The following is a 57,671-nucleotide window of genomic DNA, read 5'->3' on the forward strand; positions in this document are numbered from 1 at the left end:
AGAGTTTTTTATAAATAAAGGATTGAAAGTTAAAGAATTCCAGAGTGAAACCCAAAGAATAGTTTTTGCCGAAGGGAAATATTCGATTAAATGATCATATCGGTTGCGAGCGGTAAAGGTGGCACAGGGAAAACCACCATAGCAGTTAATCTGGCATTATCCTTGAACAATGTGCAATTACTCGACTGTGACGTTGAAGAGCCGAATGCCCATATTTTCCTTAAGCCGGAGATAAAAGAAAAGCTCTCCGCGTTTATTCCCATCCCGGAAATAGATGAGGTAAGATGCAATACATGCGGCAGATGCCGCGAGGTATGCGCGTATCATGCGATAGCTGTCATCCCTCCCGGTGATTCCGGTAAGGGGAGAGTCCTTGTTTTTCCGCACCTCTGTCATGGGTGCGGAGCCTGCAGCCTTTTATGCCCGCAAAAAGCCATTAAGGAAGTAGATAAAGAGATAGGTATAATAGAAATAGGACAAGCGCGCGGCGTGCAATTTATCCACGGCAAGCTTAATGTCGGCGAGATAATGTCTCCGCCTTTAATAAGGCAGGTTGAGGATCATATAGATCCCTCTAAAACCGTTATTATTGACGCGCCGCCGGGAACATCGTGTCCTGTGATAGCAGCGGTAAAAAAGAGCGATTACTGCATACTTGTAACCGAGCCCACTCCTTTTGGCCTCAACGACTTGGTACTGGCGGTCGAGGTACTGAGGAAAATGAAGATTCCTTTTGGCGTTGTCATTAACCGCTCTGATATAGGTGATGATAAAGTTGACAAATATTGTCAGGATAAAAATATACCTATACTACTTCGTATACCGTTTGATAGGGAGATCGCCCTTCTTTATTCCCGCGGCATCCCGCTGGTTCAGGAGAAAGCGGAATATAGAGAAAAATTTCAAAAAATGTTTGATGTGATAAAAGGAAATGCATGAAACAGATAGTTGTAATAAGCGGCAAAGGTGGTACGGGGAAGAGCGTTTTAACGGCCTCGTTTGCCGCACTTGCAAAAAATAAGGTGATAGTCGATTGCGACGTAGATGCGGCAGATTTGCATCTTTTGCTGCATCCGGTTGTAAAAGAGCGTTATGAGTTCAGAAGCGGGAAGACCGCAAGGCTTGATAAGAAAATATGCACCCAGTGCGGTAAGTGTGTTGCTCCGTGTAGATTTGATGCTATAAAAGACGACTTGACCATCGATCTAATTTCGTGCGAAGGCTGCGGGTTATGCAGCCTTGTATGTCCCGTTGGTGCTATAACTATGGAAGAGAACGTAGCCGGTGAGTGGTTTATATCGGATACAAAGTACGGCCCTTTTGTCCATGCGAAGTTAGGTATTGCCGAAGAAAACTCCGGGAAACTTGTCGCGAAAATACGGCAGATAGCCAAGGAGATTGCTGAAAAAGAAAGCTTAGATTACGTTATTATTGACGGCCCTCCCGGCATTGGCTGTCCTGTGATTGCTTCATTATCCGGCGTTGACTGCGCCCTGGTTGTGACCGAGCCTACACTTTCAGGTCTCCATGATGCGAAGAGAGTTATCGAGGTTGCGGAACACTTCAATGTGTCGGTTAAGCTGGTAGTTAATAAACATGATCTCAATAATGAGATGACTGATCATATAGAACAGTTTTGCATGGATAGAGGCATTGCTCTTATTGGTAAGATAGGTTTCGACAAGGCCATTGTGGAGTCGATGGTTGCGGGAAAAACGATCGTTGAACATTGCGGCGGCAGGATAAAAGAAGAGATTGTTAAGATTTGGGAAGAGCTGAAATGATTATAACTAAACAAAAAAGCATAGACGAGATATTGAAATACATTGAAAAAGATTCCACCGTTTTTTTGATCGGATGCGCTGTTTGCGCCACTACCTGTAAGACGGGCGGCGAGAATGAAATAAAAAGCCTGTCAAAAGCGCTTGAAGATAGCGGTAAAACCGTAGCCGGGTGGGATATTCTTAATCCGGCTTGCTATGTTTTTGAGTCAAAAAAGCTTCTTAGGCGCAAAGAGAAAGAGCTTACCGCTTCCCAATCGATCATAAGCCTTGCCTGCGGCGGCGGGACACAGGCCATGGCGGAGATTCTACAGAAGCCTGTTTATCCGGCCAATGATACGTTATTTCAAGGGGAGATTATCAGGCTTTCCCCAAAAGAGGATCGTTTTGAAAAAAAGTGTCTGATGTGTGGCGAATGTATAGTAGGTACGACCGGCGGTATCTGCCCGGTTACCAGATGTCCCAAAGGCCTGCGAAACGGCCCTTGCGGCGGGCAGAATAAAGGTAAATGCGAAATCGACCCTGACAGGGATTGTGTATGGGTCCTTATTTATAAAAGGCTTAAAGAATTGGGGCAGCTTGAAAATATGCGGTTGATGAGCGGGGCAAGGGATCATAGAAAAGCAATTGATTGGTTGCTGGTTAATAAACACTAGAGAAAGAAGATTTTAAAAAGCATGAAGGATATTCATATTGTTAGATATTTTTCATCATTGATTATCATATCGAATGGTAGAGTAATCAAAGTAACTAAGCCTACCATTTCGCATTGTCCACTTGCAGGTTTTCTTTATAAAGGGCTCAAAAGATCCGGCGATTTGCCGCTTCCACGGCTAAAAGATGAAATTAAAAAAGTCGTTGAAGGTAAAATAAAACAGTTTGGTTTTTGCACTAAAAACAGGATGGTATGGGAAGAAGAAAGCTCGATACCTTATGGGGCCTCAGAGATCATAGCCCACGGGTTAAAAAATAAATCAATCGATTGTACCGTGACAGTATGCGATGGTGTAGGGACGGTTATTACGAATATTCCTCAGATCGTGCAAGGCATAGGCGCGAGAATGCATACTGTGCTAAAGACATCTTTTATACCGGAAGTTGCCGTGAAATTGCGCCGGTATGGTTGCCATATATTAGAGGAAAGGGGTACGATAGACCAAAAGGCGGGAGTTGCAGCGGCGGTAGAAAAGGGTTTTAACAATATTGCCGTTACGGTATGCGCTTTTGGCGATGAGCGTCTTGAGTATATAAGGAGGATCGAAAAAGAGCGTAAGATATCGGTAACCATTCTTGTCATATGTACGTCAGGCATTAAAAAGGACCGCCTCGATGAAATAGAAAAATATGCCGATATAGCGTGGTCTTGTAATTCACCGGATGTAAAGAACCAATTAAACAAAAGGGCGATAAGGGCCTTGTCAAAAGTATCACCGGTATATATTTTAACCGAAAACGGCGCAAAGCTTGTTGCGGCGTATTCGCCGAATATATTCGGCGTAAGAAAAGAGATGGGAGAACCAGCATGCGGCTAAAAATTTTAGCAGAAGGTTCGACAAAATGGCAGCGTTTTGTAAAGCATTGGGGGTTGTCCATTCTTATAGATGACGACATCCTTTTCGACACATTCGGAAGACCCGATTACATTTTAAAGCAGCTAAAGCAATTCCATATAGATGTTGATAAGATAAGGCATATCGTAATTTCTCATGATGATTGGGATCACGTCGCAGGTTTATGGAAGATATTGGAACGCAATAACGACGTTACCGTATATGTATGTCCTCATTTTAAATCCGGGATCAAGGCAAAGATTAAGTGGTATGGCGCGCGTATCGCGGAAATAGACGGGGTATTTAATTTACGGGATAATATCTATTTGAGCGGCGAGCTTACGGGTAAACGGTGCGATTTCGATATTTCGGAGCAGTATCTGGCCGTAAAATCAGCCGAGGGAATTGTTGTTATTACGGGATGCGCCCATCCCGGCATAGTTGAGATTACACAGCACGCCAAATCCTCTTTTGATTCGAATATTCGATTTCTTATAGGAGGTTTTCATCTCAAAGACTATACGGCAGAAGGAGCTCATGATATAATCTTAAGATTAAAAGCGCTAGGGGTCGGCCAGGTCATTCCTTTTCATTGTACGGGCCGGATCGCGCAGAAGTTATTCGAAAAAGAGTTTAAACAGGATTGTATTATTCCGAGCGAAGGTCAAATTATAGAAATTTGAGAAAGGAGATAAAATAAGAAACTACTATGGAAAAGCTGATCAACGATTTTTTGGCACAGAAGAGTTTTGCTGTGGCGGGATCATTCCGGGACGAATCAAAATACGCCTACAAGATTTTAAAGATATTGAAAAATAAGGGATATGAGGTCTATCCTGTGCATCCCACCATGAAGGAAGTTGACGGACAGCCTTGTTATTCAAGCGTTAAAGATATTCCTTATGCTGTAGATGTCGTTAATTTAGTTACGCCACCTTCGGTGACTGAAATGATATTGGGAGAATGCAAACAGAGAGGTATAAAGAAGATATGGCTCCAGCCCGGGGCCGAGAGTGAAAATGCAATAAGGTTTTGTAAGGAAAACAACATGGATGTTGTATACCAGGTTTGTGTCATGATGGAAGCGAAGTAAAAACCGGAGGATGTGTAATGCCGAATAAGACAGATATATTAGTAGTGGGAGCAGGCCCCGCAGGAATAGTATGTGCCTTAACCGCTAAAAAATATTATCCCGATAAAAATGTCACGGTAATCAGAAATATCGCAAACGGTGTTATTCCCTGCGGCATTCCTTACATGTTCGCAAGTTTAAACAATCCCGATGACAATAAACTCGGAATGGCGTCTCTGGAAAATAACGGCATAAAGACGGTCGTTGATGAGGTGACCGGTATAAACAGAAAAGAGAAAAGGGTAGAAACGGCGGGCAAAACAGATTATGTGTATGAAAAATTGGTTCTGGCGACCGGTTCAATGCCCCTGATCCTGCCCATAAAAGGGATAGATAAAGATGGAGTTTATCCGATCAATAAAGAGATGGCATATTTAAAAGATGTGATAAAAAAGATAAAGAACTGTAAGCACGTTCTTGTTATAGGAGGCGGGTTTATAGGTGTTGAATTTGCCGATGAGCTTTCTAAATTAAAGGGGCTTGCCGTTACATTAGTAGAGGTGCTTCCGCATTTAATGGCCAATTCGTTCGATCCGGAATTTTCGAAGATGGCTGAGAAGCGTTTACTGGAAAAAGGAATAAATGTTTTAACCGGTACCAGGGTTACGGAGATAGCCGGCGGAGATAGGGTCGAGAAAGTGAAATTTGATAACGGAAAAGATATGCCTGTCGACGGGATCATACTTGGAGTCGGGTCAAGGCCAAATGTAAAATTGGCTGTTGATGCCGGATTGGAATTGGGATCCTGCCAGGGTATTTTGACCGATGAATATATGCGCACTTTACGCGATCCGGATATATTTGCGATAGGGGATTGTTCCTGCAAAAGGGATTTTTATACCCGGAAGGCGATACCCGTGATGCTGGCTTCCACTGCAACAGCCGAAGCCAGGATCGCCGGGGCAAATTTGTACCAAATAAAGGTAGTGCGGGAGAATAAAGGCACGATTGCCATATATTCCACGTATATTGACGGCCTTGTCCTGGGTTCGGCTGGGCTTACGGAAAGGACAGCCAGCGCGGAGGGTTTTGAGATCATTGTCGGCTGCGCGGACGGCATCGATAAGCATCCTGTTTCGCTGCCCGGAGCCGTCAAAGGTATGGTAAAATTAATATTTTCCCGGCAGTCAGGTATCATCCTGGGAGGGCAGATAAGCTGCGGAATGTCCTGCGCGCAGGCGATCAACATAGTAGGGATAGCGATCCAGAAAAGGATGTCTTACACAGAGCTTGAGACTTTACAGATCGCGACTCATCCGTATCTGACAAGCGCTCCTACCATGTACCCGATAATAATGGCTGCCCAGGATGCGGTAGGGAGGATACGTGGATAAAAATTATAAATATATTTACGGGCCGGTGCCCTCATGGAGACTTGGCAGCTCGTTGGGTATCGACCCGATATCTCAGAAAGAAAAAGTGTGTAGTTTTGACTGTGTTTACTGCCAGATCGGTAAAACAAAATGTTTGACCGCCGACAGAGAAATATTCGTTCCTTTTCAAAAATAATAGATGAATTAAATTTTTTGCCGCCTTTGAAAATAGATTATATTACCTTTTCCGGGGCCGGGGAGCCTACTCTGGCTAAAAACCTGGGGGAGATGATAAAAGCCGTAAGGCGGGTCAGAAAAGAGAAGATAGCGGTTTTAACAAATTCTTCGTTAATGTAAAGGGAGGATGTTTTAAAAGAACTATCTATGGCTGATCTCGTTGCATGTAAATTGGATGCGCCTTCTCAAGGCGCCTTTGAGTTGGTCAATCACCCTGCGAAGGGTATTAATATCGGCGCGGTCATCGACGCTATAAAGGACTTTAAGAATCATTATAAAGGGAAGCTGGCCTTGCAAGTCATGCTTATGGAAGAGAATAAAGCTTTGTCGGAATGCAAGAAGCCGATATTTTTTCTTTTTATGGTAAAATGTCCTGTTGTTGCCCGGGACGTAAAATGCAGGCTTGGAGATGTGATTTTAATGCATAAGAAAAAACGTTAAAGGTTTAATAAGATGGCGAGTTACATAATAAAAGAATTGAGAATCCATGCGCCTTTCACTTTTTTCGGGGCGATATCGGGTATTGTGGTCATGGCATTGTGCCATAAGCTGCCTTATAAAACATCTTACGATATATTTTATATCCTGCATCCGTCGCACGTTTTTTTGAGCGCTCTGGTCACCGCTTCTATGTACAAACTTCACAAATGCGGCCGCATAACCGGGAAATGCATTATGGGGAAATGCAATTTATGGAGTTTACTTCTTATAGGTTATGCGGGCTCTGCAGGCATTGCCACATTAAGCGACTCGGTAATTCCTTATTTATGCGAGGCATTGTTTAAAATGCCTAACAGGGGTATTCATATAGGTTTTATCGAGAAATGGTGGATTGTTAATCCTCTTGCGATAATAGGTATAGCGGTAGCTTATCTTAAGCCTGAGACAAAATTTCCGCACGCGGGGCATGTGTTGTTGAGCGTCTGGGCTTCCTTGTTCCATATAATAATGGCGCTGGGGCAAAACATGAGCTTTGTTTTATATCCCGTAATCCTTATATTTTTATTCGTAGCGGTACTGGTGCCCTGTTGTGTGAGCGATATAGTATTTCCTTTGTTATTTGTAAGAGATAAAAGGAGCTGATTTTATGCATGAAACGAGATTTGTAAATGAAATATTTGCCGTGTTGAAGCAGAGACTGGGTAAGGATGCGGCTTCGGGACGGATTTTAGTCAATGTTCGCTTAAGCCCTTTCAGCCATGTATCGGCTACGACCCTGAAAGAGTCGTTCAATGCGTTGGCCGGGAATGAAGATTATAAAACCGCGTCAATTAATGTGCTCCCGCTTGAAATTCCTTTCGAATGCGGTAATTGCAAACGCAAGGCCGTGATCACGAAAAAAATGTTTGAATGCCCTTTTTGCGGCAGCGCGGATGTTGATATTAAAATGGACAAAGAATTTTTTGTAGAATCACTGGAAATAGAGAAAAAGGATGCTTGATATATGCATGACTTGGTTACTTCAGGATAAGGGATTATGAAAAAAGTTTCTTTGGTCCATCTTAAACCGAACCACAAAGGCAGGGTCTCGGAAATCTCGGGAGGCTTGGGATTGCGGCACAGGCTGATGAGCATGGGCCTTTACGTGGGTAAAGAGGTCACAAAGCTTAGCTACATCGGTTTGAGGGGGCCTGTTGTAATAAGGGTTGGCCGCAGCGTCCTGGCCCTGGGGCACGGGATGGCGATGAAAATTATCATAGAGGCAGAATGATAAAAAAGATCTATTTAATAGGTAACCCGAATGTCGGCAAAAGCGTCGTATTCTCCCGCCTCACAGGTGTCCATGTAGTCTCATCCAATTATCCCGGTACCACCGTCGAGTTTATCAAAGGTTATTTAACATCCGGAAATCAGAAGATCGAAGTTATTGACTTGCCCGGGACATATTCATTAGAACCAGGTTCAAGCGCCGAAGAGGTAGCCGTCTCGCTGTTAAAAGAGCATTCACAAGATGAGATAGCCGTCATTAATGTCATCGATTCAACCAATTTAGAAAGGAATCTGCTTTTGACCCTGCAGCTTGTTGAGGAAGGATTTCCGACGATCGCCTGCATGAACATGTGCGACGACGCCGTTCATAGGGGAGTTCATATCGATATCAGTAAGTTAGAAGAAATTTTACAAATTCCCGTGATTTCTACCTGTGCCGTAACGGGGGCGGGTATAAAATTATTGATCGATAGGATAAAAGAAGCAAGGTCTGTTTCAAGAAGTAAGCTTCCTCATGAAGAACGGTGGAAGGAGATAGGGCGTATCATCGAGCAGGTACAGAACCTTGAGCATCGCCATCACCGCTTAAGAGAGTTATTGGAGGACGCGTCTGTTTGTCCGATTTCAGGACTAATAATGGCGGTGGGAGTTATATATGTATCATTTAAAATAGTCCGTTTTATAGGTGAATCCATAATAAGCAGAATAACAGATCCTTTCTTTTATGAAACGGTCCAGCCTTTATTGGAAAAGATGACCGCTCATTGGCAGGAAAAGAGTTTCGTATTCCACTTGCTAATAGGCGATTTGATTCACGGAAAGATAGATTTCAAGCAGTCGCTTGGACTCTTGACCACAGCGCCCTACATTGAATTCGGCATGGTATTGCCGTATGTAATATCGTTCTATCTTGTCTTGAGCCTGCTGGAAGATATAGGCTATCTGCCGCGCCTGGCAATATTATTGGACAATCTCTTGCACCATCTGGGCCTGCATGGCTATGCTATAATACCTGTGCTTTTAGGTTTTGGTTGCAACGTTCCAGGTATATTGTCTACGCGTGTATTAGAGTCAAAACGCGAAAGGTTTATCGCCTCTACTATTATCTCCATCGGCGTGCCATGCGTTCCGCTGCAAGCTATGATTGTCGGGTTACTGGGCGCGTTCGGCGGCTTTTATGCCGGCGGCGTATATCTTGTGTTATTTTGCGTAATATTGATATTGGGGGTAATTTTAAACCGGGCCCTGCCCGGATACAGCCCCGAATTTCTGATAGAAATTCCTCCTTATAGATTTCCTCCGCTTACGATGCTGGCAAGAAAATTATATTTTCGCGTTAAGGGTTTTTTGTTTGAGGCAGTGCCGATAGTATTGATAGGCGTCCTGGTCGTAAATATACTTTTGTATTTTAAGTTGTTTGACGTCGTGACAGGCCTCTTTGCCCCGGTTATCCACGGATTATTCGGCCTGCCAAAAGAAGCGATAGTCGCCCTTATCGTGGGTTTTTTAAGGAAAGATGTCGCGGTGGGCATGCTCGCGCCGCTGGGACTTTCAGCCAAACAACTTTTTATAGCGGCGACATTATTGGCTATATCGTTCCCATGTATCGCGACTTTTATAGTTTTATGGAAAGAACTTGGCGTTAAAGACCTGATAAAATCGACGCTTATAATGATAACAGTCAGTATCATCGTAGGCGCTATGCTTAATTTTGTGATTCTGCGTTAAGTTTTAATAGGAGGCGCATATATGGATCGAGCACTGATATTAAAAATTCAGAAAAGCGAATTGACGGATAATATCGTTTACAAGCAGCTTGCCGGGCTCGTGAAAAAAGACGAACATCGCCGCCTCCTGGAAAAGATCTCCGGGGAAGAGCTTAAACACTATCAGATTTTTAAGGGTTTGACAGGCGAGGAGGTCCTGCCTGACAGGCTCAAGGTATTTCTATTTGTGGCCATTTCCCGTTTTCTCGGATTAAATTTTGGCCTTAAGCTTATGGAGACTGCCGAAGAGATAGCCCAGGATACATACGAAGGCTTAAAAGGCATATCGCCGGAAATAGAATCCGTGATACGCGATGAAGAGGAGCACGAAAAAGAGATAATAGGGTTAATCAACGAGGAAAGTCTAAAGTATGTAAGCTCGGTAGTTCTCGGCTTAAATGACGCCCTTGTTGAATTGACAGCGGCCCTTACAGGATTTACTCTTGCCTTGCAGAATAGCCGCCTCATAGGGATCGTGGGATTAATCACAGGGATAGCGGGCTCCATGTCCATGGCGGCCTCGGAGTATCTCTCGACCAGGCAGGAAGAGACGGACAAGGACCCTATCAAGGCGAGCGTTTATACGGGCATCGCCTATGTATGCACAGTGATCCTGCTGGTGATGCCTTATTTTCTGTTCAAAAACATATTTTTAAGTCTAAGCCTGGTCATCGCGACCGCGCTTTTGATCATACTTACCTTTACTTTCTATATCTCTGTCGCCAAGAGTCTTGATTTCAAGAAAAGATTTTTTGAGATGGCCGGTTTAAGTTTAAGCATAGCGGTTGCGACATTCTTTATAGGCCTTGCGATGAGAAAAATATTCGGAGTGGAGATTTAGATTTATTGATATTGGACAAGGTATGTTTGTGGTATAATTTACCGAGATGGGCACAAGAAATACATATATTAAAGTCTTATTAATATTTGCCGCAGGCATATTTTGTTTTCTTGCTATAGGCGGAGTATTTTTTCACAATCACGAAGATGCCTGCAATCACGACGATTGCCAAATATGCCAATGGGCAATCAGTTGCGCGTTTACTTTCTTAATAGTAACTCTACTATTCTTTTGCCTTTTGTTCTGCCGTAAAACCGCATTTTTTGTTTCCGTATTCATATCGATTTTCTGCAAGATAAGCCTTCATCTAAGGTCTCCACCTGCCGTTCTCCCCATAGTTTAGTTCAACCATAAAAAATCACAAATTCTCTTAGGGGAGATATCGATGACCCATTCGACTTCGCTCAGGGTCATCCTGAGCGACTAAAAGGAGCCGAAGGATGAAAAAAGCAATTATACTTTTCATTATTATTTTATTTATCCCCTTGTTTGCAGCAGACGCAAGGGGCAGCGAAGTTGCGCAGTTGCAGCAAGAAATGGCGGCATTAAGGTCTCAATTCAGTGAAATGAAAATGAGCTATGAGACGAGGATAAACCAGCTTGAAACAAAGATAGAAGACATACAAAAAACCTATTCGATACGCGCGCAAACACCTCAAATCACGTCTCCAGTCCAGCCTCAATCTACATCGCTTGGGCGATATTTCCAGAGCTTTAACCCGGATGTCAGCGTAATAGGCGATTTTACCTACCATGCGACGGATAGGAAGAACGAAGAATTCCGCAACCAGTTCCAGATGCGCCAGACAGAGCTTGCTTTTTCGGCATCCGTCGATCCTTACGCGCGAGGAGATTTCTTCTTCCACATAGAACAAGAAAATGGCGACTGGCATATCGGTCTATGTGAAGGGTATTTGACGCTTCTTACTCTGCCGATAGAAGGATTACAGGCCAAGGCAGGGAAATTCAAAGTCGAATTCGGCAAGGCTAATAAATATCACCTGCACAACCTCCCATGGGTCGATTATCCTAATATGATTACCAATTACTTCGGCGAGGAAGGGATGAGCGAGCCGGGAGTTTCCGCAAGCTATCTCATACCGAACCCGTGGAATAAGTACATGGAATTGACAGGGCAGGTTGTAAATAATAGTAACGGCGTAAGCTTTGCCGGTACCGACAGTAAAGACCTTGTCTATCTCGGGCACCTTAAGGCATTCTTCGACATAAACGAAGAATCGACAGTTGAGGCTGGATCAAGCCTTGCGGTAGGTTCGAATACCGGATCGCACGGCAAATTCGGCAAGGATATGACAGCGCTGGAAGGCCTAGACCTTACGTATAAATGGCGTCCGCTCCAGAAAGGACTCTATAAATCTCTTACATTCCAGAATGAGCTTCTATTCAGCCAGAAGGATAGGCCCTATTTTGATGACGGTACCGACATAATAGACGGCAAGACCCTGAATTCATGGGGGGCTTATTCATCGTTAGAGTATCAATTCGCCAAGCGGTGGACGGCTTTCGGAAGGTATGATTTCTCGGAATTCCCGGACTATACGAAGAACCGGGAGAATGCCTATTCGCTGGGGCTTACGTTTGCGCAGAGCGAATACTGCTTGTGGAGGGTGCAATTCAAGCGCACAAACAGGAACTATGACAAAGATGAGAATGCCGTATGGCTGCAATGCGACTTCGGACTTGGTCCTCACAGGAAACACGAATATTAATAGTTCGACAGGCTCACTATTATCCTGAGCCTGCCGAAGGATAAAATATACTAAAGGAGTGCGATATGAGAAAAATATGCGTTTTTTTGATAATGTTACTGGCAATGAGCAGCTTCGCTTATGGTAAAGACACGCTGAACGTCCTTACCACAACAGAAGATCTTAAGTCGATTACCGAAGCTATCGGGGGAGATAAAGTCAAAGTAGATTCTCTTGCCAAAGGTCTTCAGGATCCGCATTTTGTGGACGCGAAGCCGTCTTTTATGATGAAGGCCAAGAATGCGGATCTATTTATACGGATTGGTTTAGAGCTTGAGATCGGATACGAGGAACTGATAATAGACGGCTCCAGGAATCAGAAGATACGGATTGGGAACCCGGGCCATCTTGATGCCTCTGAAGGCGTGTATCTTTTAGAAGTTCCTACCACTGCGAAGGTTGACCGGTCAATGGGAGACGTCCATCCAATGGGCAATCCTCATTACTGGCTTGATCCTGAGAATGCCAGGATCGTGGCACGAAACATCGCCGGTCGATTATCAGAGATTCTTCCGGAAAATGACGGATATTTTAAAGAGAACCTAAAGGCATTTGATAAGAAGATGGATGAAAAGACGGCCGAATGGAACAGGAAAATGGCGCCTTTCAAAGGAAAAAAGATTGCCATTTATCATCGCAGTTGGCCGTATTTCGCGGATAGGTTTGGGTTGGTAATAGCATGTGAGTTAGAACCTAAACCCGGTATCCCGCCGTCACCCGGACATTTGAAGGAAGTAATAGACATAATGAAACGCGACAATGTAAAAATAATACTCATGGAAGTATTCTATGATGAAAAACCCGCGCAGTTTGTTGCCGCCCAAACCGGAGCTGAAGTAGTCGTGGTGCCGAATTCTGTCGGCGGCACAAAAGATGCCAAGGATTATTTCAGTCTTATTGATACGATTGTAGAAAAAATTGCGGCAGGATTTCAGGTCTCAGGAAAGGAGTAACTGGTTATGGACATCTTTACATTGATGGCGGCCCCGTTTGCCGCGTGTCTTGTGCTTACAGGCATCCACTGTTATCTTGGGCTTCATGTTGTAATGAGAGGTGTTATATTTGTAGATTTGGCCTTGGCCCAGATAGCCGCTTTTGGCGCTGTCCTGATGCTTTTATTCGGATATGAACTATCGAGCCCGCAGTCCTATACAGCCTCGCTCCTTTTTACTTTTATCGGAGCGGGAATTTTCGCTTTAAGCAGATTAAGAGAGAAGGCGATACCTCAAGAAGCTATTATCGGAATAGTTTACGCGGTCTTCTCCGCGGCGGCAATCCTTGTCCTGGATCGGGCGCCTCACGGACATGAGGCGCTGCAGACTATGCTCGTGGGCAGTATCCTTTATGTCAATTGGTCTGCCGTTTTAAAGATGTTCTTGATTTACCTGGCCGTAGGGGTGTTTCACTTTGTATTTCGAAAAAGGTTTTTTCTTATCTCACGGGATGTCGGCGAGGCGAGAAGAAAAGGAATTCCGGTCATGTTTTGGGACTTTCTTTTTTACATTACTTTCGGATTTGTGGTTACCAGTTCGGTTAAAATCGCAGGCGTACTTCTGGTGTTCAGCTATCTCATTGTCCCGGCAGTGTGCGCCATGCTTCTGGCGAAAGATGCCCTGCGCAGGCTTATTCTCGGCTGGATCATAGGATTTTTAGTCAGTATCTTAGGGCTCTTTTTTTCGGTGAGGTTGGATCTACCCACCGGAGCGTCGGTAGTAACTTGTTTTGGCGTAGCGCTTATCGTATCAGCGGGGCTGTCGTTTTATTTAACAAAGAGAACATAGATAAACAATGTCCGTCCGAATGTCCGCCTTTCAAGAGCGGACATTTTGTATCAATTTGTGCAGTAAAGAGTTGCGAATTTTTCGATCAAAAATGACCGGACAAATTGGACCCTACTTTGCAATCACCACGTTATAGACAGGGTGCTTCGTAGGGCAAGCCCTCCTCCAAATTTTAGCGAGGAATAGACCTCTCTAAAACCGAAATTTTGCTTGTTTTCGCTAGTAATTGCCCTATAATACGTACCTGGACAGATGCCGGAAATATCGATCCTGGCTTTTATGTTCTAAGAAATCTTTATGAGCCGAAAAAATCAAACTGCAGTCAAAACATCATTCTTACAAAAAATAGCCCTGGTAATGTTTGGAGGATTTTTAACCATTGTGATCCTTGAAATAGGGTTGCGTTTGGGAGGGTTTGTATTATCATCGATACAGGAGCGCAGGAACGAGGCCTCTGCCGCCAAAAAAGGGGCCTACCGTATTATGTGCCTGGGCGAATCTACAACCGCCGGTCAATATCCGGCATTCCTGGGGGAGGAATTAAACCGGCGCAGTGCCGGCATGAAATTCAGCGTTATTGATAAAGGTATCGCCGGAACCAATACCTCGCATACGGTAGGCAGATTGGAGGCTGATCTGGAGGCCTATCATCCCAACATGGTCATTACTATGATGGGGATCAACGATGAAGGGCCGCATATGCCGAAAGAGAGCATTCCTTCTTCCAATTATTCCGACATGGCCGTTACTATGATGGGGATCAATGATAAAGAGCCGCATATACCGAAAGAGAAGATCTCCTATTCCAACATAAGCAATTTCTTAAGATCTTGCCGGGTCTACAAATTAATGCGGCTCCTGCAGCTGCATATAGCGTATAAACTTAAAGGCCGACGATCCGATCAATTAAAACCGGTATCCTCAGGTCTTCAAGATCCCCGCGAGGTGAACCGCCAAAAAATCGATGCATATTATAAGCTGGCCCGGCCTTATCTCAGTCAGGGAAAGGGTCCGGAGGCGGAAGAATTATTCCAGAAGATAATCGCCGCCAATCCGCGGGATGACATGGCCTATTATGTGTTGGGATGGGTCTACCTGAATCAGGATAAAAGCCTGGCCGCTATGTCCGCTTATCAGAAAGCCGTAGATCTTAATCCGCAAAACTGCTGGATATTTGATGAGCTGGGAGTGCTTTGTAAAGAGCGAGGGCAGATGGACAAGGCAGAGAAGATATTCACTCTGGCGGCTAACCTTAACCCCAAAGATGATTGGGTCTATAACGCGCTGGGATGGATATATTTGAATCAGGGCAAAGTTGTAGAGGCGGAGGAAGCTTATAAGAAAGCCGTTGTACTTAACCCGCAAGACGTAGAACTATATTATGCCTTAGGGTGGCTTTACCAAAAGCAGGGCAGGATCGCTGAGGTTGAGTCCTTATACCAAAGAGCCATAAAAGATAATCCTGAAGAAGACTGGGCTTATAGTGAGCTGGGTACGTTTTATATGGGTCAAGGCAAGTTAACCGAGGCGGAGAAATTATTTAAAAAGGCAGTTGAGCTTAGCCCGGAAAATGACCGGATCGCGGGGAATATGATATTGTTATATGAAAAAATGGGCAATACCCGGCTGGCTGAAGAATACAGAAAGAGAGCCGAATCGTTAGGATTAAATCATTTTCCCGCACACACAGCCGCCAATTACCGCAGCCTCAGAGCAACTCTGGCAAAAAAAGGCATAGTTTACGTTTGTATGCAGTATCCTATGCGTAATATCGATCCATTGAAAAAGATATTTCAAGGTCAGACGGAGGGTATCATTTTTATCGATAATGAAAAGATGTTTAAAGATGCTCTCAAGCAAGGCAGTTATAGTGATTATTTTAAAGATATCTTTGGCGGAGACTTCGGGCATTGCACGGACAAGGGCAATAAGCTGATTGCCCGGAATCTATCTGATATTATTTTAAAAGACGGTTTTAATAAATAGTTTTAATGAAACGAATAAAATAAGAAGGAGATTAACGCATGGGAGCCGTAATAAAAAAATGGACGTCAAGAATTCTAGCAATTATTTTTTTGATGGCAGTGCTATCGATCCAGGGTTGCGCTACTCTGCGTCCGCGGAATGCGGTCCCCTTAGACTTTGACGGAAAAGTCACGATTAGCGGCATGCCGGATATCCGCACCGATATAGACAACCCCGATCCTATCGTTATGCAGAAGAGCCTGGTCGATTCATTTAAACAGGAAGATAAAGATGCTTATCCCTCGAGTGGGTCCGGCGTAAAGATATATCCCGTGCTGGCTATCTCAGGCGGCGGGGCTAACGGCGCCTATGGCGCAGGGCTATTAAAAGGGTGGTCAGAAGAAGGTTCGCGGCCGCTCTTTAAGATAATCACAGGAGTCAGCTCCGGGTCGATAATCGCTTTATATACGTTTTTAGGAAAAGAGTATGATGAGGCGCTTGAAAAATTTTTTACTACGATGTCAACCAAAGACATAATGAAACAAAAAAACTTCTTCAGCATCATGTTAGGGGATTCTCTGTTTAGTTCCGCTCCGCTGGCCAAAAAGATCTCGGCAATCGTAGACGGAAAGTTGATGACAAAAGTCGCCGAAGAACACAAGCGCGGCCGCAGGCTATTTGTGGGGACCGTAAATCTCGACGCGCAGGAATTTGTCGTCTGGGACATGGGAGCGCTGGCTTGTAAGGGCGGCTCCGATTCGCTTCTGATGTTCAGAAAGATCATTTTAGCCTCATGCTCGCTGCCAATGACGTTTTCTCCGGTGCATTTTAAGGTTTCTGACGTAACCGGTGAGCTTTATGATGAGATGCATGTCGATGGCGGAACAATAAGAGGAGTCTTTTATATAAACCGGCTGACGAAAAATATGGAAGGAGCAGCTAAGCTCTTTGGAATCGATCCCTCAAAATACAGGCCGCAGATCTATATTTTAAGTAATACTTATATGTCGCCGATCAGGCAGCAGGTAAAAGACGATCTGGTAGGTATAAGTGTGCGTTCTCTTGATACGGTGGTGGCTGCGGCGAACAATGGGGACATTTACAGGCTCTATGCTACAGCGAAGAAAAGAGGCCTGGATTTCAATTTAGCGTATATTCCGTCTGATTTTAAGCCTGACCCAAAAGAGTTATTCGATAAAAAGGAGATGCAAAGACTCTTTAAACGCGGGTACGATGATGCGGTCAACGGATATGAGTGGCATAAGACGCCGCCCGGATACGCGGCGGAGGAAGAGGGGCCGGAAAAGACCGAATAAATAGATATAGGTACGGAAGTGCTTGCAAACATGACGGAAAAGGAGTAAGCTATTTACGGGTCTGGGGGAATATCCCCGGAGGATCATTGATGGTCGGGCCGCCATCTGATAAAAAATCAGATGGCGGCTTTTTTAATAGGAGGCAAAATGGATCTAAATATTATGGAACGGGTATTTTTCGGCAATCGTGTTTTTGATTATATTGTTGCTTTGTCAGCGCTGGCCGTGAGCCTGCTGTTTGTTAGAGTGGTTATCCGCTTCTTCATAAAGCGCCTTAAAAAATTAGCGGAAAGGACGGCCACTACAATCGACGATTTCCTGATAAAGGCGCTTGAGAAGATCGCCCTGCCGGCATTATACGTCAGCTGCTTCTATGTAAGCGCCAAGATATTAAAATTACCTTCCGGCGCCGATGTCCTGATCAACGCGCTGGAGATGATTATCATCACTTTTTTTGCCGCCCGCATAGTGGTTATGCTTGCCGGTTGGGGTATTAACATATATCTTGCTAAAAATAAGCAAGATCCTACGGTGGTGCGCAGCTTTGAAGGTCTGTTATGGGTAGTTAAATATCTGATTTGGGTTCTGGCGGTTATAATTCTCTTAGATAATCTTGGTTATAAAGTTTCTACACTGATTGCCGGATTGGGAATAGGCGGCATTGCGGTGGCTATAGCCGCGCAGGCGTTACTAAAAGATTTCTTCAGTTATTTTTCTATAGTGTTTGACCGCCCATTCAAAATAGGGGATTTTATAATTATAGGCGACTTTATGGGTACCGTTGAGTACATAGGGATAAAAACCACACGCATACGCAGCCTGGGCGGTGAACAGGTGATATTTTCCAATACCGACCTTACGGACTCGCGAGTGCGTAATTACAAGCTTATGGAGAAGAGGCGGGTTTTATTCCGTATAGGCGTTACGTATCAGGCTTCTCTTGGCCAATTAAAGGAAATCCCGAAAATTATTGAGAATATAATTAAAAATACTAAAGACGCGGCCTTTGACCGGGCGCACTTTTTTAGTTATGGGGATTTCAGCCTTATATTCGAAGTGGTCTATTTCGTTCTGGACGCCGATTACAATAAATATATGGATATCCAGCAGGAGATAAATTTCGCGATCAAGGAAGCGTTTGAAAAGCGGGGGATAGAGTTTGCCTATCCTACCCAGACTCTCTATGTGAACAAAACCGGCAGTTCTTAAAGTAAGCGAAAGGAGTTTGTTATGGAATGGCAAAATGCTCCTACCCCCGAGGAAATAATCGACGTGGGCAGGAAAAAATTTCTCAATTACGTTAAATATATACCCTGGATAATTCTCGGTTTTCTTGCCGTCATAGGCCTGGCGGGAGCCATATATTCGATAGGGCCGGATGAAGTAGGGGTAATTCAACGGTTTGGTAAGTACATCAGGTTGAGCTCTCCCGGATTGCACGCGAAGGTCCCGTTCGGCATAGAGAAAGTTACGCCGATCAAGGTAGAGAAAATTTTTAAAGAAGAATTCGGGACAGGAAAAGAAAGTATTTCCTTCGGGGTTGTTTTAACCGGAAACAAAGATGAGACTTTGATGCTTACGGGCGATCTTAATATACTTGATGTGCGCTGGATAGTGCAATACAAGATAAAAGATCCTATAAAATTCCTTTTTGTTGTACGCAATCCGCAAAATGTTATACGGGATGTTTCCGAAGTGGTTATGCGCCGCCTGGTGGGAGATTACAGCGTTGATGAAGTCCTGACGATCAAAAGAGAAGAAATAGACCACCTGGCTCAGGTCGAAACACAGAAGATATTAGATGATTACCAGACAGGGGTCCAGGTTGTAACAATCAAGCTGTTGGATGTTAATCCTCCGGATACCGTAAAGCCTGCCTTTAACGAAGTAAATGAGGCGAAACAGGAGAAAGAGAAGATGATCAACCAGGCCTGGGAGGCGTATAATAAGGTGGTCCCCAAAGCCAGGGGCGAAGCGGAGCGCACGATCCGTGAAGCGGAAGGATATTCTCTTGATAAAATAAACAGGGCTAAGGGCGAGGCGGATAGATTTTTAGCTACTCTGGCCGAATATAAAAATGCGCCGGAGATAACCCAAAAGAGACTGTATCTTGAAACACTAAATGAAGTTTTGCCTAAAGTAAAAAATAAGTATATTATCGATCCGCGGCAATCTTCCATACTGCCGTTAATGGACATAGGCAAGAAGGGAGGCGAGTAACAATGAAACGCACAGCGATAGGTATAGTTTTAGGGCTTAGCACAACAATAATTATTTTTGTAGCCCTCGCGCTTGCGAGCGGCGCGTTATACATAGTGGACGAGACAAAGCAGGTGGTGATTACCCAGTTCGGTAAGCCTGTAGGCGATCCCATAACATCCGCGGGATTATATTTCAAACTACCGTTTATCCAGGATGCTCATTATTTTGAAAAGAGGCTCCTGGAATGGGATGGAGATCCCAACCAGATACCCACAAAAGACAAAAAATATATCTGGGTAGATACTATGGCGCGGTGGAAGATAGTGGATGCCCTTAAGTTCCTGCAGTCCGTAGGCAACGAATTAAGCGCCAATAGCCGTTTGGACGATATCATTAATTCAGCCACGCGCGATGCCGTTACGAACCATTTATTAGTCGAGGCGGTCAGGGATTCAAACCGCATATTAGAAACAAAGGAGCTCGGAGAAGACGCCATTGTCAGCGAAGAGGCGATGGAACATATTGAAGTAGGAAGGCAGCATTTGACGCGCTTGATACTGGATAAAGCAAAGGTGCTCGCCCCTCAATACGGCATCGAGATCCAGGATGTGCGCATAAAGCGGGTAAATTATGTGGAAGAAGTGCGTAATAAAGTATATGACAGGATGATCGCCGAGCGAAAGCGCGCGGCCGAGAAATATCGGTCGGAGGGTCAGGGGAAATCCGCCGAGATCGAGGGGCAGACGGGAAAAGAGTTAAAGCTGATCACCTCGGAAGCCTACAGGCAGGCTCAATCTCTTGTGGGAAAGGCAGATGCCGAGGCGATCAATATATACGCACAGGCGTATTCGCAGAATCCGGAGTTTTATTCTTTCCTTAAAACTACAGAGACTTACAAAAACACTATTGACGCCGGTTCTACCATAATCCTGACCACAGATAGTGATTATTACAGGTATTTGAAAGGTCTTAAATAGAGGACAGTATGATAATTGTGCGGCTGGTATTTATCGGATTCCTGCTCGGGATCGGGATTTATCTTGGATTCGTTGTTATGAAATGGGTTACCGTGTTACTGAAGCGGTGAATAGGCGCAGGATAGAGATTGTGAAGGAATCATGGCCAACGGTATTAAAAAAATAGCGTTTATAGGTAATTATCTTCCCAGGCATTGCGGTATAGCGACATTTACCACGGACCTATGCGAGACGTTTGCGGCTCAAAACCCGTCTATCCAGGTATTCGCGATACCTGTCACAGATATAGAAGAGGGTTACGATTATCCTGAACGGGTACGTTTCGAGATCAAGGAACAGGACATAGACTCATACAAAGCAGCCGCGGATTTTCTCAACCTTAATGATATCGACGTTGTCTGCCTTCAGCACGAATTCGGTATTTTTGGAGGCGACGCAGGCAGTTATATATTGGCGTTATTGCGCCAGCTGAAGATGCCGGTCATAACGACCCTTCATACGGTGCTGAAAAACCCTTCGGCGCGCCAAAGGCGCGTTATGGATGAATTGCTTGGCCTGTCCGATTACGCGGTCGTAATGACGCAAAAAGCCGTCGATATCTTTCAGGCGGTAAATAAGCCGCATGAATCTAAGGTACGGCTGGTCCCGCACGGGATACCCGACGTTTCTTTTATCGACCCCAATTTCTACAAAGACCAGTATGGAGTCGAAGGCAAGACCACGCTCCTGACGTTCGGGCTCCTGGCTCCGCACAAAGGTATAGAGGTTGTTTTACGCGCGCTGCCTAAAGTCATAAAAGAATATCCGAATGCGGTATATATAGTCGTCGGCGCTACGCACCCCAATCTGTTAAGGCATGAAGGTGAAACCTACAGGATCTTCCTGCAGCGCCTTTGTGATGAGCTTAAGATCTCGAAGAATGTTATTTTCCATAACCGTTTTGTATCTCCCGAAGAGCTGGAAGAGCTGTTAGTGCTCGCCGATATTTACATTACCCCGTACCTTCAGGAATCGCAGATAGTCTCCGGGACGCTTGCCTATTCGTTCGGAGTGGGGAACGCGGTCATCTCGACTCCATACTGGCATGCCGCCGAACTGCTCAGCGACGGCAGGGGTATCCTCGTGCCGTTTAATGATCCGGAAGCGATAGAGCAGGCGATCATAAGGCTTATCGGTAATGAAAACGAACGCAACATGATGCGTAAGAATGCTTATCTTTTAGGCCGCGATATGATATGGAGCAACGCGGCGTCAAAATATATGTCGATCTTCGAAGAATCCAGGACGAAACATCCTTCCGCGATGACAAAGAAGAAAAAGATGTATTCTCTTGAACAGCAGGTTCCCGTATTGCCGGACATTAAACTGGACCATCTTGTGAGGATGACCGATTCCATCGGGATCTTCCAGCATGCCACGTTCAATGTCCCTAACTTTTCCGAAGGTTATTGCACAGACGACAATGCGCGGGCGCTTATTCTCGCTGTGCTGCTTGAGAATCTTGGCACCATGAATCCGGTCAAGATCAATGATCTCGCGAGCCGCTATCTTGGATTTATCAGGTATGCCTGGGATCCTTGCGCCGGCCGGTTCAGGAATTTTCTGACGTTCCAGCGAAATTGGAAAGAAGAGATGCCCAGCGAAGATTGCCATGGCAGGGCGCTGTGGGCTATCGGCACCTGCATCGGGCAATCCAAAAACGAAGGATTTGCGCAGATGCCGGTTGAATTTTTTGAAAAAGCCCTTACCTCTTCGGCGTCATTTACTTCGCCGCGCGCATGGGCTTTTATATTGCTCGGGATACATGAATATCTGCAGCGCTTTCACGGAGACAGGCTTGCCCGTAATTATATGCAGACACTCGCCGCGCGGCTTCACGACCTTTACAAAGCAAACAGTGACGCGGGCTGGCTTTGGTTTGAAGCGTCTCTGACATATTGCGACGCCAAATTGCCGCATGCCCTTTTGTTAAGCGGGCATGATCTCGCTAACGAAGAGATGTTCAAGTCCGGTATAGAGGCTTTAAACTGGCTAACGAAGATACAGGCTTCGCCCCGCGGCCATTTTCAGCCGGTAGGCTCCGACGGCGAATACCGGCGCGGCGGTGTTAAACCCGCTTTTGACCAGCAGCCGATAGAAGCCTATGCCACCGTTTCAGCATGCCTCGAAGCTTATCGTATTACAAAAGATAAGATATGGTATAATAAGGCGTTAAACGCTTTTCAGTGGTTTCTTGGAAGCAATGATCTCGGTATTTCCTTATATGACCCGGTGGCGGGCGGATGCTGTGACGGGCTTCACATCAACAGGGTGAATTGTAACCAGGGCGCCGAATCTACTCTTTCATTTCTTCTGTCCCTGACCGAAATGACACAGATGGAAAACATTCTCGAAAGCCTTAAGGAACCCCTGGAAGAATGATAAAAGACAGCGGGATAGTCATTTCACCTGACAACAGGCGCGTTATCTTAAGGCCGTATATTCCCGCCGACCAATCGCGTGTCCCGAGGATAGTCGAACGCGTTATGGCCCTGAGCGAATCCGACGCAGAAAAAGAATTAAAGAGTGTCACGCGAAATTTTTCAGGCCGGCACCGTAATTTTAATACAATGCTCGAGCGCCAATTTGAGGTCGTCCGCGCATACATGCCTTCCGGTTTTTTGCCTTCCAAAGCGCGCAAGCTTCTTATAGCGGCGTACTTTATCGGTGAGCGTTCATATGAATCAACCGCTTTATTCAATCCTTCTATCGTCGAGCATCCAGACCAGTCCGGCGTTTCCCGCGGTTCGTTACGAGTAATTATAACTTTGCGCGCGACAGGCGAAGGGCATATATCCGCGCTGGCATTCCGCTCAGGGGTCGTAGGCCAAAAGGGGTCTATATCGATCGATGAGGATTCCGATTTTGCCTGCACCGCCCAACCGAAACCGAACGCCCTTTACGACAAGATATGTTTCAACGGAAAACTTTATGAAATGGGACTGGAGAACGATTGCTCAAAATATATTACGGCCCCGTTAGGGCTTGAGTTTACCCTGGCCGAGCTGCAGGATAAGGTAGATGCCTATATCGCCGGGCATAATCCGGTAACTCCTACAGACAGGCTTACCTGTGAAAAAGTCCTATGGCTCGCGCGGTGTAATTACGAAGCCGCCTTCGATCCGTTATTTACGCTTTCAGAGCGCGTCCTATTCCCGTTCTCGCCCAGCGAACAAAACGGTATGGAGGACGCGCGTTTCGTTTTGTTCAAGGGCGATGACGGAAGCATAAAATACTACGCCACCTATACGGCGTATGACGGGAGGGTCATCCTTCCGCAGATCATGGAGACAAAAGATTTTATTCATTTTAAGATGATTACCCTGAACGGCACCGCGGCCCTTAACAAAGGGATGGCTTTATTTCCCCGCAAGATAAACGGCCGTTACGCGATGATCTCCAGGAACGATAATGAGAGGATCTTCCTCATGTATTCCGACAATATCCATTTCTGGCATGAAGCCGCCGCGATCATGGAGCCTTCGTACCCCTGGGAGTTCGTGCAAATCGGGAATTGCGGTTCTCCCATAGAGACTGAACGCGGATGGCTTCTTTTAACTCATGGCGTCGGCCCGCTGCGTCAATATTCTATCGGCGCGGCCCTGCTTGACCGCGATGATCCCTCGCGCGTACTCGGCCGATTGAGAGAACCGCTTATTCATTGGAAAAATAAAAGCCGTTCCGGGTATGTTCCGAACGTCGTCTATTCATGCGGCGCCATAGTCCACAGCGATATGCTTATTATCCCTTACGCGTTATCCGATCAACAAACGACTATCGCGTTGATATCGCTCGGCGAGATTTTAGACAGATTATCTTAGGGGATGGATAAATGACGAATTTATATCTTCGTTGACAGTCTTTTGATTATCTGGTAAGATACGACTACAATTCTGGTCCAAAATAGCGCGACTGGCGGTAGACATGGGTAACCATGCGGGAGCGCGAATATGCAAAATCGAACGCCTGGGTTTTAAGGATCCGGGCGTTTATCTTTTTTGGAGGAGATGATATGTTTATACGAGGACGATGGGATAAGACGATCGACATAATGGATTTTATCATAAGGAATTATATGCCGTATGACGGCGATGAATCATTTCTGTGCGGCCCTACCCCAAGGACCAAAAAGCTATGGCAGAAGTGTCTTAGGCTTTTCGAAAAAGAGCATAAGAACGGCGGCGTCTATGACATCGACGTATCGACCGTATCGACGATAACAAGCCATAAGCCCGGTTATATAGATAAGAAGCTGGAGATCATTAAAGGGCTGCAGACCGACAGGCCGCTCAAGAGGGCGATAAAACCGCTGGGCGGGATACGCATAGTTGAGAAAGCATGCGAGGACTATGGGTATAAGCTGGATAACAAGGTAAAAGAGATATATTTAAAATACCGGAAGACGCATAATGACAGCGTTTTCGATTCCTATACCGCCGATATATTAAAGGCCCGCGGCACCGGGCTTATTACAGGGCTGCCGGATAATTATTCGAGAGGGAGGATAATAGGCGATTACAGGAGAGTAGCGTTGTATGGTATAGAGAAGCTTATAAAAGTGAAAAAACACGATAAAGAGTCATTCGAGGACTATTCTTCCCAGGAGGCGATACAATTAAGGGAAGAGATAGCGGACCAGATAGGCGCTTTAGAAGATATCGTGGAGTTAGGCAAGTCTTACGGCTGCGACCTGAATAGGCCGGCAGAGAACGCGGCAGAGGCTATCCAATGGGTATATCTCGCGTATCTTGCCGCCATAAAGGAGCAGGACGGGGCCGCCATGAGCTTAGGCAGCGTGAGTAATTTTTTTGACGTATATATTGAGAGAGATATTAACCGGGGGTTGCTGACCGAAGAGAAGGCGCAGGAATTGATAGATGATTTTGTGATAAAGCTGCGCATGGTGCGCCACCTTAGGCCGAAGTCATACGATGAGATATTCGCCGGGGACCCGGTATGGATAACGGAGAGTATCGCCGGGGTAGGCATAGACGGAAGGCATAAGGTCACAAAGACGTCTTACAGGTTCCTGCAGACTTTATACAATTTAGGGCCCGCGCCCGAGCCTAATCTTACTGTCCTGTGGTCTTCCAGGCTTCCCGATAATTTTAAGAGGTTCTGCGCCAGGGTATCTATCACCACGAGCTCTATCCAGTATGAGAATGATGATCTGATGCGATTGATAGGAGGAGACGATTACAGCATCTCATGCTGCGTATCCCTGTTAAAGAACGGGAGCGAGATGCAATATTTCGGAGCGCGGTGCAATCTCGCTAAAGTATTACTATACGCGTTAAACGAAGGCGCCGACGAGATCACCGGAGAAAAAGTTGTCCCGGGGATAGCGCCGATGAGCTCCGTTATATTGGACCACGATGAGGTAAAACAGCGATACATGCAGGTGCTGCGCTGGACGATCAGGACATATGTCCAGGCCCTCAATATCATCCATTCTTCGCATGACAGGTATTATTATGAAAGATCGCAGATGGCGCTCTTAAATACGGAGCTGACGCGTTATATGGCATTCGGTATCGCGGGCCTGTCGGTCGTAGCCGACTCGCTAAGCGCTATCCGCTATGCCAGAGTCAGGTCTGTTCGTAACAATAAAGGCCTTACGACAGATTTTAAGATAACCGGAGATTTTTATGCTTTCGGGAACGATGATGACAGGGTGGACGGCCGGGCCGTCGACCTGGTGAATACATTTCTTGCGGAGATAAAAAAATATAAGTTTTACAGGGATTCTCTCCCGGCGGTCTCTGTTCTCACCATCACTTCGAATGTTATGTATGGCAAGAAGACGGGGGCCACCCCGGACGGGAGAAAGAAAGGCGAACCTTTCGCTCCCGGGGCAAACCCTATGCACGGCAGGGATAAAAGCGGGGTAATAGCGTCTTTGAATTCCGTCGCCGGTATCCCTTATTCCGAATGCAGGGACGGTATATCAAATACATTTACCACCGTGCCGGATACGTTAGGAAAGACTCAGGATGAGCGGGTATCCAATCTCGCGGCCTTGCTCGAAGGTTATTTTATCAAAGGAGCCCATCATCTGAATATCAACGTGATCGACAAGAAGACGCTCAAAGACGCGATGCGCCACCCGCATAAATATCCGCAGCTCACTATCCGCGTGTCGGGATACGCGGTCCATTTTAACAAATTGTTGCCCGAACAGCAGAGAGAGGTATTGGCAAGGACGTTCCATGAAACAATGTAGCAAAAAATCCCGCGTCGGGCGGATCCATTCGATAGAGAGTTTCGCGACGCAGGACGGTCCCGGGATACGGTTTCTTCTGTTCATGCAGGGGTGCGTCGCCGGCTGTTTATATTGCCAGAATCCTGATACATGGAATTTGAAGGGCGGTTTCGATATGAGCGCGGAGGAGGCGCTCAAAAAAGTAAAACGCTGCATGCCGTATATAAAAGCGTCCAACGGAGGCATTACGGTTTCGGGCGGCGAGCCGCTTCTTCAGATGGAGTTTCTCGTTGAGCTGTTCAGGCTATGCAGAATGAATAATATACATACCGCGGTGGATACGAGCGCTTTTTATTATAAACGTAACAGTAAACTATTGCGGAAGCTCATTTCGCTGACAGATCTTTTTATCGTGGATATAAAGGCCGCGCGGGAGAAATTGCATAAAAAGATAACGTCCAGGCCGTTAGGCGAGGTGCTCGATCTTTTAAAGATCCTGGAATCGGAGAAGAAGGCTTGTTGGATCAGGTATGTCCTTGTTCCCAAATTGAACGATTCGAAAAAAGATATGCAGGCGTTAAAGAAGATCCTCGCCGGCCTAAGCTTTTGTGAAAAATTCGAGTTTCTTCCTTATCACACCCTGGGCAAGCATAAATGGGAATACATGAAGCTCAAATATCCGCTTGGCAATACTCCGCCGGCAACGGCGCGAGACATAAAAAAGGCTTTAGCTTTTATTAAATGAATAGACGTATCAAGCAAAGAGAGGGTAGACATGAAAAGTGATATAGAGATCGCCCGAGAGGTGAAATTAAAACCTATTACGGAGATCGCAAAAAAATTAGGCATTCAAGAAGATGAACTGGAACTTCACGGTAAATACAAGGCAAAGGTGGAGCTCTCTATTTTGAAGCGGATAAAGGGCAATCCTGACGGCAAATATATAGATGTTACCGCTATAACACCTACGCCGCTTGGCGAGGGTAAGACTGTCACTACGATCGGTTTGTCAATGGGATTGGCCAGGTTAGGGAAGAAGGTCTCTACCTGTATACGGCAGCCGTCGCTTGGGCCTGTCTTCGGCATAAAGGGAGGCGCCGCGGGCGGCGGGTATTCTCAGGTCGTGCCGATGGAGGATTTCAACCTGCATTTGACCGGTGATGTGCATGCGGTCGGCCTGGCGCATAATCTTTGCGCGGCATTCCTCGATAATTCTCTTTTCCGTGGTAACAAATTAAACATAGACCCTTCGGCGATACTCTGGCGGAGGGTCGTGGACGTCAGCGACAGGTCTTTGCGTAACATTACGATAGGCCAGGGGTCTAAGGAAGACGGTGTCCCGCGCCAAACCGGTTTTGATATTACCGTCGCGTCGGAGGTCATGGCGATCCTGGCTCTGGCCTGCGATCTTAAAGATCTGCGGCAGCGTATAGGCAGGATAGTAGTCGCCTTTACCTATGACGGGAAGCCGGTTACTACCGAGGATCTGAAAGTGGCGGGGGCGATGGCTGTGCTTTTAAAAGACGCTATCAAGCCTACGTTGATGCAGACGAGCGAAAATACTCCGTGTTTTGTGCACACGGGGCCGTTTGCTAACATTGCCCACGGGAATAACTCTATCATCGCCGACAGGATGGCGCTCAAACTGAGCGAGTATGTGGTTACGGAAAGCGGTTTTGGAGCCGATTGCGGCGCGGAGAAGGCTTTTAATATTAAATGCCGCATCGGCGCTCTGGTGCCCAGCGCGGTGGTAATCGTCTGTTCTGTCCGCGCGCTGAAGATGCATAGCGGGCGCTTTAAAGTGGCGGCAGGAAAGCCTTTGAGCGAAGATCTGTTAAGGGAAAATATCGAGGCGATCGAGGAGGGCGCGGTAAACCTGGAGAAGCATATTGAAAATATACGGCTATTCGGCCTGCCTGCGGTAGTGGCGATAAATAGATTCACTACCGATACGGATAAAGAGATAGAAGCGGTGAGGAAGAAGGCCTTAGCCGCCGGAGCCGATGACGCTGTAGTAAGCGACGTGTGGGCAAGGGGCGGCCAGGGCGGGATAGATCTGGCCCGGGCGGTAGTAAAGGCCGCCGACAAGCCTTCTCATTTTAAGTTCCTGTATTCGCTAGATGATTCTATCGAACAAAAGATCGAAAGGATAGCGAAGAGTGTTTACGGCGCGGCGCATGTCGAATATTCTCCTGAGGCAGTGAAGAAGATAACGCTTTATACTAAACTGGGTTATGACAAACTCCCCATTTGCATGGCAAAGACGCATCTATCTCTTTCTCATGATCCTGAATTAAAGGGCAAACCCGCGGGGTTTACCGTTCCTATCCGCGATATAAGGGTGGCGGCGGGCGCCGGTTTCCTGTATCCTTTGTGCGGCCAGATGCGCACTATGCCGGGGCTGCCATCGGATCCTGCGGGGGCGCATATAGACCTGGATGAGGACGGTAATGTGGTCGGGTTATTTTAAAGCATAAGAGTAGGTGATAAATTTGACTTTATGCAACATCGCAGGTATAATTAATTAATTCAGCTATAAAAGGAAGATGCGATGGAAGAAGGCAATAGTTGCGCGATTAATTTTTTAAGCGGCTTAATACTTAAGCCGCTTTTTTTTATTGGAAAGGCCTCGGTCGGAGACCTCGGCACTTAGCCAACTCTGTGGCTGAATAAACTTGGGGGTAAATATGAAACGTTCGGACCAGGAAAAAGGTTATGAGGCGCTTAGCCCATTTGAGCTCAAAAATAAGTTGATGGCCATGGCGCAATGCCGCCGCGAGAGGATCATGTTAAATGCCGGAAGGGGAAATCCAAACTGGGTTGCCATAGAGCCCAGAGAAGGGTTCTTCCAATTCGGCATGTTCGCTCTGGAGGAGTCCCAGAGGTCGCCGCACAGGCCCGGGCTCGGGTCCGTAGCGCAAAAAGAGGGACTTTCAAAAAGATTCAAAGACTTTCTCACTAAGAACTCCGGCAAGCCTGGGATTGCGTTTCTCGACGGCGTCTTCAGCTACGCATGCGCAGAGCTGAAAATAGCAGGGGATGACTTTCTTAACGAGATGGTGGACGCCGTACTCGGCGACCACTATCCAACGCCGGACAGGATGCTTGAACTATGCGAAAGGATAGTCCATAAATATTTCGAACAGGAGATGTTCGGCGGCGCATCCGTAGGGAAATTCGATCTCTTTGCTACAGAGGGCGGCACGGCTGCCATGGATTATATATTTACAAGCCTGTCGGAAAACAGATTGATCCATAAAGGCGATAAGATCGCGATAGGCACTCCTATCTTCACGCCGTATATAGAAATACCGCGGCTTAACGATTATGAGCTTGTAGAGATAGAGATCAAACAGGATGAAAATTCCGACTGGCAATATCCCGATTCGGAGATCGAAAAACTGGCCGATCCCGCGGTAAAGGCGTTCTTCCTGGTCAACCCATCCAATCCCACGTCCGTCAGCATGCAGCAGAAGTCGCTCGATAAGATAACAGAACTCGTGAAGAACCGCAGAAAAGATCTTATAGTGCTTACCGACGACGTGTACGGTACGTTCGTCAACGGTTTCAAATCGCTGGCCGCGGCGGCTCCGCATAACACGATCCTCGTCTATTCATTTTCAAAATATTTCGGCGCTACAGGGTGGCGCCTGGGGGTCATAGGCATACACGAGGATAACGTTTTCGATAAGCGCATAGCGGCATTGCCGGCGGCCGAAAAGGAAGAGCTCCATGCCCGTTACTGCGCCGTGGAGTTGGATCCGGACCACATGAAATTGATTGACCGCATGGTAGCCGACTCACGGTCGGTAGCGCTTCATCATACAGCGGGACTTTCGACGCCCCAGCAGGTGATGATGGTGATGTTCGCGCTGCACTGCCTTACGAATAAAAGCGGCGATTACAAAAAGATGGCCCAGGATATCGTGACGAGGCGGTTCAAGGACCTGTATACATCTCTCGGGACGCCGTATCCTGATAATTTATACGACGCGCACTACTACACCACGATCGATATCCCGGAGCTCGCGAAGGCGAGATACGGCGGGGACTTCGCCGCGTACCTTATTAAGAACCACGAGCCGATAGATTTCGTGTGGTGCCTCGCCTCGAAAAAGTCGATCGTATTGATGGACGGCGGAGGATTCGACGCGCCCAACATGTCGGTCAGGGTATCTTTAGCCAATCTCGACGACGACGCGTACAAGGCGATCGGCAAAGGAATAAGCGAGCTTCTTGCGGAGTACCACCATGTATGGCAGATGTCGAGCCAAAAGACGGAGGGGAGGACCCATGCTGCGTGATATTGCGGATCTGATGCGCGCCAATCCGGAAATAGTGTTATTCCTGGCGCTTGCTATAGGCTATTTCGCAGGCAAGCGATTTAAGATATTCGGATTTTCTCTCGGTTCCACCGCGTCTATATTACTTGCCGCCATTGTCGTAGGCCAGGTAGGCATAACGGTACCGTCTATAGTGAAGAATATAGCCTTCGCGCTATTTATATTTACCGTAGGCTACAAGGTCGGGCCGCAGTTCTTCGGCTCGCTCAAGAAGCAGGGAATGAATTATCTTTGGCTGACGATTGCGGTGGCTATAACGGCGCTCGCGACGACCATCGTTATAGGTAAGATGGCACACTTGGACAAAGGAACCACCGCAGGTATGTTTGCCGGCTCGATGACTACCTCCGCCGCCCTTGGCACCGGAGGGGACGCCATTAAACACCTGGGCATTACAGCGGAAGCGAAGAACACGCTCGATTCGAATATGGCTGTCGCATACGCGATCACGTATATATTCGGCACGGCCGGCACAATAGTCCTCATAAAGATGGCGCCTGTCCTCTTTAAGATAGACCTAAAAGCTGAAGCGAAAAAACTGGAAGAGCAGATGGGGGCCGCGGAGTCGGATGAGGATAGCCAGGGGGAATTTTCATGGACCGCGCGGCTCGATATGAGGGCTTATACGGCCCTCAACGGCGCCATAATAGGGAAGAGTATTTCCCAGGTTGAGGCGCTTTTCCCCGCGAGGGTCGCGATAGACAAGATAAAAAGGGGCGGGAATGTCATCGAGTGCGCTCCTGAAACGGTTGTGGCGCGCGAGGACACTCTCCTCGTGCTGGGAGCTACCGCACAGCTGACGCATGCAGATGAGCTGCTAGGGCCGGAGGTCGACCGCGCGGCTGTTATCGACGTGGTTGGCGAGATCATGGATGTCTGCATTCTGAATAAAGAGGTTGCCGGCAAGACACTCGGGGAGCTGGGAAGACTAAAGCTTGCGCACGGGATATTTTTGCGCAAGGCTACCAGACAGGGCCACGAACTGCCGATCATACCCGGCACAGTGGTGCATAAGTGCGACATACTGCAGCTCGTCGGAGCCAAGGATGACGTCGAAAAGGCTGTTAAGTTCCTGGGATACGCCGAACGGCCGACTACCGTCACCGACCTTGTCACTGTGGCGGTTGGCTGCATACTGGGTACTCTGTTGGGGCTCATCGTTGTTCCTGTCTGTGGTATTCCGGTTACGCTGGGTACGGGCGGCGGAGTTCTTGTCGCAGGGCTTTTATGCGGATGGCTCAGGTCGATGCATCCCACATTCGGACAGATACCCGGTGGCGCGCAGTGGATACTGGGCGATCTGGGATTAAATCTTTTCGTGGCATGCGTGGGAGTTTCTGCCGGACCGCAGGCGCTGAACGCGATAAGGACGACAGGCCTTTCGGTATTTTTGGGAGGGATAGCTGTAACGACTCTGCCTATAATAGTGCTTCTGTTTTTAGGGTTAAAGGTATTGAAGATGAATCCGATACTGCTGTTGGGCGCGGGGACAGGTTCGCATAACTGCACAGCCTCGCTTAACGCGATAATCGAAGCGTCCGGAAGCCCTCTTGCCGTATTGGGATATGCCGCCCCATACGCGTTTGCGAATGTCATCCTGACGGTTTGGGGGACAATTATAGTAAGTATGATGTAGATGCGGCAATTCTGATAATGGATAGAAGGAGGAGTTATGAAGACACTTAGACGCATAGCGCTTTCGATCTCGTGTATAGCGGCCTTGGCAGTTTTTGCCGCCTATTCTTACGCGGAATTACCTACTGTGGTAATAGTAACGACCGGCGGTACTATAGCCGAGAAGACAGACCCGAAAACAGGCGGCGCGGTCCCCGCAGTATCCGGCAAGGACCTCATAGAAGCCGTTCCGGGGTTAGGCAAGACCGCCAATATAGAGGTAGTAAATCTATGTAATATAGATAGCTCACAGATGACGCCCGAGATCTGGTCAAATTTGTCTAAGGCTGTCGATGAGCGCCTCGTCGACCCTAAGGTAAAAGGGGCGGTCATTACCCATGGCACCGATACGATGGCTGAAGGGGCATACTTCCTCGGCCTTACCTTAAAGAGCGACAAGCCTGTAGTATTTGTAGGCGCGATGCGCGACGCCTCCGATGTATCGCCCGATGGGCCGGCGAACATCCTGAATGCTGTAACGCAAGTCTGTTCGGAAGAGGCGAAAGATTTCGGCGTTACCGTAACGCTTAACCAGTATATCAATTCCGCGAGAAACGTGGTGAAGACCAATTCGACCAATGTGCAGACATTCGATTCAGGGGAGAAGGGTTATCTGGGGTACATAGCGATGGGAAAGGTCATCCGTTATAATGACGCGCCTCCGCGGCAGAGACTTCCTCTTCCCGATAAATTACCAAATGTGACTTTCCTTAGCACATTTGCAGGAGATGACGGCTCGCTAGCGCGCTTTGCGACGGACAACGGCGCTAAAGGCATAGTGATAGACGCTGTCGGCGCGGGCAACGTCAACGCGAAAGTTTATGAAGCCGTTAAATACGCTATCTCCAAAGGCGTAGTTGTTGTAATAACCACGAGCGTTTATCATACAGGTGTCTGGCCCATGTACGGCGACCAGGGCGGCGGCGAGACCCTCGAACGAAACGGCGCCATATTGGGCGGCGACCTGACCGGCGCTAAGGCGCGCCTTCTTCTAATGCTGGCGATAGCCAAAGAAAAAGGCGACGTGTCCAAAATCAAGACGTATTTTAAGCGCTAACCATGAATAAAAAAATAACAGCGGCCACTGTAGTATTATGGTTTGTATTTGCAGCGGCCGCGGTATATGCCGCAGGCGACAAGAACGACGTCTTTGATACATCGAAGTTTAACGACTGGCTGTCTCAGGAGACGGCTAGCGGTAACTGGTCCGGCCTGCGTCCGACGCTCGAGAACGCTGGCATATCCATATCCTCAAACTATACTACGGATATTGGCGGCAATCCTACAGGTGGGCTCAAGCAGGTCGTTAAATATTCCGGGTTCCTTTCTCTTGCGGGCGCATTTGATTTCGAGAAGATCGCTTCCATTAAGGGGCTGTCGCTGAAAGTAAGCAATTTCCTGGCCACCGGCCGCGACATATCGGCGGCCATAGGTTCTTTCTACAGCCCGCAGGAGGTATTTACCTCCGGCGACTACTTTTTCGGCGAGCTCGACCTTTCTCTGTCGGTACTTGACGATACTTTTACCTTCGAAGTCGGCCGTATATTCGCCGGAGACATCTTTGCCGTTTCTCCCATGTTCCAGTATTATCTGACAGGCGCGGTAGACGGAAGATTGTCCGCCATCCCTTCAGATGTCTTCTTCCCGCATTATAGCGTCGCCGCATGGGGCACGAGGGTTACATATCAGCCGAACAAAGACTGGCATATCATAGGAGGCCTCTATAACGCCGATCCGAATGTTGCAATTGTAAAGATGCACGGATCGGATTTTAACTTTGACATGGACAAAGGCTATCTTGCGGTGGGGCAGCTCACTTACAGGCACGGACAGGAGAGGGGAGGCCTGATCTCGCCCGGAGGCGTCTCATTCGGAAGCTATTACGAGTCCAGCCGGTTTACCGACCTGTCGAATCCCACCAAGCGCCGGCACGGTAATTACGGCTTCTATCTTATGGCCGATAAGATGATATATAGGGGCGAGTGGCCTGAGTATGAAGGCCCTCCCCACATGATGTCAGGCGCAATGATGGCGCAGCGCCTCAAAAAGCCCTATAGCCAGCAAACTACCTTGCCGCTTGACAGGCCGAAGGGGCTTACGGTATGGGGCGCCGCTGCCATTGCTCCGCAGGACCATATAAATACCCAAACATATGAGATCGCGACCGGCCTCGTCTATCAGGGCCTTCCGCCTAACCGCAACCGCGATGTTACGGCTCTCGCTTTTATCCTCGGGCATTTCAGCGGGAAATTAGAAGGTCAGAGCGATGAAATGATTCTGGAATTGAACCACAGGTTCCAACTTGGGCCGTGGTGCTACGTTACGCCGGATATACAATATATAATAAACCCGAATGGGCAGAGCAATATCAAAGACGCTCTGGTTTTAGGATTAGAAACAAGCTTTAACTTTTAACGGTTAAGGCCAATTTCCGGAATGTCCGCATTTCCTCAAAACTCCTCAGATCAGTTTTTACTTGTATATCTCCCGAACTCTGATACAATACGGAATAAAATGTAATGGAGGAACTATATGGTAAAAGCACTATCGGAATCATACACTTCAGAAGAAGTCGCGCAGTATCTTAAGCTACATCCTTATACCGTGCGTCGCCTTGCGCGGGAAAAGAAAATACCGGCTTTTCGCGTCGGAGGCCAGTGGCGATTTAGAAGAGACGATATCGACAGATGGGCACGAGCATACCCTTTTGTAGATAAGAAAGGGCGCTAACGATGAAATATAAAATATTCATTAGTAGTGTTCAAAAAGAGTTTAAGGATGAGCGTAAAGCACTGAGAGACTATATTCATTCCGACGCGCTGCTCAACCGATTTTTTGAGGTCTTTTTGTTTGAAGATCTACCTGCCAGCAATCGCCATCCGGACAAAGCTTATATAGACGAAGTAAAAAAGTGCGATATTTACCTTGGTCTTTTTGGCGATCAATATGGCGTTGTGGATGAAAAAGGAATATCCTCGACACATAAAGAGTTTATGTCGGCAAAACAGCTGGGAAAATCGAGGGTTATCTTTATCAAAGGAAGCGATGATAAGACCCGAGATTCAAAGATGCGTACCTTAATTAAAGAGGCGGGCTCACAGGTTATTCGCCGTCGCTTTCAAACTACCTCTGAGCTAATTTCTTCGGTCTATGCCAGTTTAGTAAATTATCTGGCAGCCAAAGATCTGCTTCGGGCCGGGCCGTTCGATGCCACTATTTGTCGAGATGCATCTCTTAAAGACCTTTCCACGGAAAAAATAAAAAAGTTTATCAGGATAGCGCGAGAAACCAGAGGCTTTCCGCTACGAGAAAGCGCCCAGCCAAAAGAAGTGTTAGAGCAATTAAATCTTCTCAGGAAAGGCAAACCTACAAATGCCGCAATTCTTCTTTTTGGGAAAGAGCCCCAGCGCTTTTTAATCTCATCCGAGGTCAAATGCGCGCATTTCCATGGTACCGAAGCTCACAAACCTATTCCCTCTTATCAGGTATATAAAGGAACTGCATTCGAGGTGACGGATCAGGCGCTCAACTTCGTCCTGTCGAAGATCGATCTTGCTGTAGGTACAAGAGCAAAAAGCGTGCAAGCCCCGGTTGAATATGAAATACCTCCCGATGTAGTCAGGGAAGCTATTGTTAACGCGGTAGCTCATAGGGATTATACGAGTAACGGCAGCGTTCAGGTGATGCTGTTTTCCAATAGATTGGAAGTATGGAATCCAGGGACATTGCCACCCTCGCTTACTTTAGACAAGCTACGCAAGCCCCACAGCTCTGTTCCGGCAAATCCGCTTCTTGCGGAATCGCTTTATCTTGCCAAGTATATCGAACGTATGGGTACAGGTACAAGAGACATGATTCAAGATTGTAGAAATGCGGGACTTGCGGAACCGGATTTTAGTCTTACAGACGGGTTCGTGACTACAGTGTATCGTAAGCCCGGCCGTGCTTTTGAAGCCGTGGGTGGTAAACGGCAATCGGAGTCACCGACCCAGTCACCGACCCAGTCGATCGACCCAGTAATTCGTATTTTAGATGCTCTCCGTCGAGGGAACAGAACAGCCGGCGACTTACGCTCCACCTTGGGGATCAAGCATCGCCCTACATTCAGAACGAACTATTTGCATCCGGCGTTGAAAGAAAAGTTGATCGAATATACCATACCAAATAAACCAACTAGTCGTTTACAGAAATACCGTTTGACTAAAAAAGGCGCCGAATATTTAAGAAAACGAGGCAAGAAATAACATAGGTACTTGTTATTGGCCAAGGCAAGTAAAATGTAACAAGTTTATTTACATATAGTTATGACATTCTTACTTGCTTTTTACGGTAAGGGGCAAAACCGCCGCACCCGACGGAGATTGATCGATACTCTGGTGTAAAGGTATGTTTGTTTGACAGTCAAAAATAGCGATTTTAGGGACAATAATGGTGGGATTGTTCCTCAAATCTCCTTGACTTCCGTTAACCCCGGGCGTACGATACTCAAAATACGATAGTTACATATAAGGAAATTTATGGTCAGGACAAAGATTATCTGCACGCTCGGCCCGGCGTCATCAAGCGAAACAGCGGTCAGGAAGATGATGCGCGCGGGCATGGATGTCGCGCGCTTGAATTTCTCGCACGGTAAACCGCAGGAGTTACTCCACAAAACAGGCCTCATACGTCTCTTAAACGCGAAATATAACAGGCGCGTAAAACTTCTCGGAGATCTTCAGGGCCACCGCATAAGGATAGGTGATCTCGCTATGCCTCTTGAGCTTAAGAGACGCAAGATCATATGGCTTACCCAACAAGAGGTAAGCAACTCGCGCGAAAAGATACCTTTTGATTATATGGGCCCGCTAGGCAGTATAAAGGACGGATCCCAAGTATTCATAGACGACGGAAACATCGCCCTGGAGGTTATCGGACGGACAATGAGCAGCCTGAAGACCAGAGTAGAGATCGGCGGCCTGCTGAAAGGGCGCAAAGGGGTGAATATTCCTGAAGCCAGGCTTGAATTCGGCGGCATAAGCCGGAAGGATATCGATGATATATCTTTTTGCGAAAAACACGGGGTGGAATATATCGCCCAGTCGTTTGTGCGCGCCGGGAATGATATTTTAGATGTAAGGGGATTGCTTAAGAAAGGGTCGCGGTGCCGGGTCATCGCCAAAATAGAGAATAGGGAAGGTATAAAAAATATAGATGAAATAATCAAGGTCTCGGACGGCGTCATGATAGCGCGCGGGGATATGGGCGTATCTCTGCCCATCTATGAAATTCCCGTTATTCAGAAGATGATAATAAAAAAATGCAACCGCGCCGGAAAATTCGTTATCACCGCGACACAGATGCTTGAGAGCATGACCGAAAGCCTCCGGCCTACCCGCGCCGAGGTGACCGATGTGGCAAACGCCATAATAGACGGCACGGATTTTGTCATGCTTTCCGCCGAGTCGGCCGTCGGAAAATACCCGGTCGAGACAGTCGCCATGATGAACGATATTATAAAGTTTACAGAAGGGTACCTGAAACGGCCGATGCGGGAGATATAAGTGTCGTATTTAAAAGTATGCGTTCTTAGAAGCGGCAGCGGCGGTAATTGCGCCGCTATATGGACGGCGAGATCCGGTATCCTGATCGATTGCGCGGGCTTAAGTTTGAAGGAATTCGAAAAAGATTTGAGCGATATCGAGTTAGACCCGTCACGGTTAAGCGGTATAGTTATAACGCACGGCCATGAAGATCACATCTGCAAAAATACTTTTAAGATAGCCCTCCGCTACGGGATACCGATCTATATCCACCATGACACATATCAAGTCGTCAGGGAAAGATATTGCATAGAAGACCGTCAATTTAAATTGACGCATCATACGGATAAGCCTTTTATGATAAACGACCTGAAGATCACACCCTTTAAAACATTCCATAACGGCGGCTATGCGGGCAAGCCGTTCGGTTTTTGTATAGAGCATAGACAGAAGAGTTCGCGCCGAAAGGTGGGCTTTTTAACGGATACTAGCAAGGTAACGGACAGCATGGTCAGGATGCTGCATGATTGCAAATGCCTGATAATCGAATGTAACCATGATGCTGATCTGGCGCAGGAAATATCGCCGGACCAGTTGACCTGGAGAGAGCACCTTGATAATGAGGCCGCGGCCGAAGCACTGGTAAAGATAAAAAACGGCTCTGCCGACAGCTCCGCGTTAAAGTACGTCTTCCTGGCGCATATAAGCGAAAGGCACAACGAGCAAGGAACCCTCATCAGCCGGATATCGGATAGCATCGGTAAAGATAATATTACGGGCTGCGACCTGATGTTAACCTATCGCGGGAAAAGGACGCAGGTTAAAGATATACTATGAAACTATTTACAAGCCGGACAATAACCGCGGACCAGCTGCCGTCGCATATCGAAATAAACGATGAATTCAAGTCGGCGTTCCGCCTTATGGAGTATACCAGGGAGTGCATTTATATAACGGGTAAGGCAGGCACCGGCAAATCCACCCTTCTGAAATATTTCAAGGCCAATACGGGCAAAAAGATAATCGTGCTCGCCCCGACAGGTGTCGCCGCGGTCAATGTAGGCGGCCAGACTATCCATTCTTTCTTCAGGATGCCTCCGAAGATCATCCAGAAGGACGCGATAAAGCGCCTAAGGGACAGGACCCTGGTCGAGAACCTCGATATGGTGATAATAGACGAGGTATCGATGGTTCGGGCGGATCTTATGGACGGCATCGACTACGCGCTGCGCCTCAACCGCGGCAAGATGAAGATACCGTTCGGCGGCGTCCAGATGGTATTCTTCGGGGATCTCTTCCAGCTATCTCCCGTAGTCGAGCATGAAGCGAGGGAATTGCTGGAGGAGCGCTACGCGACTCCATATTTTTTCAGCGCTAAAGTATTTAACGATTGTAATTTGAGATCGATCGAGCTATCTACTATATACAGGCAGAAAGACAGTTCATTCATGGAGCTATTGAACAGGATAAGGAATAAAGAATATACCGAAGAGGATCTTAATATATTAAACGGGAGGGTGCAGAAGGACGCCGCGGCTCCTAAGAAAGACCATACGGTGATATTGACGACGACGAATAACCTGGCCAACATGATAAATCAGGACCGCTTATCGAAGCTTCCCGGTAGGGAAGTAACATACGAGGCTATGAAGTCCGGTAAATTCGAAGAGTCGGCGTATCCGTGCCCTACAGCGTTGAAACTTAAAAAAGGCGCCCAGGTAATATTGATAAGAAACGATCCTAATAAGCAATGGGTTAACGGCACGCTCGCGAAAGTCGTCGCCCTGTCGGACGATTCGATAGTCGTGGACATAAACGGGCGCGTCTGCGATGTCCCTATCGTCAAATGGCAGAAGATCGAATACAGTTATAACGAGGAAGAGGACAAGATAGAAGACGAAGTCGTAGGCGCTTTCGCGCAATATCCCATAAAGCTTGCCTGGGCAATAACTATCCATAAGAGCCAGGGGCAGACTTTCGATAAGGTCATAATAGATCTCGGGCGCGGCGCGTTCACTCACGGCCAGCTGTATGTCGCGCTTAGCAGGTGCACCAGCCTTGGAGGCATACTGCTCAAACGGCCGGTGACGCAGAGCGACGTCATATTCGACGAGCGTATCTACTATATAAAGGAGCGGTTTGCCAGCCTGTTTTAAGGTAAGCGTCTGAGTATGGAACTTTTTCTGATACCGCCTTGTCTAAACATATAGAAAGGAGGCGGATATTATGAAAAATATTTTTAGGCTCAGATCTTTGGCTGTGTTATGCCTGGTGCTCGCGTTGGCTTGCTCAGAAGCGTACGCACAGGGGGGAGGTTCCGCATGGCGCGGTTCCGGTGGAGATGGACCTAGAGGAGGAGAGGCAAGAGGAAGAGGCGGATGGCACCACTATAGTAACGGGCACTGGTACAGGGACGGTTTGTTGTGGTTCGATACGGCTGTTTCGGTTCTCGCCATTGGCGCGCTTATCGACAGGCTGCCGCCGAGATACACGACCGTGGTATACGCGGGCGTACCGTATTATTACGCCGAGGGCTATTACTACAGGCCGTATGATCGGGGCGGCTATATAGTTGTCCAGCCGCCGGTCATAGTTCAGCCGGCCGCGGCCTTTACCGCCGCTTCGCCGGATACGGTAACCATAAATATCCCGAATTCGAAAGGCGGCTTTACACCGGTCGTTTTGAGAAAAGCGGGGACCGGATATATCGGGCCGCAGGGCGAGTATTATTCCGATAATCCTACGGTGGATCAGTTAAAAACATTATACAGCGGAAAATGAAATTGTGGTAATATAGGACAAACAAAGGAGCGGGCGTATGAATTCATTAAGAGTAGCGGTTATCGCGGCCATTCTGGTCGCAGTAGTTTTTGGCGGTATTTCTTATGCGGATCAGGGCAGACAAGGCAGGCACGGAGACCGGCAGGATAAATGCCAGACGGAGCTGAAGGACCTGAAGGATGCCGCAACGGCCCTCCAGCAATCCAATCCCGATCTGGCTAAAGGGCTGAACGAGCTTGTAGCTGAAAACGAAAAGAAGATGCAAGAAATGGCCGATATGAAGGCGAAGTGCGAGGCCAGAACGAAACTCCTCAGGGATTCGGCAGCGTCCCTTCAGAAGGCGAACCCGGAACTGGCGGAAACATTGTGGGATATGAGCAAACCCCGCCCAATGAGGAAGATGGGCTACGGACAGAAAGAATGCCCTATGCGTATGATGGGTCCACGGGAAGAGTAGATTTTATAAGACAGGCGATCGAAAAGCGCCGCGATGATTAACCGCGGCGCTTTTTTATTCATAGAATGACCATCTTTTTCGCGAGCCTTGCAATTTTATGCTAATTTATGGTATTGTTTTTCAGGAGGGTCGCCGGTAAAAGCGACGGGCTGATGAGCACACACTGAGGGTTGCTATGAATATATTCAGGTTCCATAAGGCTGAAAAGTTCCCGCCTATGGTAAAGGGCATCGAAAAATATGAGAATTTCTCCGTCGTCAAGCTTGCGGGGGCGTTTGATTTTGATACTATGCCCTCCATCGAGAGGGTTATAAGAGAACATAAGGGGCATGGACATATCGACCAGGATGTAGTCCTCGATTTTAAAGAAGTCACGCATATCGATACTTCAACGTTGGCCGTGTTGATCTATATCATGAATACATTAAAACAAGGGCAAAGAAAGCTGTGCCTGATAAATTGCGGTAAGCTGGTAAAAGATTATATAAAAATAAACAGATTACAATCCGTTATCCATGTTTACAGGTCATTGAAGGATGTGCCTTGTAAAACGGAATAATAAGGGTATAATAACCACTCATACAAAACGAAAGATACCTTCAGGGAGAATGAAATGCCGGAAGAAAAATATTCGCATAAGGTAGTAAAAAAGATCCGGTTCAGGATACCGGATGTCCCGGGAGCGTTAGGCACCCTTGCCATCGAGCTCGGCATAGAAGGCGTGACTTTAGGAGATATCACTAAGATACACCTGACGTCAAACTATATAGTAAGGGATATCATAGCGTTCTTCGATGACGAAAAGCACTTTCTTAAAGCGATAGCCTCAGTCAAGAAGCTCAAAGGTTATAAGATATTGGATATACAGGATGAGGTCTTAAACCTGCACAAAGGCGGAAAGATAGAGGTGAGATCCCGAGTGAAGGTTGAGACTCTCAATGACCTGCGCATGATCTATACTCCGGGCGTCGCGCAGGTCTGTAATTATATTGTTGCCAATCCCGCCGCGGCGAGAAAATATACATCCATAGGCAATACCGTATGTATCGCGACTAATGGCTCCGCCGTCCTGGGATTGGGGGATATAGGGGTCCTGGCCGCGATGCCGGTAATGGAAGGGAAATCGATAATACTGAATAAGATGGCGAACGTGAGCTGTGTCCCGCTGTTGATGCAAAGCGACGACGCCGGTGAGATTGTCAATGCGCTTTCCTGCATCGCGGAAACATTCGGCGCTATCATGATAGAAGACGTCAAGGCGCCTCTCTGTTTCGAGATCGAACAGAAATTACAGAAGAAGGTCAGAGTGCCTGTATTCCACGACGACCAGCACGGCACCGCGACCGTCATATTGGCCGCATTGATAAAAGCGCTTAAGATCGTCAAAAAAAGAAAAGATAAAGTAAGCATTGTGATAAACGGCGCGGGCGCGGCCGGTATTGCCGCGGCAAGGCTTCTATTGGGATACGGTTTTAAGGATATAGCGCTATGCGACAGGGCGGGCGCCATCTATGAAGGCCGAACAGGCGATATGAATAAATATAAGAAAGAGATTGCCCATGTTACAAACAGACGCCGGGAGAAAGGAGCCCTGAAAGATATACTGCCGGGAAAAGACGTATTCATCGGCCTATCGGCTCCGGGCATGGTTACCAGGGAGATGGTGCGGAATATGAATAAGCGCCCAATCATTTTTGCTCTGGCTAATCCCATACCGGAGATATGGCCGAAAGAGGCCGAAGAAGCCGGGGCTGCCATAGCGCTGGACGGGCGGACCATAAACAACGCGCTCGCGTTCCCCGGGATCATGCGCGGCGCGCTGGACGCGCGCGCCTGTGAGATAACCACGGATATGAAGTTTTCCGCGGCCGAAACGATCGCGTCGTTATCCGGGAAAAATGAAGTCGTCCCTAATTTCATGAATTTAGCCGTGCATAAGAGCGTTGCGCGCTCCGTATTCCTTGCCGCCGGAGGGACCAGGCGATAAAAAAATAATCTGCCTGGTGATTTTTTTAAAAAAGTATGGTATATTAATGAAACTTATAAAATTAAGATGGAGCCATAATCAAGAATGAAAAGAAATATTTTTTTAATAATAATGGGTCTTTTCCTGACAGCGGCATTGTTCACGCCCCTCAAGGAAACCCTATCCTCGATCCTGGAGCCTGGCGCCCCCGTAATATCTCTTCCGGCGCAAACGATGCTCCCGGAGTCGCTCAGCCCTTATACCGAACTGCCTTATAAAGAACTGATAGTCCCTCCTGAGCCGTCCGTGTCATTACATACGCCATGCGTTGTGGAATTACCTGACGGAGAATTGTTCGCCGTCTACTCTCATACGATGGACTGGAGGTCCCGCAGGTCTCTCTGGAGCTCAAGGCTGCCGCCCGGCGCCCGTGAATGGACTAAGCCGTCAGTTATTAAGAATAACCATACAATGGACGAAAAAAATCCCGTGCTTTTCCTGGATAAGGATAATAAGCTGCGGATGTTATGGGCATTACAGCAGAATCCTTCAAAATGGAACCACCGGGATATTATACAGGTAAGGGTATCCAATGATCTTGGGAATACATGGGAAGAGGCCCATAATCTCGGGACGCCTGTGGGATATCTGACGAGAACGCATCCGGTAAGGCTTCATAACGGTTGGTTCGTTTTGCCCATATATATGGATTGGAGCGCTTCTTCCGCTGTCGTTATTTCCAAAGACGGCGGCTTAACCTGGGGTAAACCTAAATGGATATTACCATTCCTCGGCATTGAGCCGGCCATGATCCAGAGGTCAGATCAGAGTTTATTCGCGCTTATGCGTTCCGGGATGTGGCCTCGCAGGTGCTGGCAGGCGGTGAGTAAAGACCTCGGACGCAACTGGAAAGAGCGAAGTGTTTCCGACATCAATAACCCGGGTTCTGCTCTTGATATGGTGAAGCTCCGGAACGGGCATGTTGTACTGGTATTCAATAATTCCAAGAAGAACAGGTATAATTTAAGCCTCGCCTTATCATACGACGACGGTAAAACATGGCCGCATATAAAATCAATCGAGGACCAGGACGGCCATGTCTATGCCTATCCTTCTATAATCCAGGATAGGTACGGGCTTATCCATGTGGTGTACGCTTACGATAATCACCGGAACATAGCTCATTTCGTAACGAATGAAAAGTGGATAGAGGACTAAAGATGTTGCGGCGACGTTCCTGCATGATATAAGCGGTTTTTTATTTTGGAGAAGTTATCATGAGAAGGCTTCTTTTGTTCATATTGCCGATCCTTATCATCGTGACGATAGCGTTTATCGGCTTTGGCATATTCCAGGTCAGGACGGAAGAGAAGCGGCTGCTTGACGAGCTGATGCGGAAAGCCAGGGCCGTAGCGGAGAGCATGGAGCTATCTGTACAGCATGCCCTGGCAAATAACAACATACGCGACGCCAGATGGTTGGTTGAAAAATTCCAGAGGAGGGAAAGGTCGCAGGGATGCGTTATTTATGACAAGGACGGAAACGTCATAGCGATTACCGACAGGTTCTCGGAATGGACGCACAGGCCTAAACCGTATATAAAAGACGCGATCGCGAGTAAGGATGCGCGGGGAGTGGTCGAGCAATTCAAGGATTACAGCGTTTACAGTTTTGTCCTGCCGATAACAAATGATGAGGGAAACGCTATAGGCGCGGAAGAAGTCTTGTACGATACCTCATATGTCTTTACGCAGATGGCCGAGCTGTGGAAGAGGCTGAGTACGGTCCTGATAACGCTCATGATATTTATCATATTGATCTCGTTACTGGTGCAGCGCCAGATATTTACCGCTCCGGTAGAGCAGCTTACCGAATGGTTCAGGCGGTTCCAGAAAGGCGAGATAGATACTAAGCATCCGATCAATGAGAAAGGGGAACTCGGTAAGTTGGCCAGTGAGGTAGAGCAGGCCGCTCTCAGCATAAGAGTGGCCCGGAAAGCTGTGAGCGAAGAGGCTACCGAGAGGATACAGAAGGAAGACCTGTGGACCGACGCGAGATTAAAAGATGTCGTAAGGTCGAAGCTGGGAGAGAACGCCCTATTCATCGCGTCAAACAGGGAGCCGTACCTGCATATGATGAATGAGATAACCGGCAAAGCCGAATGCACCCGTCCGGCCAGCGGCGTAGTAACGGCTCTCGACCCGATAATGCGCGCCTGCGGCGGGACATGGATCGCCCATGGCAGCGCAAACGCCGACAGGAGATTCGTTAATTCCAAAAATAAGCTTGGAGTTCCGCCCGGCGAAGACCGTTATATACTGAAAAGGGTATGGTTAACGAAAGAGGAGGAGGACGGTTATTACTACGGGTTCTCGAATGAAGGCTTATGGCCGTTATGTCATATAACCTATACGAGGCCGATATTCAGGGAGTCTGATTGGCAGACTTACAAAAAGGTCAACCAGAAGTTCGCGGATAACATATTGGAAGAGCTCCCCGGCAAGAACCCTTTTATATTCATCCAGGATTACCATTTTACCCTCCTGCCTCAGATGATAAAGTCAAAAAGGCCGGACGCGATCATCGCGCTTTTCTGGCACATACCATGGCCGAATCCGGAAGTATTTTCGGTATGCCCCTATCAGGCGGAAATCCTGGACGGAATGTTGGGATGCGACCTGATAGGGTTCCACGTCCAGTATCACTGCAATAATTTCATAGATACAGCGAATAGATTATTAGAATGCCGGATTGACACGGAAAAATTCAGCATAGTCCGCTCAGGCGTGGAGACATTAATACGGTCATTCCCGATAAGTGTGGATGTCGGGATTAATTCAACGATCGACCGGGATGAAGAAGAAGAGATAGCTAAAATCCGTAAAGAGTTTGAGCTTGACGGCAAGATAGTCGCTCTCGGCGTTGACAGGATAGATTATACAAAAGGCCTGGCCGAGCGCATGATGGCGGTTGACCGTTTCCTCGAAAAGTACCCGAACTATAAAGGTAAATTCGTGCTGATACAAATAGGAGCCCCCAGCAGGACGCATATAAAAAGATATCATGACCTTATGGGGGAACTTGATGAGTTGGCGGAAAGAATTAACTGGAAGTATATGAACGATGAATGGAAGCCTATAATATATCTCAAGCGGCATTTCTCGCCCGAAGAGATAAAACCGTTTTACAGGATCGCCGATATATGCATCGTGAGCTCGCTTCATGACGGGATGAATCTTGTAGCGAAAGAGTATATTGCCGCTAAGAACGACCTGAACGGCAGCCTCATATTAAGCCGGTTTACGGGCGCTGCAAGAGAACTAACCGACGCGGTCCAGGTCAACCCGTACTCTATGGAGGAGTTTGCCGATAGTATCAGGCTGGCCGCGGATATGCCGCTGCCGGAGAAGAAGAGGCGCATGGAAAATATGAGGAAGATCATCACGGATAATAATATCTACAAATGGGCGGGAAACATAATTACGGAATTGACCACTATAAAGAAGGTATGAAATATCTATTCTCGGATCATGAAAGGATAAAAAAGGAATTAAAAGGCAAATTCATATATCTATTTCTTGATTACGACGGCACGCTCTCGCCTATAGCCGAGTCTCCCGGCAAGGCTGTTATGCCGCGAAAGACGAAAGATCTGCTCCGGAAGTTGTCAAAGATGCCGGACCGGAAAATAGCTATTGTGAGCGGAAGGGCCCTGGCGGATATTTCAAAACGCGTAGGGTTAAAAAATATCGTATATGTGGGAAACCACGGATTTGAGATCAAGGGGCCGAAGATAGAATTTAAAAGCCCCGCGCCGATACGGTACAAAAAGGCGCTTGAGGAGATTAAGGCAAGATTGTCGGCAAACCTTTCTTCGGTCAGGGGCGTCTACATAGAAGACAAAGGGTTTTCCCTGAGCGTGCATTACAGGTTGGTGGATAAAAAAAGAGCGCCATTGGTAAAATCAGAATTTTTTTCCGCCGTTCTTTTACACGAATTAAGGAATACGGTCAACGTTAAGCCGGGGAAGATGGTGCTGGAAGTAAGGCCGCCGGTGCCGTGGGATAAGGGGAAGGCCGTCCTGTGGCTTTTAGGCCGCCGCTTATTCGCGATGCGGGATAGAAAGAAGAAGGTCCTCCCTGTATATATAGGCGATGACATAACGGATGAAGACGCGTTTAAATCTCTGAAAGGCCGGGGTATTACAATATCTGTGGGTAAAGCGGATAGGACAACGGCCCGGTATTATGTAAGGGATACTGAAGAAGTCGCGATGTTTTTAGAAGCCGTTTCAATGGTATAAAGACGGGTGTGTTATGGCGGAAAAAGAGATAATTAAAGCGAGGGAGCCGTTTCGCTTCTATACGCGTCTCAATCTTTCCGAGTTGACCGGATTAAAGGCGTCAAATATGGAAGAACTGCTGGATCGCATAAAACAGGTGCCGGAATCCAGCATCTATCACCATACGCACAGGTTCCTACAGCAGCATCAGCATCTATCGCCCGAACCGCCCAATGACTTCGCGTATTGGGTCACGAACGCGCTTGGAGAGAAAGAACTGGGTGAGGAGCTGGCAAGTATAGATACGATACAGTTCAGCGCTATCAGCGATCTGCGTCAGGCCTTCATATCGGTCATCGAAGCCTACTTGAAAGACAATCCCGAATCCAGGAATAGGTCGACGCACGGAAGCGGCGCGTTCTATTTCATAAAATCCCTGAGTTTCATCCTTCCCACAGGATATGAAGCCAACGACCTATTGGAATTTTCCCGCATCCTTGAAAATATTTCCATAGATTCTATATATTTTCATATATTCGAAGCGCGCCTCAGGGTCGGAAAGAAAATCAATGATTTTTCCTACTGGATAGAGAGTTCGCTGGGCAATAAAAGACTGGCGGATTCAATATCGAGGCTGGATCCTTATACCTATACGCTGGAAGATCTCAGGAAGACTATCATAGAGAGGGTCTCAAAATGCATATAATCACGATATGGCAAAGATAGAAGAATATATCCCTATAGTCGGACAGGCGACGATAGATGACCTGCGCCGGATCAGCGATAAGCTGAAAGGAAAGGTCATACAAAATATCAATTCGACCTCGGTCGGGGGAGGCGTGGCGGAGATACTTAGCCGTATGATACCCTTGTTAAAAGAATTAGGCCTCGACGCGCGGTGGGACGTCATCAAGGGAGGCGCCCAGTTTTTTGAGGTAACGAAGAAATTCCATAACGCGCTTCATGGCAAAGCGGAAGATATCAAACAGCAGGACTTCGATATCTTCATGGAGACAAGTCAGGCGAATATCGACCAGGTAGATACGTACGGAGACATCATCCATATTCACGACCCCCAGCCGATAGCCATGGTCAATAAAAAAAAGGACAATAAATGGATATGGCGCTGCCATATTGATATATCGGACCCCGATCGCAAGGTTTGGGACTTTCTTAAGGGCTTCGTAGTGAAATATGACGCGGCGGTCTTTTCCGCGCCCAGTTTTACGCGAAGACTGCCGAACAGGCAGTTCCTGATATCGCCGTCCATAGATCCCACGAGCGATAAGAATAGGGAACTGCCGCAGGATGTTATAGACGGGATCCTGAAAAAATATGAGATCAAAAATGATAAGCCGATAATAACCCAGATATCCAGGTTTGACAGGCTGAAAGACCCGGTGGGCGTAATAAAAGCGTATGAAAACGTCAAAAAGTACGTTGATTGCCGGCTTATTCTTGCCGGAGGAGGCGCTCAAGACGATCCGGAGGGGGTGGAGGTGCTGGAGGAGGTGCGGGAAAAAGCCAGGCATGACGCGGATATCCATGTGTTATTATTGCCCCAGGATGATATAGTCGTGAACGCGCTTCAGCGCGCTTCAGCGGTAATAGTGCAGAAATCCCTTAAAGAGGGTTTTGGGCTGACGGTTGCCGAAGCCTTATGGAAGGCGAAGCCGGTTGTGGCGTCAAATGTCGGAGGTATCCCTCTCCAGATAGCGCATAAATATTCCGGGCTTTTATGCCACTCCATCGAAGGGGCCGCGTTTTCGATAAAACAGCTGCTCAACAGCCCTAAATACGCCAAAAAGCTCGGAGAGAACGGCCGGGAGCACATAAAGAATAATTTTTTGATAACGCGCCATATAAGAGATTACATGCTGCTATTCCTGTCGCTATATTATAATGAGGATACCGTATATTTATAATTTTTAGGAGAGATATGATGCTGGAACATATCGCGTCTTATTTTCAATATGTGAAATTTACGGATGTTGCCGATATCGGAATCATTTCTATATTTATATATCTGATACTGGTCTGGTTCAAAAAGACCAGGGCGCGTTTCATATTGATCGGCATGATAATGCTGGCGTTTCTCTATATATTGGCCCGCTTATTCGGTCTTTATTTGACCACCGTGGCCCTGCAGGCGTTTTTCGCGGTGGCTTTTATTATGATAGCCATAATATTTCAGGACGATTTTCGCCACTTTTTCGAGAGAATCGGGATTTTCGGCGTTAAGCGCAGAGAGCGCGGCGTAAAGCCATTTTCGCAAAACGCGGAAATTATATTAAGCGCCCTGGCTAACCTGTCCCGCAAAAGGATAGGAGCCCTGATCGTTATAAGAGGGGAAGATCCTCTCGACAGGCACCTTGAGGCGGGCCTTGACGTTGACGCGATGGTGAGCCAGGTCCTTCTCGAAAGCATCTTTGACCGCCACGTGCCAAGCCACGACGGCGCCGTAATTATCGAGGGAGGCCGCGTAACTAAATTAGGATGCCATTTGCCGCTTTCAACGAATATCAAAGAGATCGGGCGGCTCGGTACGCGCCATGCCGCGGCATTAGGCATAGCCGAAAATACAGACGCCCTCTCCCTTGTTGTTTCAGAAGAGGAGGGGAGCATTTCGGTGGCGGAGGACGGCAGAATAAGGCATTTAAAAGACGCCGCGCACCTTAATAGCACGCTGATGGAATTTTACCGGAAGAAATTTCCGGAAAAGAAGACCATGGGTTTAACGCGTTTTTTGACTGTCCATTATCCGGAGAAGATAATTGCCGTCCTGGTCGCCTTCAGCCTATGGATGGCGTTCGGGCACCGGGTCGAAAATGTCCGCCGGGATTTTGTCGCCCCTATCGAATACAGGAACCTTGCCGAAAACCGGATCATTGACGAACCAAAGACAAAAGAGGTAACGGTAACATTGAGCGGCACCGAACAGGGATTCAATCTCATCCGTCAGGATGAATTAAAAATATCATTGGATATGTCGAAGATAGCGGACGGGACGAACGAGATAGCTCTTTCTAACGACATGGTGCGGAATTTTTCCAACCTATCGGTTGTCAATGTAGAACCCAGGCAGATCGTTTTAAACTCATACCGGCTTATACCGCTTACGATACCGGTCGAATTAAAGACCAGGGGAAAACCTCCGCCGGGTATTATAGTGCGAAGCGTTAAGATAGAACCGGATTCAGTCTCGATCGTGATCCCAAGCACAGCATCACGCGATAAAATCTATATCAGCACGGAGCCTATTGACTTAACGGCGATAACCGAAACGACGACCGTCATCCCTAAGCTTATAGTCGCTCCTGATATCCGCTTTTCCGGCGACAAAAGCCCCGACCTGAAAGTCATCGTTGAAGCCGAAAAGAAAAAAAGACCGGAGTAGCGCCATCGGGTATATATGAAATACCGCAGAGGTATAAGCGCAAGTTTTTTTATTATTATGTTTTGCCTGTGTTCATTACAGGATAGCCCTGCGGTGACAGCGTCGGTCTCTTCCGGGGATATCCGGCGGATCGGCGATATGGTCTTCCGGAACGAATGCTCAGGCAAAGAAGAATTACTGGTGAACTGGAACGAGGGTGAGGATTTTTTATCGCTGGGCATCGGCCACTTTATCTGGTATCCGGCGACGGACGTTAAGGATTTCATAGAAAGTTTCCCCTTATTCTTGAGATACGCTAAGGATTCAGGCGCAGAGATACCCGGATGGCTTGGCAGAAACCTGTCCCGGCCGTGCCCCTGGAATACGCGCGATGAATTTTTGCGCAGCCAGGATGATCCCCGTTTGATAGAATTACGCAGGTTTCTGATATCGACAAAGCTTGTCCAGGCCCGTTTCATAGTCAAAAGGCTTGATGACGCCCTGCCCATTATGCTTAAAAATGTTCCGGAAGAAGACCGCGGCGGGATATCCGCGCGATTCGGGCGCCTGTCTTTGTCGCGGTCGGGCGCCTTCGCTATGGTCGATTATATCAATTTCAAAGGCCTGGGGATCTCCCCATCCGAACGGTATAACGGCAAAGGCTGGGGGCTCACTCAGGTGTTGTTAAATATGAAAGAAGATAATGCCGCTAATGATACCTTAAAGGAATTTGTTAATGCCGCGAAGAGGACCCTTGAAGAGAGGGTAAATAACGCGCCTCCGGGACGCAATGAAAAAAAATGGCTCGCCGGATGGCAGAATAGGGTGGAGTCTTACCTGTATAATATAAAGGCGGGAAGATGATCGGCATATTCGTGAAATTCGTTATCTGCGCCGGAGTTATCCTGTATTGCGGTAAAAGAGTGGCCAGATACGGCGACGCCATCGCTGAAAAGACCGGCTTGAGCGGGCTATGGATCGGCGTTATATTGGTGTCTGTCGCTACGAGCCTTCCGGAATTATTTACAGGCGTGGGAAGCACGGTCTTTATCGACGCTCCCAATCTCACCGTAGGCAATCTGCTTGGAGCCAATACGTATAATCTGGTAAACATATCCGTCCTGGATCTCTTGAACCAAGGCGCGCCTCTGTTAAGCGTGGTATCTACGGGTCAATTATTGACAATTGTTTTAAGCCTTATACCTCTGACGATAGCCGCGTTAGGGATATTCTTAAATTCGAGGTTGCCGGAGATATCGTTCATGAATGTCAGTTTATTCAGCATACTGATCCTCGCCGCATATCTCATAGCTACGCGTACGATATTCGTATTCGAGAAAAAGCAGCAAGCGGTTAAAGAGCTGATAAAAGAGGAAAAAAATGTCTTCAAATATGACAGCATCTCGCTAAAGACTGCCTGTATCCGCTATGGAGCGGCCGCGGTTGCCATAGCGGCCGCTGGGGTATGGCTTGCGTATATAGGAGACGATCTGGCGGGGGTCCTGAATCTAGGGCAGAATTTTATAGGCAACCTGTTCCTTGGGTTTGCCACCACTTTGCCGGAGATGACTGTATCGATCGCCGCACTTCGTTTAGGCGCGAAAGAGCTGGCTGTGGCGAATATGGTCGGGTCAAATCTTTTTAATATAACGATAATATTCGTGAATGATCTATTATACAGGAAAGCTCCCATCTTTTCAGTCTTAACCCAGCAGCATATCTTTACCGCTTTTATAGTCATGATCATGACTATAGTCGTCATGTCCGGTTTGATTTTAAAGCCAAAGAAGAAGACGAGGATCGGTTTAAGCGCGTATGCCATAATATTGATAGCCGTATTTATCATAGGGTCGTATATCAATTTTATTCTCGGACATAAGTAAGGAATATATGAATTCTAAAGAACGATGCATGATGAAGGCCGCGAGCATCAGCCTCTGGTTCAACGTCGTGCTGTTTATTTTTAAGCTCGGGGCATTGATCGTCGTCCGGTCGCTGGCCATCGCTACGGATTTCGCGATAACCGTAGTCGGGCTTACCGTATCCATTATACTTTATAATTCGCTAAAGCTGTCGGTAAGGCCCGCCGACCTGTTACATAATTACGGTTACGGAAAAGTGGAGCATGTATGCGAGGCTATGGAGGGCATAGTCCTTATGGGGATAGCCATAATTATGTCCTTCCAGGCATTTGCCACGTTCTTCCGGCCGAGCCACGTCACCTTTCCATGGATAGGCTTCGCTTCGAGTGCGCTAAGCCTGTCGCTTAATTTCGTCGGGGCTTTCTTTTTATTCCAGCTGGCCCGCAAGAGCCTATCCCCGGCGGTCAAAGCGGAAGCGGTGCACTATACACTGGAAGGGTTTATATCTACGGCGATCGGGTGCGCTTTTATAGTGACCATACTGCTTAAATCGAGCCCATACACAGCTATAGAGCCGTACATCGATCCTACCGTTACTATACTTGTGAGCCTCGCGATCTCGCTGCCTTCAATCAAACTCACAAAGCAGGCGTTTGTAAATCTGCTGGATATCTCGATAGAGGAGCCGGGAAAGATGGAGACCGTCGTGAGGCTGGCCCAGCACGCGGATGAATACTGTAATTTTAAGGGCTTGAAGACGCGTACAGCGGGGCATAAGAAGTTCATAGAGGTAAAATTGATCATGCCTAAGGATATGGCTTTTTCCAACGCGTATGAGATCGTATCAAAGATCGAGAAGGATATCGCGGGGGGAGTCCCCGACAGCGAAGTGACCGTTATAATGGTGCCGTGCGCGAAGGATTGCGGCCTGATACAGGACAAAAAACCTTGCCCATATTTATAATACCGATTGAAGGCATATTGTTATGGGTCGCGGCGCTGATATTCGTGAGCGTCGTCGCCAGCAAGCTTTCCGATAAATTTGCCGTTCCCGCTCTTTTGCTCTTCCTGATAATAGGGATGTTCGCCGGATCGGAAGGAATAGGCGGCATCTATTTCGATAACGCGCAACTGGCAAAATCGATCGGTATAGTTGCCCTGATCTTTATTATTTTCTCCGGAGGCCTTGATACAAAGTGGAGCGAGGCTAAACCGGTCATCTGGCCGGGGATCGTCCTTTCGACGGCCGGAGTGCTGATCACCGCTCTCATAACGGGTTATTTCGCCGTCCGTATCCTTAAATTTCCTCTCCTGGAAGGTATGCTGCTCGGCGCCATCGTCTCCTCGACCGATGCCGCCGCCGTCTTCAGCATCCTGAGGTCCAAGCGTATAAGCCTGAGAAGCCCTTTAAAACCGCTGCTTGAATTCGAATCCGGCAGTAACGATCCGATGGCTGTTTTTTTGACAGTCAGTATCATAAGCATGCTTAAAGCGCAAAGCACGGACTTTGCCGCTTTGATCCCCGGTTTTATACAGGATATGGGCATGGGCGCGCTTACCGGTTATCTAATGGCGAGGTTCATCGTATTTTTCATCAAAGGCCTTAAACTGGAATACGAAGGGCTCTATCCGGTAATAATGATATCGTTCGTGCTCATGACGTACGTGACCGCTGTCTTCCTGAAAGGCAACGGCTTCCTTGCGGTATATATAATGGGCCTTATGCTGGGGCGCTCGGAGTTTCCGAATAAAAGAATGGTTATGAAATTCCATGACGGCCTGGCCTGGCTTATGCAGATAGTCATGTTCGTGACTCTGGGGATGCTCGTCTTTCCTTCACACCTTGTCCCGTTAATAGGGCCGGGGCTTTTACTTACCGCTCTTCTTATGGTGGTGGCCCGTCCGGCCAGCGTCTTTTTGTGCTTATTACCGTTTAAAATCGGTGTATGGAAAAAAGCTATGGTCGCATGGGTCGGCTTGAGAGGGTCCGTTCCTATCATCCTGGCGACATTCCCTTTTGTGGCGGGCATTCCGCAGGCAGATACGATCTTCAATGTCGTATTTTTTGTCGTCATAGCGTCGGTCTTCATACAAGGCACGTCCATACCGGCTGTTTCAAGGATATTGAAGCTGGACGTTCCTATGGCTTACAGGAGGCAATACCCGATCGAGTTCGAAAAGACAGAGGCCATCGCCGCGGAATTGATAGAAGCCATTGTCCCGTACGATTCGATGGCGGCCGGCAGGAGGATAAAAGACCTGAAGATCCCGGAGAAATGCCTTATTATGCTCATTTCCAGGGAGGATAAATTTATCATACCATCAGGATCCGTTGTTATAGAAGGAGGCGATGTCTTATTGACACTCGCGAACGCGGCTGATTTTTCGACTCTTCAGCAAACGCTGGCGAAGCTTAAAAAGAAGGACGCTTATGAGGCCGGATGACGCGGCATAATATTTGCCGTATGACCGTTTCATGATATAATGTATTATGATATTATGCTAATAAAGGTTAATATGCAAAGACGCTGCGCTGTATATGCCCTTATCTTTTTTTTAGCTGTTTTTAACCCCGCGCAAAACACCGCTAACGCAGAAGAGCCGCTCTCCTTAAATAACGTCATAAATGAAGCGTTGATATCCAACCCGGAAATTTTATCCGCAAAACGGTCCTACGAAGCGGCATCCGCGCGGATCTGGCAGGCGGCAAGCTTGAATGATCCTATGGTTGAACTTGAGTATGACAAAATGACCGCAGATAGGATGCTGACGGGCGATCCTATGAAAACCTATGCCATATCCCAGGATATCCCGTTTCCTACAAAGCTCTATCTGCGCGCCAAAATAGCTTCGAAGATCGCCAGGATGTCCTATGAAAGTTATAAAACGAAGGAAAAAGAAATAATCGCCCGCACAAAAAGCGCGTATGCCGAACTTTTCTATATTTACAGGGCAATTGATATAAATAAGGAAAATAAAGGCATCCTGGAGCAGCTTTCGCAGAGCGCTACGGCGCGGTATTCAAAGGGGCTGGGAACTCAGGGGGATGCTCTTAAGGCACAGGTTGAGCTCGCTACGGTCGACACAGAACTTATTATGCTGGAACAAAAGCGCGTTACGGCGCAGGCGAGACTGAACATACTCCTTAACAGAGATCCCGGAGAAGAACTTGGCGTCCCCGCGCCCGAAGAAGCTATTAAATTTGAAAGCAAATTGGAAGAATGTTATTCCCTGGCTGAACAGAATAATCCTGAGCTTAAAGCGTATCGCTATGGCATCGAACGAGGGAAGACCGCGTACGACCTGTCCCTTAACGAATTCATGCCTGATTTTACCCTTAAATATAAGCAGATGGTACAGGGCGATAAGGCTGTAGGAGACGCTTGGGCCGGGATGCTGGGCGTGACGGTCCCTTTGTGGTTTTTTCAAAAACAGGCCTTTGGCGTGAAGGAGATGAAGTCAGAACTCGAAATGCTAAAAGCCGAGTACGCGGCGAAAGAGAAGGCCGTCCTTTTTGATGTGCGTGACGCTTATGCAAGAGTAGAGGCGAATAAAAAACTTGTAGAACTTTATGAGACCGCCTTTTTGCCGCAGGCGGAGGAAATGCTCAATGCTTCGATAAAGGGGTATGAATCTGATAAAACCGATTTTCTAACGCTATTAGACTCAAGAAGGATGCTCGTAGATTTTAAGCTAAAACATTACAACGCTATCCTTGACCTTAGGATAGCGGTTGCGGATCTTGAAAGAGCGATAGGCGCCAGCGCGGATTCGGAGAAACCAAAAGAGGTAAAAAATGCGAAGAAATAAATACATATTTGTAATGGCTGTATGTTTAGTTTTAGCGGCTGCATCATTATCTATAATTTCAGGTTGCGGTCAAAATAAGGCCGCCGACCAGGGGGAAGCGACATATTACTGTCCGATGCACCCGGCCTACACATCTGATAAGCCCGGTGACTGCCCTATATGTAATATGAAACTCGTGAAGAAGGATGCGGCCCCGGAGAAGAAGACGGCAGTTGATGAGCATGAGGGCCATAAGATGGCAGGACCTGCGCCGGCTGAGGAAAAGACGCTGGAGGAAGTCTGCATAGAGCATAAATGCACAATGAATAATTGCCCGATGAATGTGACGACGGGTTTAAGGCCGGGTGAAAGGATAATCTGCCCCATTTGCGGTGAAGTTATATCTACCGCGAGCGGTAAAGTGGTAGAAATATCTAAACAACCGGTTGTAGAAGATCATTCCAGGCTCGCCGGGCCGACAGTTACGATAAGCGCGGAAAAACAGCAATTAATAGGCGTAAAGACAGAGCCTGTAGCGAGAAAAGCTCTTACAAAGGTGATCCGCGCTTCGGGGAAGGTTGCCTACGACCCGGAGCTTGTTATTACTCAGGAAGAATTTATCCAGGCGATCAAGAATGAAGAGAATGTGAAAGATTCTCCTCTTGCCGACATTATCGAAAGAGCGAAGTCTATGACTGATGCCGCGCGTAATAAGTTAAAACTTTTAGGGATGAGCGATGACCAGATTAGCGAAATCAATAAAACTAAAAAAGCCCAGACAAATCTATATCTTCCCGGCCGGGGAGAGGGCGTATGGGCTTATGTATCGATATATGAATATGAAATAGGGCTTGTCCATCCGGGGGATGCGGTGGAGATAGAATCGGTCGCGTATCCGGGTGAAATCTTCTCAGGCAAAGTAGTGTCTATAAATCCCGTGCTTGATCCCATTACAAGAACAAATCAGGTTAGGGCAGAGGTCGCGAATCCGGATAGTAAGCTAAAGCCGGAAATGTTTATAAACGCGAAGATTAAGGT

The 57,671-nt window shown here is 47.4% G+C and carries 51 protein-coding genes and 1 riboswitch (1 of these 52 running past the window's edge); all 51 genes read left to right on the forward strand.

The window, feature by feature from the left end; genetic code table 11:
* Nucleotides 1–90 precede the first annotated feature (90 nt).
* Nucleotides 91–939, forward strand: a complete 849-nt coding sequence (locus WC592_03025) for an ATP-binding protein (protein MFA4981423.1) — start codon at nt 91–93, stop codon at nt 937–939.
* The gene (locus tag WC592_03030) at nt 936–1,784 is read left to right on the forward strand and encodes an ATP-binding protein (GenBank protein MFA4981424.1); all 849 of its coding nucleotides are present in this window, start codon (nt 936–938) and stop codon (nt 1,782–1,784) included. Before WC592_03025 ends, WC592_03030 begins: the two co-directional genes overlap by 4 nt.
* Nucleotides 1,781–2,437 carry a methylenetetrahydrofolate reductase C-terminal domain-containing protein gene (locus WC592_03035; GenBank protein ID MFA4981425.1) on the forward strand — a complete coding sequence of 219 codons (657 nt, stop codon included), beginning with the start codon at nt 1,781–1,783 and terminating at the stop codon, nt 2,435–2,437. The genes WC592_03030 and WC592_03035 overlap by 4 nt, the downstream gene beginning before the upstream one ends.
* 21 nt (nt 2,438–2,458) lie before the next feature.
* Nucleotides 2,459–3,313, forward strand: a complete 855-nt coding sequence (locus tag WC592_03040; protein MFA4981426.1) for a DUF2099 family protein — start codon at nt 2,459–2,461, stop codon at nt 3,311–3,313.
* Complete coding sequence (locus tag WC592_03045; protein MFA4981427.1) at nt 3,304–4,014, forward strand: MBL fold metallo-hydrolase; 711 nt, start codon at nt 3,304–3,306, stop codon at nt 4,012–4,014. Before WC592_03040 ends, WC592_03045 begins: the two co-directional genes overlap by 10 nt.
* A 26-nt stretch (nt 4,015–4,040) precedes the next feature.
* Nucleotides 4,041–4,424 (forward strand): CoA-binding protein, encoded by a 384-nt coding sequence (locus WC592_03050; protein MFA4981428.1) that lies wholly within the window; start codon nt 4,041–4,043, stop codon nt 4,422–4,424.
* A gap of 17 nt (nt 4,425–4,441) precedes the next feature.
* Entirely contained in the window at nt 4,442–5,797 is a 1,356-nt protein-coding gene (locus WC592_03055) for an FAD-dependent oxidoreductase (protein ID MFA4981429.1), read from the forward strand.
* 363 nt (nt 5,798–6,160) lie between these two features.
* Entirely contained in the window at nt 6,161–6,454 is a 294-nt protein-coding gene (locus WC592_03060) for a hypothetical protein (protein ID MFA4981430.1), read from the forward strand.
* A gap of 12 nt (nt 6,455–6,466) precedes the next feature.
* Nucleotides 6,467–7,096, forward strand: coding sequence for a hypothetical protein (locus tag WC592_03065; GenBank protein ID MFA4981431.1), 630 nt, complete (start codon nt 6,467–6,469; stop codon nt 7,094–7,096).
* A gap of 4 nt (nt 7,097–7,100) precedes the next feature.
* Nucleotides 7,101–7,454 (forward strand): hydrogenase maturation nickel metallochaperone HypA, encoded by a 354-nt coding sequence (locus tag WC592_03070; protein ID MFA4981432.1) that lies wholly within the window; start codon nt 7,101–7,103, stop codon nt 7,452–7,454.
* Nucleotides 7,455–7,490: 36 nt separating this feature from the next.
* Complete coding sequence (locus WC592_03075; protein ID MFA4981433.1) at nt 7,491–7,724, forward strand: FeoA family protein; 234 nt, start codon at nt 7,491–7,493, stop codon at nt 7,722–7,724.
* On the forward strand, nt 7,721–9,451 hold the full coding sequence (locus WC592_03080; GenBank protein ID MFA4981434.1) for a ferrous iron transporter B: 1,731 nt from the start codon (nt 7,721–7,723) through the stop codon (nt 9,449–9,451). The genes WC592_03075 and WC592_03080 overlap by 4 nt, the downstream gene beginning before the upstream one ends.
* 21 nt (nt 9,452–9,472) lie before the next feature.
* On the forward strand, nt 9,473–10,330 hold the full coding sequence (locus WC592_03085) for a VIT1/CCC1 transporter family protein (GenBank protein ID MFA4981435.1): 858 nt from the start codon (nt 9,473–9,475) through the stop codon (nt 10,328–10,330).
* Between the two features lie 572 nt (nt 10,331–10,902).
* Complete coding sequence (locus tag WC592_03090; GenBank protein ID MFA4981436.1) at nt 10,903–12,060, forward strand: hypothetical protein; 1,158 nt, start codon at nt 10,903–10,905, stop codon at nt 12,058–12,060.
* A gap of 65 nt (nt 12,061–12,125) precedes the next feature.
* Nucleotides 12,126–13,052 (forward strand): metal ABC transporter substrate-binding protein, encoded by a 927-nt coding sequence (locus WC592_03095; GenBank protein ID MFA4981437.1) that lies wholly within the window; start codon nt 12,126–12,128, stop codon nt 13,050–13,052.
* A gap of 6 nt (nt 13,053–13,058) precedes the next feature.
* On the forward strand, nt 13,059–13,880 hold the full coding sequence (locus tag WC592_03100; protein ID MFA4981438.1) for a metal ABC transporter permease: 822 nt from the start codon (nt 13,059–13,061) through the stop codon (nt 13,878–13,880).
* 381 nt (nt 13,881–14,261) lie between these two features.
* A complete protein-coding gene (locus tag WC592_03105; GenBank protein MFA4981439.1) occupies nt 14,262–15,866 on the forward strand; it encodes a tetratricopeptide repeat protein in 1,605 nt (534 codons plus the stop codon).
* Between the two features lie 92 nt (nt 15,867–15,958).
* Nucleotides 15,959–17,161 carry a patatin-like phospholipase family protein gene (locus tag WC592_03110; protein ID MFA4981440.1) on the forward strand — a complete coding sequence of 401 codons (1,203 nt, stop codon included), beginning with the start codon at nt 15,959–15,961 and terminating at the stop codon, nt 17,159–17,161.
* A 147-nt stretch (nt 17,162–17,308) separates the two neighbouring features.
* Nucleotides 17,309–18,370 carry a mechanosensitive ion channel family protein gene (locus WC592_03115; protein ID MFA4981441.1) on the forward strand — a complete coding sequence of 354 codons (1,062 nt, stop codon included), beginning with the start codon at nt 17,309–17,311 and terminating at the stop codon, nt 18,368–18,370.
* A gap of 21 nt (nt 18,371–18,391) precedes the next feature.
* Nucleotides 18,392–19,381 carry an FtsH protease activity modulator HflK gene (gene hflK / locus WC592_03120; protein ID MFA4981442.1) on the forward strand — a complete coding sequence of 330 codons (990 nt, stop codon included), beginning with the start codon at nt 18,392–18,394 and terminating at the stop codon, nt 19,379–19,381.
* Between the two features lie 2 nt (nt 19,382–19,383).
* Nucleotides 19,384–20,340, forward strand: coding sequence for a protease modulator HflC (gene hflC, locus WC592_03125; GenBank protein MFA4981443.1), 957 nt, complete (start codon nt 19,384–19,386; stop codon nt 20,338–20,340).
* Between the two features lie 141 nt (nt 20,341–20,481).
* A complete protein-coding gene (locus tag WC592_03130) occupies nt 20,482–22,761 on the forward strand; it encodes a glycosyltransferase family 4 protein (GenBank protein MFA4981444.1) in 2,280 nt (759 codons plus the stop codon).
* The gene (locus tag WC592_03135; protein ID MFA4981445.1) at nt 22,758–24,200 is read left to right on the forward strand and encodes a glycoside hydrolase family 130 protein; all 1,443 of its coding nucleotides are present in this window, start codon (nt 22,758–22,760) and stop codon (nt 24,198–24,200) included. Before WC592_03130 ends, WC592_03135 begins: the two co-directional genes overlap by 4 nt.
* 77 nt (nt 24,201–24,277) lie before the next feature.
* Nucleotides 24,278–24,358, forward strand: a riboswitch (ZMP/ZTP riboswitch).
* Between the two features lie 33 nt (nt 24,359–24,391).
* Complete coding sequence (gene pflB, locus WC592_03140) at nt 24,392–26,602, forward strand: formate C-acetyltransferase (GenBank protein ID MFA4981446.1); 2,211 nt, start codon at nt 24,392–24,394, stop codon at nt 26,600–26,602.
* Nucleotides 26,589–27,326 (forward strand): pyruvate formate-lyase-activating protein, encoded by a 738-nt coding sequence (gene pflA, locus WC592_03145; protein ID MFA4981447.1) that lies wholly within the window; start codon nt 26,589–26,591, stop codon nt 27,324–27,326. The genes pflB and pflA overlap by 14 nt, the downstream gene beginning before the upstream one ends.
* Nucleotides 27,327–27,356: 30 nt before the next feature.
* Nucleotides 27,357–29,051 carry a formate--tetrahydrofolate ligase gene (locus tag WC592_03150; protein MFA4981448.1) on the forward strand — a complete coding sequence of 565 codons (1,695 nt, stop codon included), beginning with the start codon at nt 27,357–27,359 and terminating at the stop codon, nt 29,049–29,051.
* A 217-nt stretch (nt 29,052–29,268) separates the two neighbouring features.
* Entirely contained in the window at nt 29,269–30,885 is a 1,617-nt protein-coding gene (locus WC592_03155; GenBank protein ID MFA4981449.1) for a bifunctional aspartate transaminase/aspartate 4-decarboxylase, read from the forward strand.
* Complete coding sequence (gene aspT / locus WC592_03160; GenBank protein ID MFA4981450.1) at nt 30,875–32,560, forward strand: aspartate-alanine antiporter; 1,686 nt, start codon at nt 30,875–30,877, stop codon at nt 32,558–32,560. The genes WC592_03155 and aspT overlap by 11 nt, the downstream gene beginning before the upstream one ends.
* Nucleotides 32,561–32,596: 36 nt before the next feature.
* Nucleotides 32,597–33,655 (forward strand): asparaginase, encoded by a 1,059-nt coding sequence (locus tag WC592_03165; GenBank protein MFA4981451.1) that lies wholly within the window; start codon nt 32,597–32,599, stop codon nt 33,653–33,655.
* A 2-nt stretch (nt 33,656–33,657) separates the two neighbouring features.
* The gene (locus tag WC592_03170) at nt 33,658–35,013 is read left to right on the forward strand and encodes a carbohydrate porin (GenBank protein MFA4981452.1); all 1,356 of its coding nucleotides are present in this window, start codon (nt 33,658–33,660) and stop codon (nt 35,011–35,013) included.
* Between the two features lie 117 nt (nt 35,014–35,130).
* Entirely contained in the window at nt 35,131–35,328 is a 198-nt protein-coding gene (locus tag WC592_03175; protein ID MFA4981453.1) for a helix-turn-helix domain-containing protein, read from the forward strand.
* A gap of 2 nt (nt 35,329–35,330) precedes the next feature.
* On the forward strand, nt 35,331–36,842 hold the full coding sequence (locus WC592_03180; protein ID MFA4981454.1) for a DUF4062 domain-containing protein: 1,512 nt from the start codon (nt 35,331–35,333) through the stop codon (nt 36,840–36,842).
* A 273-nt stretch (nt 36,843–37,115) separates the two neighbouring features.
* Complete coding sequence (gene pyk / locus WC592_03185) at nt 37,116–38,141, forward strand: pyruvate kinase (GenBank protein MFA4981455.1); 1,026 nt, start codon at nt 37,116–37,118, stop codon at nt 38,139–38,141.
* Nucleotides 38,142–38,957 (forward strand): MBL fold metallo-hydrolase, encoded by an 816-nt coding sequence (locus WC592_03190; GenBank protein ID MFA4981456.1) that lies wholly within the window; start codon nt 38,142–38,144, stop codon nt 38,955–38,957.
* Nucleotides 38,954–40,276 (forward strand): AAA family ATPase, encoded by a 1,323-nt coding sequence (locus WC592_03195; GenBank protein MFA4981457.1) that lies wholly within the window; start codon nt 38,954–38,956, stop codon nt 40,274–40,276. The genes WC592_03190 and WC592_03195 overlap by 4 nt, the downstream gene beginning before the upstream one ends.
* A 70-nt stretch (nt 40,277–40,346) precedes the next feature.
* Entirely contained in the window at nt 40,347–40,901 is a 555-nt protein-coding gene (locus WC592_03200) for a DUF6515 family protein (GenBank protein MFA4981458.1), read from the forward strand.
* Between the two features lie 37 nt (nt 40,902–40,938).
* Entirely contained in the window at nt 40,939–41,358 is a 420-nt protein-coding gene (locus WC592_03205; protein ID MFA4981459.1) for a hypothetical protein, read from the forward strand.
* A 175-nt stretch (nt 41,359–41,533) separates the two neighbouring features.
* The gene (locus tag WC592_03210) at nt 41,534–41,917 is read left to right on the forward strand and encodes an STAS domain-containing protein (protein ID MFA4981460.1); all 384 of its coding nucleotides are present in this window, start codon (nt 41,534–41,536) and stop codon (nt 41,915–41,917) included.
* Between the two features lie 54 nt (nt 41,918–41,971).
* Nucleotides 41,972–43,345 carry a malic enzyme-like NAD(P)-binding protein gene (locus WC592_03215; GenBank protein ID MFA4981461.1) on the forward strand — a complete coding sequence of 458 codons (1,374 nt, stop codon included), beginning with the start codon at nt 41,972–41,974 and terminating at the stop codon, nt 43,343–43,345.
* 84 nt (nt 43,346–43,429) lie between these two features.
* The gene (locus tag WC592_03220; GenBank protein ID MFA4981462.1) at nt 43,430–44,542 is read left to right on the forward strand and encodes a sialidase family protein; all 1,113 of its coding nucleotides are present in this window, start codon (nt 43,430–43,432) and stop codon (nt 44,540–44,542) included.
* A 59-nt stretch (nt 44,543–44,601) separates the two neighbouring features.
* Nucleotides 44,602–46,836: a trehalose-6-phosphate synthase gene (locus WC592_03225; protein ID MFA4981463.1), complete on the forward strand. Its 2,235-nt coding sequence runs from the start codon at nt 44,602–44,604 to the stop codon at nt 46,834–46,836.
* On the forward strand, nt 46,833–47,627 hold the full coding sequence (gene otsB, locus WC592_03230; GenBank protein ID MFA4981464.1) for a trehalose-phosphatase: 795 nt from the start codon (nt 46,833–46,835) through the stop codon (nt 47,625–47,627). The genes WC592_03225 and otsB overlap by 4 nt, the downstream gene beginning before the upstream one ends.
* 13 nt (nt 47,628–47,640) lie before the next feature.
* The gene (locus WC592_03235) at nt 47,641–48,312 is read left to right on the forward strand and encodes a DUF5752 family protein (GenBank protein MFA4981465.1); all 672 of its coding nucleotides are present in this window, start codon (nt 47,641–47,643) and stop codon (nt 48,310–48,312) included.
* A gap of 7 nt (nt 48,313–48,319) precedes the next feature.
* The gene (locus WC592_03240) at nt 48,320–49,531 is read left to right on the forward strand and encodes a glycosyltransferase (GenBank protein ID MFA4981466.1); all 1,212 of its coding nucleotides are present in this window, start codon (nt 48,320–48,322) and stop codon (nt 49,529–49,531) included.
* 14 nt (nt 49,532–49,545) lie between these two features.
* Nucleotides 49,546–51,003, forward strand: coding sequence for a diadenylate cyclase (locus WC592_03245; protein MFA4981467.1), 1,458 nt, complete (start codon nt 49,546–49,548; stop codon nt 51,001–51,003).
* 93 nt (nt 51,004–51,096) lie between these two features.
* On the forward strand, nt 51,097–51,846 hold the full coding sequence (locus WC592_03250) for a hypothetical protein (GenBank protein ID MFA4981468.1): 750 nt from the start codon (nt 51,097–51,099) through the stop codon (nt 51,844–51,846).
* On the forward strand, nt 51,843–52,865 hold the full coding sequence (locus WC592_03255; GenBank protein ID MFA4981469.1) for a hypothetical protein: 1,023 nt from the start codon (nt 51,843–51,845) through the stop codon (nt 52,863–52,865). The genes WC592_03250 and WC592_03255 overlap by 4 nt, the downstream gene beginning before the upstream one ends.
* A 28-nt stretch (nt 52,866–52,893) precedes the next feature.
* Nucleotides 52,894–53,808 carry a cation diffusion facilitator family transporter gene (locus tag WC592_03260; protein ID MFA4981470.1) on the forward strand — a complete coding sequence of 305 codons (915 nt, stop codon included), beginning with the start codon at nt 52,894–52,896 and terminating at the stop codon, nt 53,806–53,808.
* Nucleotides 53,793–55,289 carry a potassium/proton antiporter gene (locus WC592_03265; protein ID MFA4981471.1) on the forward strand — a complete coding sequence of 499 codons (1,497 nt, stop codon included), beginning with the start codon at nt 53,793–53,795 and terminating at the stop codon, nt 55,287–55,289. The genes WC592_03260 and WC592_03265 overlap by 16 nt, the downstream gene beginning before the upstream one ends.
* Nucleotides 55,290–55,361: 72 nt before the next feature.
* A complete protein-coding gene (locus WC592_03270) occupies nt 55,362–56,654 on the forward strand; it encodes a TolC family protein (protein ID MFA4981472.1) in 1,293 nt (430 codons plus the stop codon).
* Nucleotides 56,641–57,671 carry the 5' portion of an efflux RND transporter periplasmic adaptor subunit gene (locus tag WC592_03275; GenBank protein ID MFA4981473.1) on the forward strand. The gene runs 256 nt beyond the window's last position, so only the first 1,031 of its 1,287 coding nucleotides appear in the window; its start codon is at nt 56,641–56,643; its stop codon lies beyond the right edge, outside the window. Before WC592_03270 ends, WC592_03275 begins: the two co-directional genes overlap by 14 nt.

This window comes from Candidatus Omnitrophota bacterium, assembly GCA_041648975.1.
GTDB lineage: Bacteria > Omnitrophota > Gorgyraeia > 2-01-FULL-45-10 > 2-01-FULL-45-10 > JAQUSE01.

Coding starts and splice junctions, on each gene's coding strand:
- WC592_03025 (MFA4981423.1), top strand. CDS start 91: ATGATCATATCGGTTGCGAGCGGTAAAGGTGGCACAGGGAAAACCACC.
- WC592_03030 (MFA4981424.1), top strand. CDS start 936: ATGAAACAGATAGTTGTAATAAGCGGCAAAGGTGGTACGGGGAAGAGC.
- WC592_03035 (MFA4981425.1), top strand. CDS start 1,781: ATGATTATAACTAAACAAAAAAGCATAGACGAGATATTGAAATACATT.
- WC592_03040 (MFA4981426.1), top strand. CDS start 2,459: ATGAAGGATATTCATATTGTTAGATATTTTTCATCATTGATTATCATA.
- WC592_03045 (MFA4981427.1), top strand. CDS start 3,304: ATGCGGCTAAAAATTTTAGCAGAAGGTTCGACAAAATGGCAGCGTTTT.
- WC592_03050 (MFA4981428.1), top strand. CDS start 4,041: ATGGAAAAGCTGATCAACGATTTTTTGGCACAGAAGAGTTTTGCTGTG.
- WC592_03055 (MFA4981429.1), top strand. CDS start 4,442: ATGCCGAATAAGACAGATATATTAGTAGTGGGAGCAGGCCCCGCAGGA.
- WC592_03060 (MFA4981430.1), top strand. CDS start 6,161: ATGGCTGATCTCGTTGCATGTAAATTGGATGCGCCTTCTCAAGGCGCC.
- WC592_03065 (MFA4981431.1), top strand. CDS start 6,467: ATGGCGAGTTACATAATAAAAGAATTGAGAATCCATGCGCCTTTCACT.
- WC592_03070 (MFA4981432.1), top strand. CDS start 7,101: ATGCATGAAACGAGATTTGTAAATGAAATATTTGCCGTGTTGAAGCAG.
- WC592_03075 (MFA4981433.1), top strand. CDS start 7,491: ATGAAAAAAGTTTCTTTGGTCCATCTTAAACCGAACCACAAAGGCAGG.
- WC592_03080 (MFA4981434.1), top strand. CDS start 7,721: ATGATAAAAAAGATCTATTTAATAGGTAACCCGAATGTCGGCAAAAGC.
- WC592_03085 (MFA4981435.1), top strand. CDS start 9,473: ATGGATCGAGCACTGATATTAAAAATTCAGAAAAGCGAATTGACGGAT.
- WC592_03090 (MFA4981436.1), top strand. CDS start 10,903: ATGAGCTATGAGACGAGGATAAACCAGCTTGAAACAAAGATAGAAGAC.
- WC592_03095 (MFA4981437.1), top strand. CDS start 12,126: ATGAGAAAAATATGCGTTTTTTTGATAATGTTACTGGCAATGAGCAGC.
- WC592_03100 (MFA4981438.1), top strand. CDS start 13,059: ATGGACATCTTTACATTGATGGCGGCCCCGTTTGCCGCGTGTCTTGTG.
- WC592_03110 (MFA4981440.1), top strand. CDS start 15,959: ATGGCAGTGCTATCGATCCAGGGTTGCGCTACTCTGCGTCCGCGGAAT.
- WC592_03115 (MFA4981441.1), top strand. CDS start 17,309: ATGGATCTAAATATTATGGAACGGGTATTTTTCGGCAATCGTGTTTTT.
- hflK (MFA4981442.1), top strand. CDS start 18,392: ATGGAATGGCAAAATGCTCCTACCCCCGAGGAAATAATCGACGTGGGC.
- hflC (MFA4981443.1), top strand. CDS start 19,384: ATGAAACGCACAGCGATAGGTATAGTTTTAGGGCTTAGCACAACAATA.
- WC592_03130 (MFA4981444.1), top strand. CDS start 20,482: ATGGCCAACGGTATTAAAAAAATAGCGTTTATAGGTAATTATCTTCCC.
- WC592_03135 (MFA4981445.1), top strand. CDS start 22,758: ATGATAAAAGACAGCGGGATAGTCATTTCACCTGACAACAGGCGCGTT.
- pflB (MFA4981446.1), top strand. CDS start 24,392: ATGTTTATACGAGGACGATGGGATAAGACGATCGACATAATGGATTTT.
- pflA (MFA4981447.1), top strand. CDS start 26,589: ATGAAACAATGTAGCAAAAAATCCCGCGTCGGGCGGATCCATTCGATA.
- WC592_03150 (MFA4981448.1), top strand. CDS start 27,357: ATGAAAAGTGATATAGAGATCGCCCGAGAGGTGAAATTAAAACCTATT.
- WC592_03155 (MFA4981449.1), top strand. CDS start 29,269: ATGAAACGTTCGGACCAGGAAAAAGGTTATGAGGCGCTTAGCCCATTT.
- aspT (MFA4981450.1), top strand. CDS start 30,875: ATGCTGCGTGATATTGCGGATCTGATGCGCGCCAATCCGGAAATAGTG.
- WC592_03165 (MFA4981451.1), top strand. CDS start 32,597: ATGAAGACACTTAGACGCATAGCGCTTTCGATCTCGTGTATAGCGGCC.
- WC592_03170 (MFA4981452.1), top strand. CDS start 33,658: ATGAATAAAAAAATAACAGCGGCCACTGTAGTATTATGGTTTGTATTT.
- WC592_03175 (MFA4981453.1), top strand. CDS start 35,131: ATGGTAAAAGCACTATCGGAATCATACACTTCAGAAGAAGTCGCGCAG.
- WC592_03180 (MFA4981454.1), top strand. CDS start 35,331: ATGAAATATAAAATATTCATTAGTAGTGTTCAAAAAGAGTTTAAGGAT.
- pyk (MFA4981455.1), top strand. CDS start 37,116: ATGGTCAGGACAAAGATTATCTGCACGCTCGGCCCGGCGTCATCAAGC.
- WC592_03195 (MFA4981457.1), top strand. CDS start 38,954: ATGAAACTATTTACAAGCCGGACAATAACCGCGGACCAGCTGCCGTCG.
- WC592_03200 (MFA4981458.1), top strand. CDS start 40,347: ATGAAAAATATTTTTAGGCTCAGATCTTTGGCTGTGTTATGCCTGGTG.
- WC592_03205 (MFA4981459.1), top strand. CDS start 40,939: ATGAATTCATTAAGAGTAGCGGTTATCGCGGCCATTCTGGTCGCAGTA.
- WC592_03210 (MFA4981460.1), top strand. CDS start 41,534: ATGAATATATTCAGGTTCCATAAGGCTGAAAAGTTCCCGCCTATGGTA.
- WC592_03215 (MFA4981461.1), top strand. CDS start 41,972: ATGCCGGAAGAAAAATATTCGCATAAGGTAGTAAAAAAGATCCGGTTC.
- WC592_03220 (MFA4981462.1), top strand. CDS start 43,430: ATGAAAAGAAATATTTTTTTAATAATAATGGGTCTTTTCCTGACAGCG.
- WC592_03225 (MFA4981463.1), top strand. CDS start 44,602: ATGAGAAGGCTTCTTTTGTTCATATTGCCGATCCTTATCATCGTGACG.
- otsB (MFA4981464.1), top strand. CDS start 46,833: ATGAAATATCTATTCTCGGATCATGAAAGGATAAAAAAGGAATTAAAA.
- WC592_03235 (MFA4981465.1), top strand. CDS start 47,641: ATGGCGGAAAAAGAGATAATTAAAGCGAGGGAGCCGTTTCGCTTCTAT.
- WC592_03240 (MFA4981466.1), top strand. CDS start 48,320: ATGGCAAAGATAGAAGAATATATCCCTATAGTCGGACAGGCGACGATA.
- WC592_03245 (MFA4981467.1), top strand. CDS start 49,546: ATGATGCTGGAACATATCGCGTCTTATTTTCAATATGTGAAATTTACG.
- WC592_03255 (MFA4981469.1), top strand. CDS start 51,843: ATGATCGGCATATTCGTGAAATTCGTTATCTGCGCCGGAGTTATCCTG.
- WC592_03260 (MFA4981470.1), top strand. CDS start 52,894: ATGATGAAGGCCGCGAGCATCAGCCTCTGGTTCAACGTCGTGCTGTTT.
- WC592_03270 (MFA4981472.1), top strand. CDS start 55,362: ATGCAAAGACGCTGCGCTGTATATGCCCTTATCTTTTTTTTAGCTGTT.